This is a genomic window from Klebsiella sp. 141203 (genome assembly GCF_032601985.1).
GTDB classification, from domain to species: Bacteria; Pseudomonadota; Gammaproteobacteria; order Enterobacterales; family Enterobacteriaceae; genus Klebsiella; species Klebsiella aerogenes.
The window spans coordinates 56,302-112,519 of sequence record NZ_JAQIRL010000001.1 but is presented as its reverse complement, the minus strand read 5'-3'; the positions used below and the strand labels follow the sequence as shown (position 1 = coordinate 112,519).

General features: G+C 55.8%; 56 protein-coding genes (1 of these 56 cut by a window edge). 36 read left to right on the top strand and 20 right to left on the bottom strand.

The window, feature by feature from the left end:
- The 6 genes in view from pcaC to PGR29_RS00550 are tightly spaced (at most 10 nt apart) and all read right to left on the bottom strand, a layout consistent with a single transcriptional unit that may run on beyond the window.
- Nucleotides 1–79 carry the beginning of a 4-carboxymuconolactone decarboxylase gene (pcaC, locus tag PGR29_RS00575; RefSeq protein ID WP_015705266.1) on the bottom strand. It extends 311 nt beyond the left edge of the window, so the window shows 79 of its 390 coding nt (coding positions 1–79); it begins with the start codon at nt 77–79; its stop codon lies off the left edge, out of view.
- Entirely contained in the window at nt 69–836 is a 768-nt protein-coding gene (pcaD, locus tag PGR29_RS00570; protein ID WP_316423833.1) for a 3-oxoadipate enol-lactonase, read from the bottom strand. The genes pcaC and pcaD overlap by 11 nt, the downstream gene beginning before the upstream one ends.
- The gene (locus PGR29_RS00565) at nt 826–2,178 is read right to left on the bottom strand and encodes a 3-carboxy-cis,cis-muconate cycloisomerase (protein ID WP_213794750.1); all 1,353 of its coding nucleotides are present in this window, start codon (nt 2,176–2,178) and stop codon (nt 826–828) included. The genes pcaD and PGR29_RS00565 overlap by 11 nt, the downstream gene beginning before the upstream one ends.
- Nucleotides 2,179–2,187: 9 nt before the next feature.
- On the bottom strand, nt 2,188–3,390 hold the full coding sequence (pcaF, locus tag PGR29_RS00560) for a 3-oxoadipyl-CoA thiolase (protein WP_113374695.1): 1,203 nt from the start codon (nt 3,388–3,390) through the stop codon (nt 2,188–2,190).
- 10 nt (nt 3,391–3,400) lie between these two features.
- Nucleotides 3,401–4,057 (bottom strand): 3-oxoacid CoA-transferase subunit B, encoded by a 657-nt coding sequence (locus PGR29_RS00555; RefSeq protein WP_087858510.1) that lies wholly within the window; start codon nt 4,055–4,057, stop codon nt 3,401–3,403.
- 10 nt (nt 4,058–4,067) lie between these two features.
- Entirely contained in the window at nt 4,068–4,754 is a 687-nt protein-coding gene (locus PGR29_RS00550) for a 3-oxoacid CoA-transferase subunit A (RefSeq protein WP_032707939.1), read from the bottom strand.
- Nucleotides 4,755–4,921: 167 nt separating this feature from the next.
- Here PGR29_RS00550 and PGR29_RS00545 point away from each other — a divergent pair, with 167 nt between their 5' ends.
- A complete protein-coding gene (locus PGR29_RS00545) occupies nt 4,922–5,728 on the top strand; it encodes an IclR family transcriptional regulator domain-containing protein (RefSeq protein ID WP_015366809.1) in 807 nt (268 codons plus the stop codon).
- On the opposite strand, the gene smrA is transcribed toward PGR29_RS00545, so the two are convergent.
- Together smrA and PGR29_RS00535 are read right to left on the bottom strand one after the other, a co-directional pair.
- Nucleotides 5,725–6,288: a DNA endonuclease SmrA gene (gene smrA / locus PGR29_RS00540; RefSeq protein ID WP_163331373.1), complete on the bottom strand. Its 564-nt coding sequence runs from the start codon at nt 6,286–6,288 to the stop codon at nt 5,725–5,727. The two genes, PGR29_RS00545 and smrA, sit on opposite strands and share 4 nt — an antisense overlap.
- A gap of 102 nt (nt 6,289–6,390) precedes the next feature.
- Nucleotides 6,391–7,299 carry a LysR family transcriptional regulator gene (locus tag PGR29_RS00535; protein WP_316423832.1) on the bottom strand — a complete coding sequence of 303 codons (909 nt, stop codon included), beginning with the start codon at nt 7,297–7,299 and terminating at the stop codon, nt 6,391–6,393.
- 166 nt (nt 7,300–7,465) lie between these two features.
- On the opposite strand from PGR29_RS00535, the gene PGR29_RS00530 reads away from it, so the two are divergent.
- The 3 genes from PGR29_RS00530 (at nt 7,466) to abgT (ending at nt 11,863) form a co-directional block, all read left to right on the top strand.
- Entirely contained in the window at nt 7,466–8,776 is a 1,311-nt protein-coding gene (locus PGR29_RS00530) for a M20 family metallo-hydrolase (protein ID WP_316423831.1), read from the top strand.
- Nucleotides 8,776–10,221, top strand: a complete 1,446-nt coding sequence (locus PGR29_RS00525; RefSeq protein WP_316423830.1) for a M20 family metallopeptidase — start codon at nt 8,776–8,778, stop codon at nt 10,219–10,221. The genes PGR29_RS00530 and PGR29_RS00525 overlap by 1 nt, the downstream gene beginning before the upstream one ends.
- A gap of 115 nt (nt 10,222–10,336) precedes the next feature.
- A complete protein-coding gene (gene abgT, locus PGR29_RS00520) occupies nt 10,337–11,863 on the top strand; it encodes a p-aminobenzoyl-glutamate transporter (RefSeq protein ID WP_316423829.1) in 1,527 nt (508 codons plus the stop codon).
- A gap of 32 nt (nt 11,864–11,895) precedes the next feature.
- Here the strand turns inward: abgT and PGR29_RS00515 are convergent, their stop codons facing one another.
- Nucleotides 11,896–12,015 carry a phosphatidate cytidylyltransferase gene (locus PGR29_RS00515; protein WP_087858541.1) on the bottom strand — a complete coding sequence of 40 codons (120 nt, stop codon included), beginning with the start codon at nt 12,013–12,015 and terminating at the stop codon, nt 11,896–11,898.
- 452 nt (nt 12,016–12,467) lie between these two features.
- On the opposite strand from PGR29_RS00515, the gene ogt reads away from it, so the two are divergent.
- From ogt to uspE, 3 genes are all read left to right on the top strand, one after another.
- On the top strand, nt 12,468–12,983 hold the full coding sequence (ogt, locus tag PGR29_RS00510; RefSeq protein ID WP_113374690.1) for a methylated-DNA--[protein]-cysteine S-methyltransferase: 516 nt from the start codon (nt 12,468–12,470) through the stop codon (nt 12,981–12,983).
- A 194-nt stretch (nt 12,984–13,177) separates the two neighbouring features.
- Complete coding sequence (fnr, locus tag PGR29_RS00505; RefSeq protein ID WP_004862555.1) at nt 13,178–13,930, top strand: fumarate/nitrate reduction transcriptional regulator Fnr; 753 nt, start codon at nt 13,178–13,180, stop codon at nt 13,928–13,930.
- 151 nt (nt 13,931–14,081) lie between these two features.
- Nucleotides 14,082–15,032 carry a universal stress protein UspE gene (gene uspE, locus PGR29_RS00500; RefSeq protein ID WP_045392393.1) on the top strand — a complete coding sequence of 317 codons (951 nt, stop codon included), beginning with the start codon at nt 14,082–14,084 and terminating at the stop codon, nt 15,030–15,032.
- Nucleotides 15,033–15,168: 136 nt separating this feature from the next.
- Here uspE and PGR29_RS00495 read toward each other — a convergent pair whose 3' ends face one another.
- The 3 genes from PGR29_RS00495 to pntA form a co-directional block, all read right to left on the bottom strand.
- Nucleotides 15,169–15,357 (bottom strand): YdiH family protein, encoded by a 189-nt coding sequence (locus PGR29_RS00495; RefSeq protein WP_045392396.1) that lies wholly within the window; start codon nt 15,355–15,357, stop codon nt 15,169–15,171.
- 131 nt (nt 15,358–15,488) lie between these two features.
- Complete coding sequence (pntB, locus tag PGR29_RS00490) at nt 15,489–16,877, bottom strand: Re/Si-specific NAD(P)(+) transhydrogenase subunit beta (RefSeq protein WP_020078971.1); 1,389 nt, start codon at nt 16,875–16,877, stop codon at nt 15,489–15,491.
- Between the two features lie 10 nt (nt 16,878–16,887).
- Entirely contained in the window at nt 16,888–18,417 is a 1,530-nt protein-coding gene (gene pntA, locus PGR29_RS00485) for a Re/Si-specific NAD(P)(+) transhydrogenase subunit alpha (protein WP_113374689.1), read from the bottom strand.
- Nucleotides 18,418–18,936: 519 nt separating this feature from the next.
- Between pntA and ydgH the strand changes: the two genes are divergently transcribed.
- The 3 genes from ydgH to folM all read left to right on the top strand — a co-directional run bounded on the left by ydgH (nt 18,937) and on the right by folM (nt 22,207).
- Nucleotides 18,937–19,887 carry a DUF1471 family protein YdgH gene (ydgH, locus tag PGR29_RS00475; protein ID WP_032711543.1) on the top strand — a complete coding sequence of 317 codons (951 nt, stop codon included), beginning with the start codon at nt 18,937–18,939 and terminating at the stop codon, nt 19,885–19,887.
- Between the two features lie 177 nt (nt 19,888–20,064).
- Nucleotides 20,065–21,447, top strand: a complete 1,383-nt coding sequence (locus tag PGR29_RS00470; protein ID WP_015366823.1) for an amino acid permease — start codon at nt 20,065–20,067, stop codon at nt 21,445–21,447.
- Between the two features lie 37 nt (nt 21,448–21,484).
- Nucleotides 21,485–22,207, top strand: coding sequence for a dihydromonapterin reductase (gene folM / locus PGR29_RS00465; RefSeq protein ID WP_308958977.1), 723 nt, complete (start codon nt 21,485–21,487; stop codon nt 22,205–22,207).
- Here folM and PGR29_RS00460 read toward each other — a convergent pair.
- Nucleotides 22,204–22,539 (bottom strand): GlpM family protein, encoded by a 336-nt coding sequence (locus PGR29_RS00460; protein WP_015366825.1) that lies wholly within the window; start codon nt 22,537–22,539, stop codon nt 22,204–22,206. The genes folM and PGR29_RS00460 overlap by 4 nt on opposite strands.
- 125 nt (nt 22,540–22,664) lie before the next feature.
- On the opposite strand from PGR29_RS00460, the gene rstA reads away from it, so the two are divergent.
- A complete protein-coding gene (rstA, locus tag PGR29_RS00455; RefSeq protein ID WP_032707933.1) occupies nt 22,665–23,381 on the top strand; it encodes a two-component system response regulator RstA in 717 nt (238 codons plus the stop codon).
- Between the two features lie 6 nt (nt 23,382–23,387).
- On the opposite strand, the gene PGR29_RS00450 is transcribed toward rstA, so the two are convergent.
- On the bottom strand, nt 23,388–23,969 hold the full coding sequence (locus PGR29_RS00450; RefSeq protein ID WP_316423828.1) for a hypothetical protein: 582 nt from the start codon (nt 23,967–23,969) through the stop codon (nt 23,388–23,390).
- A 190-nt stretch (nt 23,970–24,159) separates the two neighbouring features.
- On the opposite strand from PGR29_RS00450, the gene rstB reads away from it, so the two are divergent.
- Nucleotides 24,160–25,461, top strand: a complete 1,302-nt coding sequence (rstB, locus tag PGR29_RS00445) for a two-component system sensor histidine kinase RstB (RefSeq protein WP_113374685.1) — start codon at nt 24,160–24,162, stop codon at nt 25,459–25,461.
- Nucleotides 25,462–25,534: 73 nt separating this feature from the next.
- A complete protein-coding gene (tus, locus tag PGR29_RS00440; RefSeq protein ID WP_045392408.1) occupies nt 25,535–26,467 on the top strand; it encodes a DNA replication terminus site-binding protein in 933 nt (310 codons plus the stop codon).
- On the opposite strand, the gene fumC is transcribed toward tus, so the two are convergent.
- Both fumC and fumA read right to left on the bottom strand, forming a co-directional pair.
- Nucleotides 26,457–27,857 carry a class II fumarate hydratase gene (gene fumC, locus PGR29_RS00435; protein WP_316423827.1) on the bottom strand — a complete coding sequence of 467 codons (1,401 nt, stop codon included), beginning with the start codon at nt 27,855–27,857 and terminating at the stop codon, nt 26,457–26,459. The two genes, tus and fumC, sit on opposite strands and share 11 nt — an antisense overlap.
- 144 nt (nt 27,858–28,001) lie before the next feature.
- Nucleotides 28,002–29,648, bottom strand: a complete 1,647-nt coding sequence (fumA, locus tag PGR29_RS00430) for a class I fumarate hydratase FumA (RefSeq protein ID WP_316423826.1) — start codon at nt 29,646–29,648, stop codon at nt 28,002–28,004.
- Between the two features lie 196 nt (nt 29,649–29,844).
- Here fumA and manA point away from each other — a divergent pair, with 196 nt between their 5' ends.
- On the top strand, nt 29,845–31,023 hold the full coding sequence (gene manA / locus PGR29_RS00425; protein WP_316423825.1) for a mannose-6-phosphate isomerase: 1,179 nt from the start codon (nt 29,845–29,847) through the stop codon (nt 31,021–31,023).
- A 97-nt stretch (nt 31,024–31,120) separates the two neighbouring features.
- Nucleotides 31,121–32,614: a YdgA family protein gene (locus PGR29_RS00420; RefSeq protein WP_316423824.1), complete on the top strand. Its 1,494-nt coding sequence runs from the start codon at nt 31,121–31,123 to the stop codon at nt 32,612–32,614.
- 57 nt (nt 32,615–32,671) lie between these two features.
- On the opposite strand, the gene PGR29_RS00415 is transcribed toward PGR29_RS00420, so the two are convergent.
- Nucleotides 32,672–33,700, bottom strand: a complete 1,029-nt coding sequence (locus PGR29_RS00415) for a Mal regulon transcriptional regulator MalI (protein ID WP_015705245.1) — start codon at nt 33,698–33,700, stop codon at nt 32,672–32,674.
- Between the two features lie 173 nt (nt 33,701–33,873).
- Here PGR29_RS00415 and malX point away from each other — a divergent pair, with 173 nt between their 5' ends.
- From malX to yedF, 5 genes are all read left to right on the top strand, one after another.
- Entirely contained in the window at nt 33,874–35,466 is a 1,593-nt protein-coding gene (gene malX / locus PGR29_RS00410; RefSeq protein WP_045392419.1) for a maltose/glucose-specific PTS transporter subunit IIBC, read from the top strand.
- Nucleotides 35,467–35,514: 48 nt separating this feature from the next.
- Complete coding sequence (locus PGR29_RS00405) at nt 35,515–36,699, top strand: MalY/PatB family protein (protein ID WP_316423822.1); 1,185 nt, start codon at nt 35,515–35,517, stop codon at nt 36,697–36,699.
- Between the two features lie 92 nt (nt 36,700–36,791).
- Nucleotides 36,792–36,995: a putative selenium delivery protein YdfZ gene (gene ydfZ / locus PGR29_RS00400; protein ID WP_015705242.1), complete on the top strand. Its 204-nt coding sequence runs from the start codon at nt 36,792–36,794 to the stop codon at nt 36,993–36,995.
- Nucleotides 36,996–37,159: 164 nt separating this feature from the next.
- A complete protein-coding gene (gene yedE / locus PGR29_RS00395) occupies nt 37,160–38,371 on the top strand; it encodes a selenium metabolism membrane protein YedE/FdhT (RefSeq protein ID WP_308958953.1) in 1,212 nt (403 codons plus the stop codon).
- On the top strand, nt 38,368–38,601 hold the full coding sequence (gene yedF, locus PGR29_RS00390; protein ID WP_015366840.1) for a sulfurtransferase-like selenium metabolism protein YedF: 234 nt from the start codon (nt 38,368–38,370) through the stop codon (nt 38,599–38,601). The genes yedE and yedF overlap by 4 nt, the downstream gene beginning before the upstream one ends.
- 33 nt (nt 38,602–38,634) lie before the next feature.
- Here yedF and PGR29_RS00385 read toward each other — a convergent pair whose 3' ends face one another.
- Nucleotides 38,635–39,861, bottom strand: a complete 1,227-nt coding sequence (locus PGR29_RS00385; protein ID WP_316423821.1) for an NADH:flavin oxidoreductase/NADH oxidase family protein — start codon at nt 39,859–39,861, stop codon at nt 38,635–38,637.
- 80 nt (nt 39,862–39,941) lie between these two features.
- Here PGR29_RS00385 and PGR29_RS00380 point away from each other — a divergent pair, with 80 nt between their 5' ends.
- On the top strand, nt 39,942–40,370 hold the full coding sequence (locus tag PGR29_RS00380; protein ID WP_316423820.1) for a MerR family transcriptional regulator: 429 nt from the start codon (nt 39,942–39,944) through the stop codon (nt 40,368–40,370).
- Here PGR29_RS00380 and metQ read toward each other — a convergent pair whose 3' ends face one another.
- On the bottom strand, nt 40,371–41,186 hold the full coding sequence (metQ, locus tag PGR29_RS00375; RefSeq protein WP_087858493.1) for a methionine ABC transporter substrate-binding lipoprotein MetQ: 816 nt from the start codon (nt 41,184–41,186) through the stop codon (nt 40,371–40,373).
- Nucleotides 41,187–41,531: 345 nt separating this feature from the next.
- On the opposite strand from metQ, the gene PGR29_RS00370 reads away from it, so the two are divergent.
- Both PGR29_RS00370 and add read left to right on the top strand, forming a co-directional pair.
- Nucleotides 41,532–41,927, top strand: a complete 396-nt coding sequence (locus PGR29_RS00370) for a DUF1398 domain-containing protein (protein ID WP_087858492.1) — start codon at nt 41,532–41,534, stop codon at nt 41,925–41,927.
- A 237-nt stretch (nt 41,928–42,164) separates the two neighbouring features.
- The gene (gene add / locus PGR29_RS00365) at nt 42,165–43,169 is read left to right on the top strand and encodes an adenosine deaminase (protein WP_087858491.1); all 1,005 of its coding nucleotides are present in this window, start codon (nt 42,165–42,167) and stop codon (nt 43,167–43,169) included.
- A gap of 33 nt (nt 43,170–43,202) precedes the next feature.
- Here add and PGR29_RS00360 read toward each other — a convergent pair whose 3' ends face one another.
- On the bottom strand, nt 43,203–44,243 hold the full coding sequence (locus PGR29_RS00360; RefSeq protein WP_087858490.1) for an oxidoreductase: 1,041 nt from the start codon (nt 44,241–44,243) through the stop codon (nt 43,203–43,205).
- 170 nt (nt 44,244–44,413) lie between these two features.
- Between PGR29_RS00360 and blr the strand changes: the two genes are divergently transcribed.
- From blr to gstA, 13 genes are all read left to right on the top strand, one after another.
- Complete coding sequence (gene blr / locus PGR29_RS00355; protein WP_015366847.1) at nt 44,414–44,551, top strand: division septum protein Blr; 138 nt, start codon at nt 44,414–44,416, stop codon at nt 44,549–44,551.
- Nucleotides 44,552–44,661: 110 nt separating this feature from the next.
- A complete protein-coding gene (locus tag PGR29_RS00350; RefSeq protein ID WP_316423819.1) occupies nt 44,662–46,032 on the top strand; it encodes a GH1 family beta-glucosidase in 1,371 nt (456 codons plus the stop codon).
- Between the two features lie 214 nt (nt 46,033–46,246).
- A complete protein-coding gene (gene ydgT, locus PGR29_RS00345) occupies nt 46,247–46,462 on the top strand; it encodes a transcription modulator YdgT (RefSeq protein WP_015366849.1) in 216 nt (71 codons plus the stop codon).
- A 78-nt stretch (nt 46,463–46,540) separates the two neighbouring features.
- Nucleotides 46,541–46,981, top strand: coding sequence for a DUF2569 domain-containing protein (locus tag PGR29_RS00340; RefSeq protein ID WP_047042807.1), 441 nt, complete (start codon nt 46,541–46,543; stop codon nt 46,979–46,981).
- A 78-nt stretch (nt 46,982–47,059) separates the two neighbouring features.
- A complete protein-coding gene (rsxA, locus tag PGR29_RS00335; protein WP_015366851.1) occupies nt 47,060–47,641 on the top strand; it encodes an electron transport complex subunit RsxA in 582 nt (193 codons plus the stop codon).
- Nucleotides 47,641–48,219: an electron transport complex subunit RsxB gene (rsxB, locus tag PGR29_RS00330; protein WP_045392444.1), complete on the top strand. Its 579-nt coding sequence runs from the start codon at nt 47,641–47,643 to the stop codon at nt 48,217–48,219. Before rsxA ends, rsxB begins: the two co-directional genes overlap by 1 nt.
- The gene (rsxC, locus tag PGR29_RS00325; RefSeq protein WP_316423818.1) at nt 48,212–50,308 is read left to right on the top strand and encodes an electron transport complex subunit RsxC; all 2,097 of its coding nucleotides are present in this window, start codon (nt 48,212–48,214) and stop codon (nt 50,306–50,308) included. Before rsxB ends, rsxC begins: the two co-directional genes overlap by 8 nt.
- A complete protein-coding gene (gene rsxD, locus PGR29_RS00320) occupies nt 50,309–51,361 on the top strand; it encodes an electron transport complex subunit RsxD (RefSeq protein WP_213794736.1) in 1,053 nt (350 codons plus the stop codon).
- A gap of 9 nt (nt 51,362–51,370) precedes the next feature.
- Nucleotides 51,371–51,991, top strand: coding sequence for an electron transport complex subunit RsxG (gene rsxG, locus PGR29_RS00315; protein WP_316423817.1), 621 nt, complete (start codon nt 51,371–51,373; stop codon nt 51,989–51,991).
- A gap of 3 nt (nt 51,992–51,994) precedes the next feature.
- Complete coding sequence (locus PGR29_RS00310; protein ID WP_316423816.1) at nt 51,995–52,693, top strand: electron transport complex subunit E; 699 nt, start codon at nt 51,995–51,997, stop codon at nt 52,691–52,693.
- Between the two features lies 1 nt (nt 52,694).
- Nucleotides 52,695–53,330 carry an endonuclease III gene (gene nth / locus PGR29_RS00305; protein ID WP_113374672.1) on the top strand — a complete coding sequence of 212 codons (636 nt, stop codon included), beginning with the start codon at nt 52,695–52,697 and terminating at the stop codon, nt 53,328–53,330.
- A gap of 656 nt (nt 53,331–53,986) precedes the next feature.
- Complete coding sequence (gene dtpA / locus PGR29_RS00300) at nt 53,987–55,492, top strand: dipeptide/tripeptide permease DtpA (protein ID WP_087858483.1); 1,506 nt, start codon at nt 53,987–53,989, stop codon at nt 55,490–55,492.
- A gap of 108 nt (nt 55,493–55,600) precedes the next feature.
- Entirely contained in the window at nt 55,601–56,206 is a 606-nt protein-coding gene (gene gstA, locus PGR29_RS00295; RefSeq protein ID WP_087858482.1) for a glutathione transferase GstA, read from the top strand.
- The last annotated feature ends 12 nt before the right edge of the window (nt 56,207–56,218 follow it).

The following is a 56,218-nucleotide window of genomic DNA, read 5'->3' as shown; positions in this document are numbered from 1 at the left end:
GAGTACGGTCAACGTGAGCATCGCCTAATACCTTGCGGCGAACCTCCATTCCCTGCTGATAACGTTGTTTATCTTCCATTTTGCTCCCCCAGCAAAAAGCCGTTCAGCGCGGCGTTAAAGGCGGCTGGCGCTTCGATATTCGACAGATGCGACGCGCGCACCACCACCACCTGTGAATCGGCAATCTGCTGATGCAGGAAGTTAGCGTCGGCGACAGTCGTGACAGGGTCACTTTCCCCGGCAATAATCAGCACCGGAATCGAAATTTGCCCGACCTCTCCCCGCAGGTCTGCCGCCGCCAGGGCTTCGCAGCAGGCGGAGTAGCCTTCAGCGTCGCTATGGGTCAGTTGGTGACATAACGCCTCGACCACATCCGGCGCGCGCTGGCGGAAATTATCAGTAAACCAACGGTCCGCCGCCCCTGCGGCAACCACATCCATCCCTTCCTGACGCACCGCGCGGGCGCGGGAAAGCCAGCCCGACTGATCGCCGATCCGCGCCGCGGTATTAGCCACCGCCACCGCGTAAAAACGTTCCGGCGCAAAGCGCGCCAGCCATAATCCCGTCAGCCCGCCCATCGAAATACCGCAAAACAGCGCCTTACCGATATTAAGGTGATCGAGCAGCGCAAGTACGTCTTCGCCCAGTTGCGCCAGGGTCACCTTGCCGTTTTTCGTCGTTTTACCATGGCCATGGGTGTCATAACGCAGTACGCGAAAATTCGCCGTCAGGGCCTCCATTTGCGGTTGCCACATGGCGCGCGTGGTGCCAAGCGAGTTCGACAGCACGATAACTGGCGCGCCTTCCGGCCCGTCGAGTTGATAATCAAGATTCATGATGTTGCTCCTGATAACGCGCCAGTACCTGGCGCACAAAGCGTTCGGCGCTACCGGTGGCCGTTGCCGGATCCAGTAGCGAGTTTAAACGTTCGCGGGAGAGATACTGACTGACCTGCGGGTCAGCCGCCAGCAGATCGACAAGTAAACCGTGACTGTCCAGAGCCTGGCGGCACAGCGCTTCTACACGATGATGCGCCTCGGCTTTGCCGATAAACTCCGCCAGCGCCAGGGTCACCGCTTCCGCCATAATCAGCCCGTGGGTAATATCAAGGTCGGCACGCATCTTATGCACGAAAACCTGCATCTCGCGCACCAGCATGTCGGTTTGCGCCAGCGCCCCGCCCACCAGCATGATCAGTTCCGGTAGCGTTTCCCATTCGGCCTGCCAGCCGCCGAGCGCGCGCTCATGCTGTTGGATTTGACCGGCGTAAAGGGTGGCGACCAGCCCCGGCGTGCGCTGCGCCGCGGTTAAAATCGCCGCGCAGGAGACCGGGTTACGTTTGTGCGGCATGGTCGAGGAGCCCCCGCGCCCTTCCGCCAGCGGTTCGCCGACTTCAGCGACCTCGGTTTGCATCAGCAGCGAAAAATCATTGGCGAATTTTCCCAAGGTACCGCAAACGCCAGCGAACCAGGCGCCGACCTCGAGGAAACGGTCACGCTGGCTATGCCATGGCGTATCCGGCAATTGTAGGTCAAGGGTTTGCGCCAATGCCTGCGCCACCTGCGGCGCCTGCTGTTTCAATGAATCAAGCGTGCCCGCCGCGCCGCCAAACTGCAGCGCCAGCACCCGTGGGCGCATCTCAATCAACCGCTGCTGCCAGCGCAACAGCGCATCCAGCGTCCCCGCCAGTTTAAGGCCAAAGGTGACCGGTAGCGCATGTTGCATCCAGGTGCGTCCCGGCATCACCGTATGTTGATAGCGCTGGGCCTGTTCGGCAAGCGCGTCAATCAGGCTTTGTAGCAGGCTATCCGTCGCCGCTAGCGCGCCGCGCAGTTGCAGAACAAAGCCGGTATCGATAGCGTCCTGGCTAGTGGCGCCCCAATGGACATAGCGCGCGGCGTCCGGATCCTGTGCTTTCACCCGCGCGGTCAGCTGTTTGACCAGCGGAATAGCCAGATTGCCGGCGCTGGCCGCAGCCTGTCCAAGCGCGTCGAAATCAATAAGCGCATGCCGGCAGGCGTTGACTATCGGCAAGACTGCCGTCTGCGGCACCAGCCCGCAGTCGGCCTGCGCCTGCGCCAGCGCGGCTTCGAAATCCAGCATGCCCTGTACCCGCTGCGCATCGCTAAACCAGTCGGTTAGCGGACTGCTGCGCAACATGGGGGTCAACAAACTCATCGCGACTCCTTAAACGCGTTCAATAATCAGCGCAATCCCCTGGCCCACGCCGATACACATGGTGCACAGCGCATAGCGGCCGCCGGTACGCTTCAACTGATAAGCGGCGGTCATCGCCAGACGCCCGCCGGAAGCCCCCAGCGGATGGCCCAACGCGATGGCCCCGCCGTTGGGGTTAACGTGGGCGGCATCATCCGGCAGACCTAAATCACGGGTAACCGCCAGCGCCTGCGCGGCAAAAGCCTCATTCAGTTCGATGACGTCCATCTGCGCCAGCGTCAGCCCGGTTTGCGCCAGCACCTTACGCACCGCCGGCGCCGGGCCGAAGCCCATAATTCGCGGCGCCACCCCCGCCGTCGCCACGCCGACAACTCGCGCCAGCGGCTGTAAATCATTCGCCGACATCGCCTGTTCACTGGCCAACAGCAGCGCGCAGGCGCCGTCATTGACGCCGGAGGCGTTACCGGCGGTAACGCTGCCGTCGGCGCGAACCACGCCGCGCAGTTTAGCCAGGGCTTCCAGCGAGGTGCTGCGCGGGTGTTCATCGCGGCTGAAGCGCAGCGGCTCCCCTTTGCGTTGCGGTACCGACACGGCGATCAGTTCATCGGCGAAACGCCCCGCCTCCTGCGCCGCGGCGGTACGCTGCTGGCTACGAAGCGCAAAAGCGTCCTGGTCGGCGCGAGAAATGGCGAACTCATCGGCGACGTTTTCCGCGGTTTCGGGCATCGAGTGCACGCCGTACAACGCTTTCATCTGCGGGTTAATAAAACGCCAGCCAATGGTGGTATCTTCCATTTGCATCGAGCGGCTAAAGGCGCTCTCGGCTTTCCCCATCACAAACGGCGCGCGCGACATACTCTCCACCCCACCGGCGATCATCAGTTGAGTTTCGCCGCTTTTAATCGCCCGCGCCGCGACGCCGATCGCATCAAGGCTCGAGCCGCACAGGCGGTTAATCGTGCTGCCGGGAACGCTCTGCGGCAGCCCGGCCAGCAACAACGCCATACGCGCCACGTTACGGTTATCTTCTCCGGCCTGGTTGGCGCAGCCGTAGATAACATCGTCAATTAGCGCCGGATCGAGACCCGGATTACGCTCCAGCAGCGCTTTCAGCGGCAGCGCCGCCAGATCGTCAGCGCGCATACTCGATAATGCGCCGCCAAAACGGCCAAACGGCGTACGTACCGCATCACAGATAAATGCCTGATTCATCATAGGTTCCTTACGCGCTTTCCGCCAGTTGTTCAAAAGTCAGCGCCACCGGAGTGATGCGCTGTAGCTCTTCAAATGAGAGACCGTTAAAGATTTCACGCACCACCGGGCCGCGGTCGGTAATATCGATGACCGCCAGATCGGTATAGATACGGCTGACACACCCGACGCCGGTCAGCGGGTAGCTGCACTGTTCGACCAGTTTGCATTCGCCATCGCGGGTCAGATGGTCCATCATCACAAACACCTGGCGGGCGCCGATAGCCAAATCCATCGCCCCTCCGACCGCCGGGATCGAATCCGGCGCGCCGGTGCTCCAGTTAGCGAGATCGCCGCTGGCGGAAACCTGATAGGCGCCCAGCACGCAGATATCGAGATGCCCGCCGCGCATCATGGCGAAGGAGTCGCCATGGTGGAAAAAACAGCCTCCCTGCAGCAGAGTGACATACTCTTTACCCGCGTTGATCAGTTCCGGGTCCTCTTCGCCGGACTGCGGCTTCGGCCCCATTCCCAGTAGCCCGTTTTCACTGTGCAGGAACACCTCTTTATCGGCAGGTAGATAGTTGGCGATACGGGTTGGCAGGCCAATACCGAGGTTTACGTAAGCGCCTTCTGGAATATCGCGGGCGACGCGCTGGGCCATTTCGTCACGAGTCAGTTTTTGCATGTTCGGCTCCTCAGGCGCTTTGCGCGACGGACAGATTTTCCAGCGAGAATACGCGCTGGACGAAAATCCCCGGGGTGATGATGTTTTCCGGGTCGAGTTCGCCAAGGGCGACCAGCTGCGAGACTTCAACAATGGTAGTTTTGGCGGCGGTCGCCATAATCGGGCCGAAGTTGCGCGCCGCTTTGCGGTATACCAGGTTGCCCCAGCGGTCGCCCTGATGGGCTTTAATAAGAGCAAAATCGGCTTTAATCGGATACTCAAGCACATAGTGGCGGCCGTCGATTTCGCGGGTTTCTTTGCCTTCCGCCAGCGGCGTGCCGTAGCCGGTCGGGGTAAAGACCGCACCGAGACCCGCTCCAGCGGCCTGGATCCGCGCCGCCAGATTGCCCTGCGGCACCAGTTCCAGCTCAACCTTGCCGCGGCGATAGAGGTCATCGAAAATTTGTGAATCCACCTGACGCGGGAATGAGCAGATCATTTTGCGCACCCGTCCGGCTTTGAGCAGCGCCGCCAGCCCCACTTCGCCATTGCCCGCGTTGTTATTAATAATGGTTAGGTCGCGGGCGCCCTGTTCAATCAGAGCATCAATCAGGTACGTCGGCTGCCCGGCGGGGCCAAATCCGCCAATCATGATGGTCGCGCCGTCGTGGATCCCGGCAATGGCCTCACTCAGCGTCGACACGCTTTTATCAATCATCAGGTCGCTCCTTAACGTGCGGTAATCGCACTTATATGCGTTGTTCGCACAAAATGTGACCCGCTTAACGATGCTGGTCAAGGGCGATAATCGAAATATGGTGCGATAATCGAACATCGTATATCTTTAGCGAAAGAATGTGATCGATGGCAAATACGGAGAACAAAATGGACAAGCATCCAGATGATGTAGTGGCGGGCGACGGCGATCCGTTTAAGGGCGACCCGAACTTTATGGCGTCGCTGGCGCGGGGGCTGGAAGTCATTCAGGCTTTTACCCCGCAGCGCCCGGTGCTGTCGATTTCGCAGATCAGCCAGAAAACCGGCATTCCTCGCGCGGCGGTACGGCGCTGCCTGTATACCTTAAGCAAACTGGGATTCGTCTACGCCGAAGACGGTAAGAATTTCCAGCTGCGTCCACGGATACTTGCCCTTGGTCACGCCTGGCTGGCCTCAACGCCGCTGGCGCGCTCGGCGCAGCCGGTGCTCAAACATCTGAGCGAAATGCTCAATGAGTCCTGCTCAATCGCCACCCTTGATGGCGACGATATCCTGTATATCGCCCGCGCCTCCAGTTCGCGAATTATGACGATCGATCTTGATATCGGCAGCCGCCTGCCGGCGTGGGCGACCTCCATGGGGCGCGTGCTGTTAAGCCATCAGCCGGAAGAACGGCTGAACGACATGCTGGGCCGGGTGACGATGATTCGCTACACCCCGCAGACGGTAGATTCGGTGAATAAGCTGCGCGCGGAGCTAAAACGCGTGCATCAGCAGGGATATGCGTTGAACGATCAGGAACTGGAAATGGGGCTGCGTTCGCTGGCGGTACCGCTATATAACCCGCAGGGACAGGTGGAAGCAGCGCTGAACGTCGGGGTTCACGCGGGCCAGATGTCGACCCGCGAAATGCTGGACAGAGTGCTGCCGGAATTACAAAAAGCCGCCCGCGAGCTAACGCTGCTGCTGCGCTAGCGGCTGCGTTTAGCGTGCAGCTCCCAGTTCTCCTGCTTAGCCTGTTCGGATTTACGCAGCGCCACGTAACAAGCGCCGCTGCCGCCGTGGTGCGGTAGCGCGGCGCAAAACGCCTGTACCTCGGGCAACTCTGGCAGCCAGCGCGCCAGGTAGCTGCGAATAATATTGGCATGGGCCTGGTCATCACGGCCTTTGCCGTGGATGATAAGTAAATTACGCAGCCCCTCTTTTTGCGCCTGTATCACGAAGGCGAACAGCATTTGCCGACACTGTTCGACCGGCTGGCGCAGGAGCGACAGACTTGCCTGCTGGCTGTATTTTCCGCGCCGCAGCTTTTCCAGCACTCCGCTTTGCAGCCCGTCACGTTTGAACTCCAGCGGCACGGCGAGCGGCACAATATCGAGGTAGCCGGTGGTCAGATAATTATCGAGCTGCAGGGTATCGATACGCTGCGGGGCGCGCACGTTGCGCTCACGGTGCCAGTGTACGTCATTATTGCGTTTCAGAGGCTGGACATCCTCCATGGCGTCAAGAAACAGGGATTTGTCGTCAAGGTTCATGGTCTCTCCTCCAGCGGCTATCGCCTGCTACTATAGCCGCCTCGCGCCTCCCCCTCAACGCGTTTAGCCGCCACTGCCGGCAAATAGCCCCACGCAGGATTTTTAAGGAAACAATTGACGGCTTTGACGACGAAACAAGGTGATTAACGAAGCCGTTAACGGCGTTGGTCGCGTATCGCGCCGCTGAATCAGGTAGTAGGTTGCCCTGGGCAACGTTTCACGTATGGGAATCATCACCAGTTTATCCGCCATCATCGGATCGTTTCCGAGCTCTACCGGCAGAATGCTGAGGAAATCGCTCTTCACCACCAGACTGATGCACGAAGAGAAGGTTTCACACACGATATCGACCTTGGGCGCCAGCCCGGCCTGGTTAAACATCTCCTGCAGTTGTTTAAAGTAGCTACCGCGCGGCGTTGGCATCGTCCAGTGGTGTTCGAGCAATTCAGTCAGGGAAGTGGCGCGCGCCGCCGGATGTCCGGCGCGGGCGAATACCGCGAACGGTTTCTCAAACAGTTTTTCAAAGCTAAATTCATGATCGTACGGGCCGGGATAGTAGGTGTTGATAGTGAAATCAAGCTCACCCTGCCGCAGTTCATTAATCATCGCCAGGAGTTGCCCTTCCATGATCCGTACCTTCACCAGCGGATGCTGCTGATGAAAGCGGCAAATCACCGATGGCATCAGCGACCGGGCGACGCTGGCGCCGAGACCAATATTAATCTGCCCGGCCTGCTCGCCCTGACGCTGCAGCAGTTCATCCTGCGCCGCCCGAAGCTCTTCAAGGATCAGGCTCGCATGTTGATAAAAACTTTCGCCGTTTTCCGTCAGCGCCACCCCCTGGCTGCGGCGGACAAACAGTTGGGCGGAAAGCCCTTCTTCCAGCTCTTTAATCGCTTTGGTCAACGCGGGCTGCGAGATAGCAAGCGCCCGGCTGGCGCCGCGAATACTCCCCTCGCGGGCAACCTCAACGAAAGCGCGAATTTGATGAAATTTAATCTGAAATGACATGTTTTAGGTGATAACCATTGCTTATCAGACAGAAGAAAATGACATCTACTGTAATCGATCATGCTGTGGCAGGTTAAGGGGGAGATTGCATGAAAGGCGTATGTGATAAGCAAAAGCTATCACTTCGTGAACGCCGTCACACTTTTTAATTATGACAGGAAGGGTTATGCCGCAACTTCATGAATTCATCAGCCAACTGGCGCCGGAAATGACGCAATGGCGTCGTGATTTTCACCTGCACGCGGAGTCCGGCTGGCTGGAATTTCGCACCGCCAGCAAGGTTGCCGAGATCTTAGACGGCCTCGGTTATCAACTGGCGCTGGGGCGCGACGTTATTGATGCCGACAGCCGGATGGGGCTGCCCGACGACGCCACCCTGGCACAGGCATTCCAGCGAGCCCGCGAACAGGGAGCGCCGGAACGTTGGCTAACGGCTTTTGAAGGCGGATTCGCCGGCGTCGTCGCCACCCTGGACACCGGCCGCCCCGGCCCGACGCTGGCGTTTCGCGTCGATATGGACGCGCTCGATCTTAACGAACAACACGACGATTGCCATCGCCCGCATCGCGCGGGTTTCGCCTCCTGCAACGCCGGGATGATGCACGCCTGCGGCCATGACGGCCATACCGCCATTGGGCTGGGTTTAGCGCATGTGCTACAGCAGTATGCCGATCGGCTCAACGGGATCATCAAGCTGATTTTCCAGCCTGCCGAAGAAGGTACCCGCGGCGCGCGCGCGATGGTGGCGGCAGGCGTGCTCGATAACGTGGACTACTTTACCGCCATTCATATCGGCACCGGCGTCCCCAGCGGCACCGTGGTCTGCGGCGGTGACAACTTTATGGCGACCACCAAATTCGACGTGCAATTCGAGGGCGTCGCCGCTCACGCCGGCGGCAAACCGGAAGATGGGCGCAACGCGCTACTGGCCGCCGCGCAGGCCGCCCTCGCCCTGCACGCCATCGCGCCGCACAGCGCCGGCGCCTCACGGGTTAACGTCGGTGTTATGCAGGCCGGCACCGGGCGCAACGTGGTCCCTTCTTCCGCGCTGATAAAAGTGGAAACCCGCGGCGAGACGGAAGCTATCAACCAGTATGTGTTTGAGCGGGCGCAAAATGTGATTGCCGGCGCCGCAGCGATGTATGAAGCCCGCTATGAACTTCGGCTCATGGGCGCGGCGACCTCCAGCGCGCCCTCTCCGGCGTGGGTGCGATACCTGCGTGAGCAGGCAGCACAGGTGCCGGGGGTGGTAGAGGCGGTCGATCATATTGCCGCGCCGGCGGGATCCGAAGATGCCACTTTGATGATGGCGCGGGTACAGGAGCGCGGCGGGCTGGCTTCATACATGATTTTCGGTACTGAACTGAGCGCCGGACATCACAATGAGAAATTTGATTTCGACGAAGGCGTGATGACCATCGCGGTCGAGACGCTGGCGCGCATCGCGCTCAACTTTCCCTGGCAGCGAGGCGTGTGATGGAAAAGATCTATCAATTTGTTGATGACATCATTGAATCGCGACGCGACGATTTTTGCGCTATTGCCGATGATATCTGGGATCATCCGGAAACCCGCTTCCAGGAATTCTGGTCCGCCGCGCGGTTGGCCGACGCGCTGGAAGCGGAAGGCTTTCAGCTAAGCCGTAACGCTGGTGGAATCCCCAATGCGTTTATCGCCAGCTTTGGCGAGGGTAAACCGGTTATCGCCCTGCTCGGCGAGTTTGATGCGCTGGCAGGTCTCAGCCAACAGGCGCACAGTGCTGAACCAACATCCGCGACGCCGGGGGAAAACGGCCACGGCTGTGGGCATAATCTCCTCGGCACCGCGGCGTTCGCCGCCGCCGTCGCTGCGAAACAGTGGCTGCAGCAGCATGGCGGCTCGGGCACCCTGCGCTTTTATGGCTGCCCGGGCGAAGAAGGCGGTTCGGGTAAAACCTTTATGGTGCGCGAGGGACTATTCGATGATATCGACGCCGCCCTCACCTGGCATCCGGAAGCCTGGGCCGGGATGTTCAGCACCAGCACGCTGGCCAATATTCAGGCGGCGTGGCGCTTTACCGGAACCGCCGCCCACGCGGCAAACTCACCGCATCTTGGGCGTAGCGCGTTGGACGCCGTCACGCTGATGACCACCGGCAGTAACTTCCTCAATGAGCATATTATCGAGAAAGCGCGTGTGCACTACGCCATTACGGATACCGGTGGCGTGTCGCCCAACGTGGTGCAGGCGCAGGCTGAAGTGCTGTATTTAATTCGCGCTCCGGAAATGGCCGACGTGCAGCAAATCTTCGCCCGCATTGAGAAAATCGCCCAGGGCGCCGCGCTGATGACCGAAACCAGCGTCAGCTGTCGTTTTAAAAAAGCCTGTTCCAGCTATCTCCCCAATCGCACGCTGGAAGCGGCAATGTATCAGGCCGTGTGTCATTACGGTACGCCGCAATGGAGTAACGAAGAGCGCGCTTTCGCGGCGGATATTCGCGCCACGCTCGGCGTGAACGATATAAATAACAGCCTGAAGAATATTGCCGGCACCAGCGGTGAAGAAGGAAAAGCGTTTGCCCGCCGCCATCACGACACGGTGTTGATTGATGAAGTCGCGCCGTGGGCGGCGACGGAAAACGTGCTGGCCGGCTCTACCGACGTCGGCGACGTGAGCTGGAAAGCGCCGGTGGCCCAGTGTTTTAGCCCCTGCTTCGCCATCGGTACGCCGCTGCACAGCTGGCAACTGGTAAGCCAGGGAAGAACCTCTATCGCCCATAAAGGGATGCTGCTGGCGGGTAAGATACTGGGAGCAACGGCGATTCGTTTGTTCAGCGACAGGCCGTTACTCGAAGCAAGCCAGCAGGAACTGGCTCAGGTACTGGCGGTTAGCCCATATCAGTGCCCGATCCCGCGTGACGTCGTACCATCAATTTTAAAATAAGAAAAACTAGCCTCTGGAATAGCGTACAGCGCATGGCAATCGCCAATAAAAACAACAGCTGACAACCCATGAGGCATGCCGCAACCAACACAACAACGACAACTGAGGAACGCCCATGAGTATGTCATCCATACCGTCGCATTCCCCCACCGGTAAGCTGTATGGCTGGGTTGAAAAAATAGGTAATAAGGTTCCGCATCCATTTTTGCTGTTTATCTATCTGATCGTCGCGCTGATGGCCGCCACCGCCATTTTGTCGGCGCTAAACGTCGGCGTACAGAACCCTACCGACGGTTCGCGAGTGGTGGTAAAGAATCTGCTCAGCGTTGAAGGGCTGCACTGGTTTCTGCCAAACGTGATTAAAAACTTTAGCGGCTTCGCGCCGCTGGGGGCGATTCTGGCGCTGGTGCTCGGCGCTGGTTTTGCCGAACGGGTCGGCCTGCTGCCGTCGCTGATGGTCAAGATGTCATCGCACGTTAGCGCGCGTTACGCCAGTTACATGGTGTTATTTATCGCCTTCTTCAGCCACATCTCTTCCGATGCGGCGCTGGTCATTATGCCGCCGCTGGGGGCGTTAATGTTTCTCGCCGTCGGCCGCCATCCGGTAGCCGGTTTGCTGGCGGCAATCGCCGGCGTCGGCTGCGGGTTTACGGCAAATTTACTTATTGTCACCACCGACGTGTTGCTCTCTGGTATCAGTACCGAAGCGGCGAAAACGCTTGATGCCTCGCTGCATGTTAGCGTTATCGACAACTGGTATTTCATGGCCACCTCAGTCATCGTTCTGACGCTGGTCGGCGGATTAATCACCGATAAACTGGTCGAGCCACGGTTAGGAAAGTGGCAGGGTAAGAGCGATGAAACGCTGCAGACGCTGACGGCGGAACAGCGGTTCGGGCTGCGTATTGCCGGTATCGCGGCGCTGCTGTTTGTGGCGGTTATTGCGCTGATGGTGGTGCCGGAAAACGGCATCCTGCGCGATCCCATCAAACATACCGTGATGCCCTCGCCCTTTATTAAAGGGATTGTGCCGCTGATTATCTTTTTCTTTTTTGTCGTGTCTTTGGCTTACGGCATCGCTACCGGCAAAATTCGCCGTCAGGCTGACCTGCCGCAGTTAATGATCGAGCCGATGAAGGAGATGGCCGGATTTATCGTGATGGTCTTCCCGCTGGCCCAGTTTGTCGCCATGTTTAACTGGAGCAATATGGGTAAATTCATGGCCGTTGGTCTAACCGATGTGCTGGAAAGCGCGGGAATGAATGGCGTGCCGGCGTTTGTCGGCCTGGCGCTGCTGTCGGCGTTTTTGTGTATGTTTATCGCCAGCGGTTCGGCTATCTGGTCGATTCTGGCGCCCATTTTTGTACCAATGTTCATGCTGCTGGGCTTTCACCCGGCGTTTGCGCAGATCCTGTTTCGTATCGCTGACTCTTCCGTGCTGCCGCTCGCGCCGGTATCGCCGTTTGTGCCGCTGTTTCTCGGCTTTTTACAGCGCTACCGGCCCGAAGCCAGACTGGGCACCTACTATTCGCTGGTATTACCCTACCCGCTCATTTTCTTAGCCGTCTGGCTACTGCTGCTGGTGGGCTGGTATCTGGTAGGGCTACCGATTGGCCCAGGTATTTATCCACGCTTACCCTAACGCAGCGACAGGCCAGGGAGGGCCTGCGGGCGTTAACGCGATGTGCTGCGATGCAGGAACGTTTTATACAGGCTTTCGATGACCACCGACAGCAAATTGATAGCTAACCCACTGATAATCAACACAACAACCCCCGTTAATATGTATTGCATATCGCCACCTTTCTGTTGGTTAAAAAAAACCAGCGCCAAAGCGCTGGAAAAATAATTGACTCAAGGAATGCCTGTATATTTATCTGCGGCGCCGGGTGCCTCCCGGTGGATTAGCCAGTTCACACTAATCCGCGTGCGTATGACAAACTGCATAGGAATTTGAACTGAACGCTTCTCCGCACAGGGAAATTCGCCGCCAGACAAAGGTAGCAAAATGCCCTTCACGGCGCGCCTGGTAGTTAATGCAAAAATAAACATTACTTCACCCCTTCCTTTATTCCTGCAATTTGCGATCGGGCAATGGAATGACTGAATTTAAATGACTGCGATTCGTATTTATAAATTAATAGTACAGGTTTCATTATTTGCTGACCTTTCGGAGGTATAGTTTGCAGGCCGCACGTCATGATATGGTGTGCCCTTGGCGAAATAACCTCGTAGAAGGAAGACCGATGCTGACGCTGCTGCAAGATAAAATCGACACCCCGCTGGGGCCGTTGTGGGTCATTTGCGATGAACAATTTAACCTGCGCGCCGTGGAATGGGATCAGCACCGTGATCGTATGGAGCAACTGCTGGACATCCACTACCGTCACGAGGGTTATAATCGCGTTGATGCGCGCGATCCGGGCGGGCTGGGCGCGAAGCTGCAGCAATACTTCGACGGCGATCTTGCGATTATCGATACCCTGCCGACCGCAACCGGCGGTACGCCGTTTCAACGCCAGGTGTGGCAAGCGCTGCGTACGATTCCCTGCGGACAAGTCATGCACTACGGTCAGTTAGCCGAGGTTCTTGGCCGTCCAGGCGCAGCACGCGCGGTCGGTGCGGCAAATGGTTCCAATCCGGTCAGCATCGTGGTTCCCTGCCATCGCGTGATTGGCCGTAACGGCACCATGACCGGCTACGCCGGGGGCGTACAGCGAAAAGAGTGGTTATTGCGCCATGAGGGCTATTTGCTGCTTTGACAGATAATGCCTTTTTTGGAAATTACAGGTAACTTTACAATAATTAATCGCCTAATAATTTTCTTATTATCAAAGAGATATGGCGAGTGATATATTTACCCTTCTAATATTACGTCTTTCCGGGTTTCGAGACTTACTTGCTCCTCAAAAAGATGTTAAAATTGACCAATATCAATTAAAGCTTGAGCAGACATATGATCCCGGAAAAGCGAATTATACGACGCATTCAGTCTGGTGGTTGTGCAATCCATTGTCAGGATTGCAGCATTAGCCAGCTCTGCATCCCCTTTACTTTGAACGAACATGAGCTGGATCAGCTTGATAATATCATCGAGCGCAAGAAGCCTATTCAGAAAGGGCAAACCCTGTTCAAAGCGGGTGATGAGCTGAAGTCGCTGTACGCTATCCGTTCAGGGACCATCAAAAGCTACACCATCACCGAACAAGGCGATGAGCAGATTACTGGCTTCCATCTGGCGGGTGATTTGGTCGGTTTTGACGCCATTGGCACCGCCCTGCACCCAAGCTTTGCGCAGGCGCTGGAAACCTCGATGGTATGCGAAATTCCGTTCGAAACGCTGGATGATCTTTCCGGTAAAATGCCGAACCTGCGTCAGCAGATGATGCGCCTGATGAGCGGCGAGATCAAAGGCGATCAGGACATGATCCTGTTGCTTTCCAAAAAGAACGCAGAAGAACGGTTGGCGGCGTTTATCTACAACCTGTCCCGCCGTTTCGCGCAGCGCGGCTTCTCACCACGTGAGTTCCGCCTGACCATGACGCGTGGCGACATCGGCAACTATCTGGGCCTGACGGTAGAAACCATCAGCCGTCTGCTCGGTCGTTTCCAGAAAAGCGGTATGCTGGCGGTGAAAGGGAAATATATCACCATCGAAAACAGCGATCTGCTGGCGCAACTGGCAGGCCAGGCGCGCAACGTCGCCTGATTTATCTCCGCTATACTTTCTTCTACCTTGTGCCGGATCGACATTTTTTTCTAATTTGTTGATCTGGCCAGGGTCATCCCCTGTTTCAATTCATCCATATAGGTTATCTTTTTAAATACTGACTGTAGCTACAGCTGTAAGGAGACCCTGTATGGCGAAGTATCAGAACATGCTGGTAGTAATCGACCCTAACCAGGACGACCAGCCTGCATTACGGCGCGCGGTGTATCTGCACCAACGGATTGGTGGACGCATCAAAGCCTTTTTGCCGATCTATGATTTTTCCTACGAAATGACCACCCTGCTGTCGCCCGACGAGCGGACGGCGATGCGCCAGGGCGTGATTAGCCAACGCAGCGCCTGGATCCGTGAACAGGCCAAGTTTTATATTGAATCCGGGGTGCCAATCGATATCAAAGTGGTATGGCACAACCGCCCCTTTGAAGCCATCATTCAGGAAATCATCAGCGATAAACACGACCTGCTGCTGAAAATGGCCCATCAGCACGACAAACTCGAAGCGGTCATCTTCACGCCGACCGACTGGCACCTGCTGCGCAAATGTCCATGTCCGGTGTGGATGGTTAAAGATCAGCCCTGGCCGGAAGGCGGTAAAGCGCTGGTGGCGGTTAATCTGGCCAGTGAAGAGAACTATCACAACGCCCTCAATGAAAAACTGGTGCGGGAGACCATCGCCCTCGCCGATCAGGTTAATCATACCGAAGTACATCTGGTTGGCGCCTATCCGGTGACGCCTATCAACATCGCCATTGAATTACCTGATTTTGACCCGAGCATCTATAACGATGCGATTCGCGGCCAGCATCTACTGGCAATGAAAGCGCTGCGCCAGAAATTCAGCATTGATGAAAGCCGCACCCACGTAGAGAAAGGGCTGCCTGAAGAGGTTATCCCTGATTTAGCTGAACACCTGCAGGCCGGGATTGTGGTGCTGGGCACCGTTGGCCGCACCGGCATCTCTGCCGCGTTTCTCGGCAATACCGCGGAACAGGTTATCGATCACCTGCGCTGCGACCTGCTGGTGCTGAAACCTGAAGCTTATCAAACTCCAGTAGAACTGGACGATGAAGACGACGACTAACAGTCGTCTCATCAGGTTTGAAATATTATCTAACGTCCCCCGCCCGCCGGGGGATTTTTTTGCCGCGCCCGCAAAAAAGAAAAAGGGCCTTACGGCCCCGGATATCAACGCTAATTTAATAAACTTACAGAATGCGTTAGTGGATACCTAAACGCCAGGCCAGGTCGATCTCTTCTTTCAGCTCCATCGATGAAAGCGACATCAGATCGGCAAACTCGAGCTCGAGGAGTTTGAGCTTCTTCAGGTACTGCGCGGGGGTCATAACGGAAGTGTCGCGGCGCAGGTACTCGATGGCCATCTGCGTGGGGGTTAACTCGGTATCCATAATATCCTCAGTGTGGTGAAAAAACAGGCATAGTATAACACCCATCACCGTTCACTTTATGAGCAAAATCATGGTTTCACTGCCTATATAAAAAAGCCGTCTCAACAGAGACGGCTTAGAGCGTTGCGCTATTACAGCGCTTTCAGAATGGCATCCACGCTGGCTTTAGCGTCGCCAAACAGCATGTGGGTGTTCTCTTTGAAGAACAGCGGATTCTGCACGCCAGCATAGCCGGTGTTCATCGAACGTTTGAAGACCACCACGTTCTGCGCCTTCCACACTTCCAGCACCGGCATACCGGCGATCGGGCTCTTCGGATCGTCCTGCGCCGCTGGGTTGACGGTGTCGTTCGCGCCGATCACCAGTACGGTATCGGTATCGGCGAAATCATCGTTGATTTCGTCCATTTCCAGCACCACGTCATACGGAACCTTCGCTTCCGCCAGCAGCACGTTCATGTGCCCCGGCAGTCGCCCGGCGACCGGGTGGATCCCGAAGCGCACCTTGATACCGCGCGCACGCAGCTTCTCAGTGATTTCCGCGACCGGATACTGCGCCTGCGCCACCGCCATACCGTAGCCCGGGGTGATGATCACCGAATGCGAGTTTTTCAGCATTTCCGCCGTTTCTTCAGCGCTGATTTCACGATGCTCACCGACTTCTTCATCGCCGCTGGAACTGCCGCCATCGGTGCCGAAACCGCCGGCGATAACGCTGATAAACGAACGGTTCATCGCCTTACACATAATGTAGGAGAGGATGGCACCGGAAGAACCAACCAGCGCGCCGGTCACGATCAGCAGGTCGTTGCTGAGCATGAAGCCCGCCGCCGCCGCCGCCCAACCGGAGTAGGAGTTCAGCATCGATACCACGACTGGCATATCCGCGCCGCCGATAGACGCCACCAGGTGCCAGCCGAACGCCAGGGCGATAATGGTCATCACCAGCAGGCACAGTACCTGGGTTCCGGTGCTATCGGTACGCACGAAGGCCACCAGCAGCAGGAAGGAAATGACCAGCGCCGCCAGGTTCAGCTTGTGGCGATTCGGCAACATCAGCGGTTTTGACGAAATTTTGCCGCGCAGCTTACCAAAGGCAACGATCGAGCCCGTGAAGGTTACGGCGCCGATAAAGATACCGAGGAATACTTCGGTCAGGTGAATATTCGCCAGCACCTGATCGAGGCCCGGTCCGTGGTCGAGATAGCTGTTGAAGCCAACCAGCACCGCCGCCAGACCAACGAAGCTATGCAGCACCGCCACCAGCTCCGGCATCTCGGTCATTTCGACTTTCTTCGCCAGACGGATACCAATCGCCCCGCCGATAACCATCGCCACGATGATCCAGCCGACGTTACCGCTGTCCGGCCCAAAAATGGTGGCAATCAGCGCAATCGCCATCCCGGCGATGCCGTACAGGTTCCCCTGCTTCGACGTTTCGTGCTTTGACAGCCCCGCAAGGCTAAAGATAAACAGAATAGCGGCAACAATGTATGCAGCTGTAACTAATCCTCCAGACATGTGCTACCCCTTAGTTTTTGCGGAACATTTTCAGCATGCGCTGAGTGACGGTGAAACCACCAAAAATATTAATGCTGGCGATCAGCACCGCGATAAAGCTCAAGAAGCTGACCCAGCCGCCGTGCCCTATCTGCAGCAATGCCCCAACGACAATAATCCCTGAAATGGCGTTGGTTACCGACATGAGCGGCGTGTGCAGCGCGTGCGACACGTTCCACACCACGTAGTAGCCGACTACGCAGGAGAGCGCGAAGACGGTAAAGTGACCAAGAAACTCTTTCGGCGCGACGTTCGCCAGCCAGCCAAAGAGGATAATCGCCAGCGCCATCAGCGCGTATTTACGCCACGGCGAACCTGGTTTGGCCTCCTCTTTTGGCGCTTCGACGGTTTTCGTCGCCGCCTGAGGCTGCGCGGATACCTGAATCGGCGGTGCCGGCCAGGTAATTTCGCCCTCGCGGACCACGGTAACGCCACGTACCACCACATCGTCGAAATCGATGGTGATATTCCCGTCTTTATCCTTGCACAGCAGCTTCAGCAGGTTTACCAGGTTAGTGCCGTAGAGCTGAGAAGATTGCGTCGGCAGACGACCCGGCAGGTCGGTATAACCGATAATTTTCACGCCATTAGCGGTGGTCACGACTTCGCCCGGCACGGTGTATTCACAGTTGCCGCCGTTTTGCGACGCCAGGTCGACGACTACGCTGCCCGACTTCATGGAGTCAACCATTTCGCGGGTAATCAGCTTCGGCGCCGGTTTACCCGGGATCAGCGCGGTGGTGACAATGATATCGACATCTTTAGCCTGTGCGGCGAACAGCGCCATTTCGGCTTTGATAAAGGCTTCAGACATGACTTTGGCATAACCGTCGCCGCTGCCCGCTTCTTCTTTAAAGTCCAGTTCAAGGAACTCGGCGCCCATACTCTGCACCTGTTCTTTCACTTCCGGACGGGTATCGAAGGCGCGGACGATGGCGCCGAGGCTGTTCGCCGCGCCAATCGCCGCCAGGCCGGCAACGCCTGCGCCGATTACCATCACCTTCGCCGGCGGTACTTTACCTGCCGCGGTGATCTGCCCGGTAAAGAAACGACCGAATTCGTGCGCCGCTTCGACAATCGCGCGATAACCAGCGATGTTGGCCATCGAACTCAGCGCATCTAACGACTGGGCGCGGGAAATACGCGGCACCGAGTCCATCGCCATCACGTTGATACCGCGCGCGGCCAGCTTTTCCATGAGATCCGGATTCTGCGCCGGCCAGATGAAACTCACCAGCGTAGTGCCCGGGTTGAGCTTCGCAATTTCCGCATCGCTCGGCGCATTAACCTTGAGGATGACGTCGGAGTGCCAGACGTTATCCGCGCTGACGATTTCCGCGCCCGCCTGTTCGAAGGCTTCATCGTCGAAGCTCGCCAGTTTCCCGGCTCCGCTCTCGACCGCCACGCTAAACCCGAGCTTAAGCAGCTGCTCGACCGTCTTCGGCGTCGCAGCGGCCCGGGTTTCCTGAGCTAAGCTCTCTTTTGGTATCCCAATTCGCATAGTTTTCCCTTCCATCGGTTTTTGATGATGGTTTATTTTTTTCACAAATGCGCCAGCGGCGGCGCAAAAACGCCGCACAGGTATTCATCTGGAAAATGAAACAGTAACAAACTTTTTATAACCTACTGAAAATACCGATTGTGATCTACATCGTTAAAACAGAATTTTTGATTTTATTGAGAAAAATTAGTCCTGACTGCGTCAGGCAGCAATATTTGCCTTAATTTTATGCCAGAACCTGATAATTCGCTCACCTTTGGGATTAATTCGCCATTTATTACCGCCAGTATCATTGCATTAACATTACGTTAACTTATAAAAGTGATATTGATTATCGATTTTGCTGTTCAAGGGGCTGTTTTTTCAACATATCAGTATTTGTTATATTTTTGTAACGAACGATTCGGGCGGGAAGTGAAAAATGACGCAGACAGTTACGTTGTTTAAATGCAATAATCACCTGTTTTCAGTCAACAACAATACCAGTACATGGTTTGCGCAAGGCAAAGGATTATTTTTATGAAGCTTAAGAACACACTCCTGGCGTCTGCTCTTCTGGCTACCACCGCGTTGTCTGCCCATGCAGCGACCGAGCTGACTCCGGAGCAAGCGGCAGCGCTGAAGCCCTATGACCGCGTCGTCGTCACTGGCCGTTTTAACGCGATTGGCGATGCCGTACAGGCGGTTTCCCGTAAGGCGGATAAAGATGGCGCAGCTTCCTTTTATGTTGTCGACACCTCAGATTTCGGCAACGGCGGCAACTGGCGCGTAACGGCGGATTTTTATAAAGAAAACGCCCCGCAGGCGGATACCCCGAAAAACCGTATTATTAACGGCGTGATGGAACTGCCGAAAGATCAGGCCGTCGCGCTGATGCCATATGACACAGTGACCGTGCAGGGCTTCTATCGTAGCCAGCCGGAAGTCAACGACGCCATCGCCAAAGCGGCAAAAGCTAAAGGCGCGTATGCTTTCTTCATCGTCCGCCAGGTTGACGCCAACCAGGGCGGCAACCAGCGCATCACCGCTTATATTTATAAAAAGGATGCGCAGAAGCGCGTACTGCAGAGCCCGGATGCGATTCCTGCTGATTCTGAAGCCGGTCGCGCCGCTCTGGCGAAAGGCGGCGAAGCTGCTAAAAACGTCGAAATCCCAGGCGTGGCCTCCTCTGCCGCGGTCGGCGCAGGTACCGGCGTAGGGCTGTTCTACGAAACCCAATCGTCGAAAGGCGGACGTTACACTGTCACCCTGCCGGACGGCACGAAAGTTGAAGAGGTGAACAAAATCACCGCCGCGCAGATGGTGCCGTTTGATAGCATCAAATTCACCGGTAACTATGGCAACATGACGGAAATCTCCTATCAGACCGCGAAACGCGCGGCCAAGAAAGGGGCGAAATATTACCACATCACCCGCCAGTGGCAGGAACGTGGCGGTAATATCACCATCAGCGCCGACCTGTATAAGTAATCGGTTTCAGCTGCTCAAAAAGGCGACATCACGTCGCCTTTTTGCATTTTTTCGCCCGCCGCCATTGCATGCGTACAAGACACTCCGTAAAATCCCGCGCCTTAGCGTAATCCTCCATTTTTATGCGATTTCGCCAAATAAATATTCTTGATTCACTGTTGCCACCTCGGGAATACAATGGAAAAGAAACTGGGCCTTAGCGCCCTGACCGCACTGGTACTCAGCTCCATGCTGGGCGCGGGCGTTTTCAGTTTGCCGCAAAACATGGCTGCCGTTGCCAGCCCATCCGCTCTGCTTATCGGCTGGGCCATCACCGGCGTCGGGATTTTATTCCTCGCTTTCGCCATGCTATTGCTGACCCGAATCCGTCCGGAACTGGACGGCGGTATCTTTACCTATGCTCGCGAAGGTTTTGGCGAACTGATCGGTTTCTGTTCCGCCTGGGGTTACTGGCTGTGCGCGGTGATTGCCAATGTCTCCTACCTGGTAATCGTCTTCTCGGCCCTGAGTTTCTTCACCGATACGCCGGAGATGCGTATTTTTGGTGACGGTAACACCTGGCAGGCGATCGTCGGCGCGTCCGTGCTGCTATGGGTGGTGCATTTTCTGGTGCTGCGTGGGGTCCAGACCGCGGCAGGCATTAACCTGGTGGCGACGCTGGCTAAACTGTTGCCGCTCGGCGCTTTCGTAGCGCTGGCCGCTATCGCGTTCCGGCTCGATACTTTCCGCCTCGATTTCAGCGGTATCGCTCTCGGCGTACCGGTATGGGAACAGGTGAAAAACACCATGCTGATCACCCTGTGGGTATTTATCGGCGTGGAGGGCGCGGTCGTGGTTTCCGCCCGCGCCCGTCATAAGCGCGACGTTGGTCGTGCGACGCTACTGGCGGTGGTCTCGGCGCTGGCGGTTTATCTGCTGGTCACCCTGCTGTCGCTGGGCGTTGTCGCCCGCCCAGAACTGGCTGAAATGCGCAACCCGTCGATGGCTGGCCTGATGGTCAAGATGATGGGGTCATGGGGCGAGGTAGTGATCGCCGCGGGATTAATTATCTCCGTCTGCGGCGCCTATTTAAGCTGGACCATTATGGCCGCCGAAGTGCCGTATCTGGCGGCGACGCACAAAGCGTTCCCGCGCCTGTTTGCCAAAACCAATAAGAATAATGCGCCCTCTTCCTCACTGTGGTTGACCAACATCAGCGTGCAGATTTGTCTGGTGCTGATTTGGCTTACCGGATCTGACTACGGTACCCTGCTAACCATCGCCTCAGAAATGATTCTGGTGCCCTATTTCCTCGTCGGCGCTTTCCTGCTTAAGATTGCCGTGCGTCCTTTACACAAAGCCGTGGGTGTCGGCGCGTGCGTTTATGGCTTATGGTTATTGTATGCGTCCGGTCCTGTGCATTTGCTATTGTCGGTGGTACTTTACGCTCCGGGTCTTCTGGTTTTCCTGTACGCCCGGCGTACTCACCAGCACGATCGCATGCTCAAACGCCGTGAAATGGCATTAATTGGTTTTTTGCTGGTTGCCGCCGTTCCGGCAACGTGGATGCTGGTGGGGTAAGCGGTTGCCCTACCGCTGAACTTGAAAGGAGATACCCATGGCTGAAGCACAGCCTCGTCCGGTCCTGATCACGGGAGCAGGCCGCCGTATCGGCCTCGCTCTGGCACACCATTTTTTAAACCAGCAGCAACCGGTGATCGTCAGCTATCGCCAGCATTATCCTTCGATTGACACCCTGCGCGAAGCCGGCGCGGTGTGTCTGCAGGCTGATTTCAGCAGCGACGACGGTATTCTTACCTTCGCGGAAGCGGTGAAAGCGCAGACCAACGGCCTGCGCGCGATTATTCATAACGCCAGTGATTGGATGGCGGAAAAACCCGGTGTGCCGTTATCCACGGTGATATCGCGGATGATGCAAATTCATGTCCACGCGCCCTATTTGCTTAACCACGCGCTGGAGAGCCTGCTGCGCGGTTTTGGTCATGCGGCCAGCGATATTATTCATATTACCGACTACGTGGTGGAACGCGGCAGCGATAAGCATATCGCCTATGCCGCCAGTAAAGCGGCGCTTGATAATATGACCCGCTCTTTCGCCCGTAAGCTGGCCCCGGAAGTAAAGGTCAACGCCATCGCGCCATCGCTGATTATGTTCAACGAGCATGATGACGCTGAATATCGTAAACAGGCGCTGGATAAATCGCTGATGAAAATCGCGCCGGGTGAAAAAGAGATTATCGACCTCATCGATTATCTGTTCACCAGTTGCTACGTCACCGGCCGCTCTTTCGCTGTCGACGGCGGCCGACCGCTGCGCTAGTGGAAACGGCTCCAGCCGAGGATGAGCAGCCAGGCCGCCAGACTCCAGCAGATCACCGCGCCTGCCAGCGCGTAAGGCAGGCGCATTACGCCAGTGAAGTACCATAACGAAAGTAAGTAGATAAAATACGGTATGATTGACCACATACCGAAGACAATAGTCGTGCGTAGCGCTTCAATGCCACGCTCACTGGCGACGATATAGTGGGCAATAAGCGCGAAGGTCGGAAATAACGGAATTAAGCCGGCAATATAGTAATTTTTGGTTTTTGACAGTACGCCTATCAGTACCACCACCAGCGCTCCCAGCAGCGCTTTAATCAACAGCCCCATTTCGTGCCTTAACATTTGAACAACAATTTCTACCAGCATAACGGAAGAACATTTGTTTATGAAAGATTAATGGCAGGCAATTTGCGGGCGGTGTATGTTAGCTTTTTAATTTATACGCGTAAGATATGAATAAGATCGTTTTTGTTGAGGATGAGCCCGAAGTTGGCGCGCTTATCGCCGCCTATCTGGGAAAACATGATATGGACGTGGTTGTTGAGCCGCGCGGCGACCGGGCCGAAGAGGTTATTGCTCGTGAACAACCCGATCTGGTACTGCTGGATATCATGCTGCCTGGCAAAGACGGGATGACGCTGTGCCGCGACCTGCGCAGCCAGTGGCAGGGTCCGATCGTGTTGCTGACCTCGCTCGATAGCGATATGAACCATATTCTGTCGTTGGAGATGGGCGCCAGTGATTACATCCTCAAAACCACCCCACCTGCGGTGCTGCTGGCCCGCTTGCGTTTGCATCTGCGCCAGCACGTGGCTTCGCCGTCGATGCCAGCTCCCGCAACCCTGACGCCGCATAAAGCCATTGTTTTTGGTTCGCTGTCGATCGACCCGGTTAACCGTCAGGTATTGCTCGGCGGCGACAACGTGGCTTTATCCACCGCCGATTTCGACCTGCTGTGGGAACTGGCGACCCATGCCGGGCAGATTATGGATCGCGATGCGCTGTTGAAAAATCTCCGCGGCGTCAGCTACGACGGCATGGATCGCAGCGTCGATGTCGCGATTTCACGCCTGCGTAAAAAGCTGCTCGACAACGCCACCGAGCCCTACCGCATCAAGACGGTGCGCAACAAAGGCTATCTGTTTGCCCCGCACGCCTGGGATAATTAATCCGCGTCAGGAATAGACCGACATCACACCGTGTAGTCGGTCTTGAAATTCAGCGTATTTCTCTCTGAATGCCATTTCGTCGTTTTCGTCATACCAGCGTACGACCTCACCGCTGGCGAGGAAATGATCCAGTAGTTCGCCGCTCGCCTGAATCCATTGCGGTAAACCATCGACCTGTAGACTCCAGCCTCCCGGATGATAATGGATGAAATCGTTACGCAGCTGGTGAAGCTTGCCCACCGCCACCGTACAGACTTCGCTGGGTGTGAAGGCGCTGCTCTCCCTCGTCGCACGGTATAGCGCCATGAAGGACGGCAGCTGCAGTTTATTGATGTTGGAGAAATCGTCGTTACAGATTTGCTGGAAGATTTCTTGTGTCGACGCTTTACCGTCGGCCAGGTAGACCTGAAAGTCATTGCCCTGACACAGCGCCAACACCATCGCGTTCTGCAGGATGCTGTGCCAGCCGGTAATCACCCACTTCCACTGATAAGGGTCGGCGATCGCCTGCATATGGCTCAAGACCATATCGAAGGTTTTCAAAATCTCAACATCATTATCAGCATGCAAATACACGGGCTTAGTCATCTGGCGCTCTCCATCATTTAAGGGGCGCTTAAATTAACAGAGAGGCTGGCACCTGACAGGCCGGGGAAATGGCACAATACGGCTATCGGTCATTTGGCCTGGCGTGTCGGTGAGAACTTTGCCGAGCGGGATCCTTCTCCTGTAGAATCTTTTGACGCAAGATAACCCAGTTAATGACCGGTGATGATTAATGAAAAAACTGTTTGTGCAGTTTTACCTTTTGCTGTTCGTCTGCTTCCTGGTCATGACCATGCTGGTCGGCCTGGTGTATAAATTCACCGCCGAGCGCGCCGGACGCCAGTCGCTGGACGATCTGATGAAAAGCTCGCTCTATCTGATGCGCAGCGAACTGCGCGAGATCCCGCCGCGCGACTGGAGCAACACGCTGAAAGAGCTGGACCTCAACCTCTCTTTCGATCTGCACATTGAACCGTTAAGCAAGTTCAAGCTCTCGGAAAGCTCGATGCAGCATCTGCGCGCGGGCGATATCGTGGCGCTGGACGATCAGTACACCTTTATTCAACGCATCCCGCGCAGCCATTACGTCCTGTCGGTCGGCCCGGTGCCCTATCTCTATTTTTTGCATGAGATGCGCCTGCTGGACGTCGCGCTGATGGCGTTTATCGCTATTTCACTGGCTTTCCCGGTGTTTATCTGGATGCGTCCGCACTGGCAGGATATGTTGCGTATCGAAACCGCCGCACAGCGCTTCGGCGAAGGCCATTTTAGCGAGCGCATCCATTTCGATAGCATGTCGAGCTTCGAGCGACTCGGCGTGGCCTTTAACCAGATGGCGGATAATATCAACGCCCTGATAGCCAGTAAAAAACAGCTTATTGACGGTATCGCCCATGAACTACGCACGCCGCTGGTGCGCCTGCGCTATCGCCTGGAGATGAGCGAAAATCTGACCGAGGCCGAGTCGCTGGCTCTCAACCGCGATATCGGGCAACTAGAAGCGCTGATTGAAGAACTGCTCACCTACGCGCGCCTCGATCGCCCGCAGAACGAACTCAACCTGACTACCCCGGATTTCCCGGCCTGGATCCGCGCGCACGTCGAGGATATACAACTGGTCAATCCGCAGCGTGAAGTCGCGTTGCGCCAGCTTACGGAGGGCGACTACGGCGCGCTGGATATGCGTTTAATGGAGCGCGTGCTGGATAACCTGGTTAATAATGCCCTGCGCTACAGTCAGCAACATATTCAGATTGGCCTGTCGCTGGCCGGTTCAAGGGCGACGCTGCGAGTGGAAGATGATGGCCCGGGTATCGCCCTTGAAGAACGCGAACGGGTATTCGAGCCGTTTGTCCGTCTCGATCCCAGCCGCGATCGCGCCACCGGCGGCTGCGGCCTGGGGCTGGCGATTGTACACAGTATTGCTCAGGCGATGGCCGGTGAGGTCCACTGCGACGAAAGCTCGCTCGGCGGCGCGGCATTCATTTTCAGCTGGCCCATTTACCACCAGCTTCCCGCTTTTACCTCTGCTTAGCTGAACTTGCGCAGGCGTCACGGCCTGCGTATAGTTTATACTCAAACAGTATGTTGTAACTAAGGCGGTAATCATGGCTAGCTACGACCTCGTTGCGCGCTTAAATGACACCTTTCGTGAGCTTGAGCGCGAACTACAAACCTTCAAAGCGTCGCTGAGCCGCTGCCGTCTGCTGGCGGCGCGGGTTTTCGAATTACCGGCGGTAAGTAAAGAGGCGGAGCACGCGCCGCTGGATACCATTCAGGTCACCCAGCACGTCGGGCAAAGCGCGCTGGAGATGGCGCTCAGGCACTACAGCCACCTGTTTATCCAGCAGCAGTCGGAAAACCGCAGCAGCAAGGCGGCGGTACGCCTCCCCGGGGCGATTTGCCTGGCGGTTGATACGCAACAGCAGGCGGAGCTGCTGGAGAAAATCAGCGCCATTAACGCGCTGAAAGCGGCGTTTGAGAAAATCGTCACCGTCGATTCCGGTTTGCCGGCCGCCGCGCGTTTCGAATGGGTTCACCGCCATCTGCCCGGCCTGATTACCCTTAGCGCCTATCGTACCCTGACGCCGCTGCTCGACCCCAGCACCATCCGCTTCGGCTGGGCCAATAAGCATGTGATTAAAAATCTGACCCGCGATGAAGTATTAATGCAGCTAGAGAAGAGCCTGCAATCGCCGCGCGCGGTGCCGCCCTGGACCCGCGAACAGTGGCAAAGCAAGCTGGAAAGGGAATTTCAGGATATCGCCGCCCTGCCGCAGCGGGCAAAATTGAAAATCAAACGCCCGGTCAAGGTACAGCCGATTGCCAGAGTGTGGTATGCCGGCGAGCAGAAGCAGGTGCAGTACGCCTGCCCCGGCCCGCTAATTGCGCTTATCTCCGGCACGCATGGGGTAAGCGTGCCGGATCTCGGCGAACTTTTGAATTACGATGCCGATAACGTGCAGTACCGCCACAAGCCGCAGGCGCAGTCGTTACGATTACTGATCCCGCGTCTGCATTTATGGCTGGCTAGCGAGTAGCAAGGCTGCCAACCATATCCTGCGGGCGCACCCAGCTATCGAATTCGGCTTCCGTCAGGTAACCAAGCGACAGCGCCGCGGCTTTCAGCGTCAGCCCTTCATGGTGCGCTTTTTTGGCGATCTCCGCCGCTTTATCGTAGCCGATATGGGTATTGAGCGCGGTCACCAGCATTAGCGACTCATTAAGCAACTGGCCGATCCGCTCGCGGTTTGGCTCAATGCCCACCGCGCAGTGCTCATTAAAGCTCTCCATACCGTCCGCCAGCAGGCGTACCGACTGCAGGAAGTTGTGGATGACCATTGGCCGATAGACGTTAAGCTCAAAGTTGCCTGACGCGCCGCCGATATTCACCGCCACGTCGTTACCCATCACCTGACAGCACAACATGGTCAACGCTTCGCACTGCGTCGGGTTGACTTTGCCGGGCATAATGGAGGATCCCGGTTCGTTCTCCGGAATGGCGATTTCCCCTATGCCACAGCGCGGCCCGGAGGCCAGCCAGCGCACATCGTTGGCGATTTTCATCAGCGAAGCCGCCAGCCCTTTCAGCGCGCCGTGGGCATGAACCAGCGCATCCACGGTGGCCAGCGCTTCAAATTTATTGGGCGCGGTGACGAACGGTAGCCCGCTAAGCGACGCCAGTTCCGCCGCCACCCGCACCGCATATTCCGGGTGCGTATTCAAGCCGGTGCCAACCGCCGTACCGCCCAGCGCCAGCTCAGCGAGATGCGGCAGGCTGTGTTCAATATGCCGGAGATTATGTTCCAGCATCGCGACCCAACCGGAGATCTCCTGCCCTAACGTCAGCGGCGTAGCGTCCTGCAAGTGAGTGCGGCCAATTTTAACAATGTCACCGAAGGCCAGCGACTTTTCCTGTAGCGTGTCCCGCAGCGCCTGTAGCTGTGGGAGTAGCTTTTCGCGCAGCGCGATTAGCGCCGCGACGTGCATCGCTGTTGGAAAAACATCATTCGAGCTCTGGCTTTTATTGACGTCATCATTGGGGTGGATTTTGCGCGCCATGCCGCGCTCGCCGCCAAGCAACTCGCTCGCACGGTTAGCCAGCACTTCGTTCATATTCATGTTGCTTTGGGTACCGGAGCCGGTTTGCCAGATAGCTAACGGAAACTCCTGCGCATGCTTACCGGCGAGGACTTCATCCGCGGCGGCGATGATGGCGCCCGCTTTGTCCGCCGCCAGCAGGCCCAGGTCCTGGTTCACCTTCGCCGCCGCGCGTTTGGTCAGCGCCAGCGCGTAGATCAGTTCATCAGGCATTTTCTCCGTTGAGATACGGAAATGCTCAAGCGAGCGCTGGGTCTGCGCGCCCCAAAGTTTATCGGCCGGGACGTCGATGGCGCCCATCGAGTCTTTTTCACTGCGATGCGTTGTCATTACTTTCTCCTTGGATTCAAAGTGCGTCATAGCGACAAGCTCACCTGCTTAAAGGATTAAGTATTAACCAGAATTATTAGTTGTTTTAGTCGTTCGTGCCGCTAAAGCGGCCCAAACAAAAACCGCCCCGAAGGGCGGTGTCGTTTACTTCACGCAGCGCGAGCACTGCGATGTCTGGATCTGCTGGAAGAAGTCGTTACCTTTATCATCAACGAGGATAAAGGCCGGGAAATCTTCCACTTCGATTTTCCAGATAGCTTCCATTCCCAGCTCCGGATAAGCCACGCACTCAAGGCTGCGGATACTCTGCTGCGCAAGAACCGCCGCCGGGCCGCCGATACTACCGAGATAGAAACCGCCGTGTTTGTGGCAGGCATCGGTCACCTGCTGGCTACGGTTACCCTTGGCCAGCATGATTTTACTCGCACCATGCGATTGCAACAGATCGACATACGAGTCCATGCGGCCAGCGGTCGTCGGCCCCAGAGAACCGGAGGCGTAACCATCCGGCGTCTTCGCCGGGCCGGCGTAGTAGATAGGGTGATCTTTGACATACTGCGGCAGCGCTTCGCCATTATCAATAAGCTCTTTCAGCTTGGCATGGGCAATATCACGAGCCACGATGATTGTGCCGCTCAGCGACAGACGAGTCGACACCGGATACTGCGACAGCAGCGCCAGGATCTCGCTCATCGGCTGATTGAGGTTCACCTTCACGGCTTCGCCTTCACCGGCCTGGCGCAGATGTTCAGGGATATATTTCCCTGGGTTGCTCTCCAGTTTCTCCAGCCAAATGCCGTCGCGGTTGATTTTAGCTTTGATGTTACGGTCGGCAGAACAGGAGACCCCCATCCCCACCGGACAGGACGCGCCGTGACGCGGCAGGCGGACCACGCGGATATCGTGGGCGAAGTATTTGCCGCCAAACTGCGCGCCGAGGCCGAGGTTCTGCGCTTCCAGCAGCAGCTCTTGCTCCAGCTGCACATCGCGGAACGCCTGGCCATGTTCGTTACCTTCGGTCGGCAGGCCATCGTAGTATTTGGTCGAGGCCAATTTCACCGTCTTCAGCGTGGCTTCCGCAGAGGTGCCGCCAATCACAAAGGCGATATGGTACGGCGGACAAGCTGCGGTACCGAGTGTGCGCATCTTCTCGACGAGGTAGTTTTTCAGCTTCGCCGGGGTGATTAACGCTTTCGTTTCCTGGTAGAGATACGTTTTGTTCGCGGAGCCGCCGCCCTTGGCGATACAGAGGAATTTATACTCATCGCCATCGGTAGCATAAAGATCGATCTGCGCCGGCAGGTTGGTACCGGTGTTAACCTCTTTATACATGTCCAGCGGCGCGTTCTGCGAGTAACGCAGGTTGTCCTGGATATAGGTGTTGTACACGCCCTGCGCCAGCGCGGCTTCATCGCCGCCGCCGGTCCATACGCGCTGCCCCTTTTTCCCCATAATGATCGCGGTGCCGGTGTCCTGACAGGTCGGCAGAATGCCTTTGGCGGCGATATCGGAGTTACGCAGGAATTGCAGCGCGACGTATTTGTCGTTTTCGCTGGCTTCCGGGTCGTTGAGGATATCCGCGACCTGCTGCTGGTGTGCCGGGCGGAGCATAAAGGAGGCGTCGTGGAACGCGTGTTGGGCCAGTAAGGTTAGCGCCTGAGGTTCAACCTTCAGAACTTCCTGGCCGGCGAATTCGGCGACGGAGACGTAATCACTGCTGAGGAGATAATACTCGGTGTCATCCTTTTTAAGCGGATAAGGATCCTGATAAACAAACGGTTTGTTCGACATTGTACTCTCACTTACTGCTTGGCTGATTATGTTTCAGGCAGACACTCCATTTGCCTGTAGAAAAGCGAGTCGATCAATCTTACACAATTTTTTAACAAAAACTGAGACAAGGACGACTTTTTCTTTCAGCAGTTGCTTCTCGACGATTTGTTGGTTTAATAGAGCCAACATTTTTATGTGGAAACAGGGATTGAGAATGCAGAAGCTCATTAACTCAGTGCAAAACTATGCATGGGGAAGTCACACCGCGTTAACCAACCTTTACGGTATCGCCAATCCGGACAACCTGCCGATGGCGGAATTGTGGATGGGCGCACATCCCAAAAGCAGTTCGCGGATCCTAAACGCCAACGGCCAGCCGCAGTCGCTGCGCGAGGTCATTGAGGCCGATAAAAATGCCCTTCTCGGCACTAACGTCGCCGAGCGTTTCGGCGAACTGCCGTTCTTGTTCAAAGTACTGTGCGCCGCCCAGCCGCTCTCCATCCAGGTTCACCCGAATAAACGCGCGTCGGAAATTGGCTTTGCCAAAGAGAACGCCGCGGGTATTCCGCTGGATGCCGCCGAGCGCAACTATAAAGATCCCAATCACAAGCCGGAGCTGGTCTTCGCCCTGACGCCGTTCCTCGCCATGAACGCGTTCCGCGAATTTAATGAAATTGTCGCGCTGCTGCAGCCGGTTGCCGAGGCGCATCCGGCAATTGGCGAATTCATTCAACAGCCGGATGCCGGGCGTTTAAGCCAGCTGTTCGCCAGCCTGCTGAATATGAAAGGTGAGGAAAAAGCGCATGCGCTCAACGTGCTGCAAAACGCCCTCGACCGCCAACAGGGCGAACCGTGGCAGACCATTCGTCTGATCGCTGAATTCTACCCGGATGACAGCGGCCTCTTCTCCCCGCTGCTGCTCAACGTGGTGAAACTGAACCCTGGCGAAGCGATGTTCCTGTTCGCCGAGACCCCGCACGCCTACCTGCAGGGCGTCGCGCTGGAAGTGATGGCCAATTCGGATAACGTGCTGCGCGCCGGTCTAACGCCGAAGTACATCGATATTCCGGAACTGGTGGCGAACGTGAAATTTGTCGCCAAACCTGCCTCTGAGCTGCTGACTCAGCCGGAACAACACGGCAGCGAGCTGGATTTCCCAATCCCGGTCGATGATTTCGCCTTCTCGTTGCACGAGCTGTCCAGTAATGAGGACTCTCTGGCGCAAGAGAGCGCCTCGATTCTGTTCTGCGTGGAAGGCGAAGCAACGCTACGTAAAGGCGAGCAGCGCCTGACCCTGCAGCCGGGTGAATCGGCGTTTATCGCCTGCAACGAATCACCGGTACAGGTCAGCGGCAACGGTCGTCTGGCGCGCGTGTTCAATAAGCTTAAGTAAGTTACTGAACTTTTAATCCGCAGTTGCTAGACTTCCCCCATCATGACAACACAACCAGGCGGCATGTTCCGCCTGGCTTCATTTATGGACAAATGCTATGAAAAAAACGTTGGTCGCCGCGGGAGTTATCGTCGCGCTCGGAGTCGTCTGGACAGGCGGAGCCTGGTTTACCGGTAAGCAACTGGAAAACCGTATTGCCGAAATGGTGCAGCAGGCGAATGCCCAACTGCAGAGCAACGCGCCGGAAGCTGGCGTAGAGTTGAGCTATCAAGACTACCAGCGCGGGTTATTCAGCAGCCATCTGCAATTGGTGGTGAAGCCGCAGGCCGGTAAAGAACACAGTCTATTGGCCGCCGGTCAAAGCCTGGTGTTTGACGAAAAGGTCGATCATGGTCCCTTCCCGCTTGCCTCGTTAAAATCGTTTAACCTGGCGCCGGCAATGGCCTCCGTCAACACCACCCTCGTGAATAACGATGCCAGCAAAGCGCTGTTCGATATTGCTAAAGGACAAACGCCGTTTAACATCGACACCCGCATTGCCTACAGCGGCGATACCCAGTCGGCCATCTTCCTTAACCCGCTGGATTACGCTAAAGACAATGAAAAAGTTATCTTTAGCGGCGGCCAGTTCCAGCTCTATGCCGATCGCGATGGCAAAACTATTAGCCTGAGCGGCGAAGCGGCCAGCGGGCAGATCAACGCGGTCAACGAATACAACCAGAAAGTTCAGCTCAGTTTCAGCAACCTGAAGGCTGACGGCGCCACCGAAATGACCTCCTTTGAGGAACGTATCGGCAAGCAGAAGATTTCCCTTGAAAAACTGGCTATCGGCGTTGAAGGTAAAGAGCTGGCGCTGCTGGAAGGCATGAATATCGACGGCCGCTCTACGCTCTCCGATGACGGCAAGCGTATCAATAGCCAGCTTGATTACAACCTTAACAGCCTGAAACTGCAAAACCAGGATATGGGCCGCGGCAAACTCACCGTTAAGCTGGATAATCTCGACGGACAGGCGTGGCATCAATTCAGTCAGCAGTATAACGCCCAGGCGCAGGCGCTGATGGCGAAACCCGAGCTGGCGCAGAATCCGGAGCTTTATCAGCAGGCGTTAACCGAGATCTTCTTTAGCTCGCTGCCAATTCTGTTGAAAGGTAATCCGTCGCTGACGATTTCTCCGCTGAGCTGGCAAAACGCCAAAGGCGAAAGCACCCTGAATCTGTCGGTGCTGATGCAGGATCCGGCGCAAACGACCGCCGCGCCGCAGACCGTCGCCGATGAACTGGACCGCAGCGTTAAATCGCTGGACGGCAAGCTGGTGATCCCGGTGGATATGGCCACCGCCCTGATGACGCAGATTGCCGGGCTGGAAGGCTACCAGCCGGAGGATGCGGCGAAACTTGCCGATCAGCAGGTCAAAGGGCTGGCGGCGATGGGGCAGATGTTCCGTCTGACCACAATGGAAGATAACGCGATCACCTCCAGCCTGCAGTACGCCGACGGCCAGGTCACGCTAAACGGGCAGAAAATGCCGCTGGCTGATTTCGCCGCCATGTTCGGCCTGACGCTCCCCACCGCCGAACCGCAGCAGTAAAAAAATGTCCCGGGCTGCGGTCAGGCAGCCCGGGAACACCTTAATCGATGGCGGCCCCTACTTTCTGATAACCAGCCGCGGCGGCATAATCTGATTACGCGCGCTGCCTTGCCCCTCCTCGAGGCGGCGTAAAATACACTCCGCCAGGCTGTTCCCCATCTCACGCGCGGGGGTTGTCACCCAGGTCAAGGGGACATCATCGAGCGCCGCTTCCGGCACTTCGGCAAAGGCCGCCAGCGCGATGCGTTGCTCAAAATAACTTTCCACGCTACCCTCGCCGCTCTGTCGCCCGGCGCGCAGAAGACCGAACCACGCCCCGGTGGCGATGACGCTGTTATAGCAAAGTACCGCGCTGATGGTCGGGTTTTGCCGCAGCAGCGCGATCATGGCTTCCGCCGCCTGCTGCTGACTGGAGCCACACTCGACAACCCATTCGCTATGAAACGGCAGTCCGTACTTCAATAAGGTGGCGCAATAGCCGCCCACCCGTTCGGCGCGGGTCAAGGACGCGCTTTGTCCGCCAAGCCAGGCGATGCGCTGATGACCGCGGCGAATCAGATGTTCCGTTACCATTTGCGCCGCCTGCATGTTATCCGGGCGGATCAGGTCAATATCGTCCAGATAGCTGGCGCGGGAGGCAAAAACCAGCGGCATCCCCACTTCGGCGGCACGATCGCGCAGCTCGCCGCCCTTGTCGATAGCGCCGGCGATAATCACCCCGTCAACCCCCTGCGAGACCAGCGTTTCGAAGCGCTGGAGCATTTTCTCGCCGCGATGCCCGCCCTGGGTGAGAAATACCATTTTACCCTGTGATTCCAGCGCATCGGTCAACCCGGCGGTTAGCTCGGCATAAAACGGCTTCGACAGATCGCTAACGATAAGGCCAATTACCCCGCTTTGCCCGCCGCGTAGCGACGCCGCCTGGCGATTACGCACAAACCCGAGCTGCTCAATGGCCTGATTGACGCGCTCGCCGGTGGCCGAAGAGATGCGCCCTTTACCGCTGAGCACCAGCGATACCGTACTGACCGAGACGCCAGCCGCCAGCGCCACATCATTGATGGTTGTCTTTTTTGCGATAGCCATAACGACTGGCTGACTCCCTTTGCCTTTCGATAAAACGTTTTATCAGTGTGGTATCTTTATAAACGTTATTATCGCTTGATTATGTGATTTTTATCGCACTAAAAAATGGTAAAACGTTTTATCTTGCCGCTACGTTACATCCTATCGACCCTTTTCAGAACCAGGATTCGTGTATGACGGCGAAAACAGCACCAAAAATTACCTTATGGGAGTTTTTCCAGCAGTTAGGAAAAACCTTTATGTTGCCCGTGGCGTTGCTCTCATTTTGCGGGATCATGCTGGGGATCGGCAGCTCGTTAAGCAGCCACGATGTGATTACGCTGCTGCCGTGGCTGAACGTGCCGCTGCTGCAGGCGATTTTTGTCTGGATGAGTAAAGTCGGCTCCTTCGCTTTTAGCTTCCTGCCGGTCATGTTCTGTATCGCAATTCCGCTCGGCCTGGCGCGTGAAAACAAAGGCGTCGCCGCATTCGCGGGCTTCGTCGGCTACGCGGTCATGAACCTCGCGGTCAACTTCTGGCTGACGGCGAAAGGCATCCTGCCGACGACCGACGCGGCGATCCTCAAGGCCAACAACATTCAGAATATTATCGGTATTCAGTCGATCGACACCGGGATCCTCGGCGCGGTGATCGCCGGTATTATCGTCTGGATGCTGCACGAACGCTTCCACAACATCCGTCTGCCGGATGCGCTGGCCTTCTTTGGCGGCACGCGCTTTGTGCCGATCATTACCACCGTGGTGTTAGGCCTGGTCGGTCTGGTCATTCCGCTGGTGTGGCCGGTGTTCGCGATGGGTATCAACGGACTAGGACATGTTATCAATAGCGCCGGCGATTTTGGCCCGATGATCTTCGGTACCGGAGAACGCCTGCTGCTGCCGTTTGGCCTGCACCATATTCTGGTGGCGCTGATCCGCTTTACCGAAGCGGGCGGCACCATGGACGTTTGCGGCCACAGCGTCAGCGGCGCGCTGACTATCTTTCAGGCGCAGCTGAGTTGCCCGACGACGCACGGCTTCTCTGAAAGCGCGACCCGCTTCCTGTCACAGGGTAAAATGCCCGCCTTCCTCGGCGGCCTGCCCGGCGCGGCGCTGGCGATGTACCACTGCGCCCGCCCAGAAAACCGTCATAAAATTAAAGGGCTGCTCATTTCCGGCGTCATTGCCTGCGTGGTTGGCGGTACCACTGAGCCGTTGGAATTCCTGTTCCTGTTCGTCGCGCCGGTACTGTACGTCATCCACGCCCTGCTGACCGGCCTTGGTTTCACTATCATGGCGGTACTTGGTGTCACCATCGGCAACACCGACGGCAACATTATCGACTTCGTGGTGTTTGGCATCCTGCACGGGCTGTCGACCAAGTGGTATATGGTGCCGGTTGTCGCCGCCATCTGGTTCGCGGTGTACTACGGTATCTTCCGTTTCGCCATCACCCGCTTCAACCTGAAAACGCCGGGCCGCGATATCGAAACGGCGACCAACATCGAAAAAGCAGTTGCCGGAACGATTGGCAAATCAGGTTATAACGTGCCGGCGATTCTGGCCGCGCTCGGCGGTGCTGATAATATCGTCACGCTCGATAACTGTATTACCCGCCTGCGCCTGTCGGTGAACGACATGAGCAAAGTCGATACCGCCGCGCTGAAAGCCAACCGCGCAATCGGCGTGGTCCAGCTTAACGATCACAACCTGCAGGTGGTCATCGGCCCACAGGTTCAGTCGGTAAAAGATGAAATGGCCACCCTGATGAATACCGTTCAGGCCTAAACATACGCCCCCTCTCACCCGGAGGGGGCATTCGCGAAGGAAATTCAGATGTTTGATTTTGCCACGCCAGTGGACCGCCACGGGACCTGGTGCACCCAATGGGATTACGTAGCCGACCGTTTCGGCGCCGCCGACCTGCTGCCGTTCACTATCTCCGATATGGATTTCGCTACCGCCCCTTGTATTATCGACGCCGTCAGCCAGCGCCTGGCGCACGGCGTTTTTGGCTATAGCCGCTGGAAAAACGACGAATTTCTCGGGGCCGTCAGCCACTGGTTCGCCAGCCGTTTTCATAGCACCATTGACCACGAGGCCATCGTTTACGGCCCGTCGGTTATCTACATGGTGGCCGAAATGATTCGGCAATGGTCCAATCCGGGCGACGGCATCGTGGTCCATACCCCGGCTTACGACGCGTTTTACAAAACTATCGACGGCAACCAGCGACGCATTGCCCCGGTGGCGCTCAAGCTTGATGAGGGTGAGTGGCGCTGCGATATGAACGAACTGGAAGCCGCGCTCGCCCATCCCGACAACCGCATTTTGCTGCTGTGCAGCCCGCACAATCCGACGGGCAAAGTCTGGAGCCGCGACGAACTGACCACCATGGCGCAGCTGTGCGCGAAGCATAACGTCCGGGTTATTAGCGATGAAATTCATATGGATATGACCTGGGGCGAACACCGTCATACCCCCTGGTGCGCCGTTGCGCAGGGCCCCTGGGCGCTGTTCACGTCGGGCTCAAAAAGCTTCAATATCCCGGCATTTACCGGCGCCTATGGGCTCATCGCCGATACCGCTTCGCGCGATGGCTATCTGCAAGCGCTAAAAGGCCGCGATGGTCTATCTTCTCCGTCGGTTCCGGCGCTGGTCGCGCATATCGCCGCCTATCGTCAGGGCGCGCCATGGCTGGATGCGTTACGCGATTATCTGCAGGAAAACATGCGCTATATCGCCGAGCAGCTGAATCAGGCCTTCCCGCAGCTAAACTGGCAGCCCCCACAGGCCACCTATCTGGCGTGGATCGATCTGCGTCCACTCGGTATCGACGATCGCGCGCTGCAAAAAGCGCTGATTGAAGAGCAAAAAGTCGCGATCATGCCGGGTTATACCTATGGCGAAGAGGGTAACGGTTTCATCAGGCTAAATGCCGGATGCCCGCGGGTGAAGCTTGAGAAAGGAGTTCAAGGATTGATTGCCGCTCTGCGATCATTGCGCCCTGAATTAAAATAATTTTGATATACCTCAAAAACTTTTTAACCACACAGGAGTATTAAAACAACGCGAAACAATCACGTCCGAATGACAATGCAGAGGAGGAAATGATGAAAACCTACGATCGTAACCGTAATGCTATTGACGCTGGCAGCCGGGTCATGGTGGCCGACAGCGGCGCGACGGGAGTGATTAAGGCCATTCATGGCGCCAATAAAAACAGCGAACAGCTGCGCCGCAGTGACTGCGTAGAATTAGACGGTAGTCATGAATTGTATTGCCCATTGAATCTTATTCGCCTGGGCTTTAATTAATTCCAGCGTTGTTGATTTAAGGCCGCCCTGACTGGCGGCCTTTTTCATGAGGCATTCTTCCCGCTTTTGATCTCGTCGAGTGATTCTGAAAGCTAAGCGGCGTATTATCGCGGCTCTTCAAGCCCTTTCGGGGCGAATTACCTTCTGAGTTCAGAGGCATTTCTATGACATGGCATCAATTCAAACAAGCCTGGCTAATTAAGTTTTGGGCGCCAGCGCCTGCGGTGATCGCCGCCGGTATTCTTTCTACTTACTATTTTGGCATTACCGGTACATTCTGGGCAGTCACCGGCGAATTTACCCGCTGGGGCGGCCAGCTGCTGCAGATGATGGGCGTCCCGGCCGAAAACTGGGGTTACTACCAATTAATCCATCTCGAAGGTACGCCGTTAACGCGTATCGACGGTATGATGATCCTTGGCATGTTTGGCGGCTGCCTGGCCGCCGCGCTGTGGGCGAATAACGTCAAGCTGCGGATGCCGCGTAGCCGCATTCGCATTTTCCAGGCGCTGGCCGGCGGCATTATCGCGGGCTTCGGCGCCCGGCTGGCAATGGGTTGTAACCTGGCGGCTTTCTTCACCGGGATCCCGCAGTTTTCCCTGCACGCATGGTTCTTCGCCATCGCCACCGCCATCGGGACCTGGTTCGGCGCGCGCTTTACGCTGCTGCCTGTTTTCCGTATTCCGGTCAAAATTGAGAAAGTCTCCGCGGCCTCACCGTTAACTCAAAAACCCGCGCAGGCCCGCCGCCGCTTTCGTCTGGGAATGCTGGTATTTGTCGCTATGATCGGCTGGGGGCTACTGACCGCCGCCAATCAGCCTAAACTGGGCCTGGCCCTGCTGTTCGGCGTTGCCTTTGGCCTGCTCATCGAGCGAGCGCAAATCTGTTTCACCTCCGCCTTTCGCGATATGTGGGTGACCGGGCGCACCTATATGGCCAAAGCAATCATCTTCGGGATGGCGGCCAGCGCCATCGGTATCTTTAGCTATGTGCAGCTCGGCATGGAGCCCAAAATCATGTGGGCCGGGCCGAACGCGGTAATTGGCGGCCTGCTGTTCGGTTTCGGCATCGTACTGGCCGGTGGTTGCGAAACCGGTTGGATGTATCGCGCCGTTGAAGGCCAGGTACATTATTGGTGGGTCGGGTTAGGCAACGTTATCGGCTCCACCCTGCTGGCTTACTTCTGGGATGATTTATCGCCGACGCTTGCCACCAACTGGGATAAGATTAACCTGCTGACGACTTTTGGTCCGTTCGGCGGCCTGCTTATCACCTACCTGCTGCTATTTATCGCGCTGATGTTGGTCATCGCCTGGGAAAAACACTTCTTTCGCCAGAAAAACACTTCGGCGACCCGTATTAAGGAAACCACATGAAAGAGATCGTTCCTGATTACCGCCTCGATATGGTTGGTGAACCTTGCCCCTACCCAGCCGTGGCCACGCTTGAAGCAATGCCGGCACTAAAAAAAGGGGAAATACTTGAAGTGGTGAGCGACTGTCCGCAGTCAATCAACAACATCCCGCACGATGCTAAAAATCACGGCTATACCGTGCTGGATATTCAGCAGGATGGGCCGACGATCCGCTATCTGATTCAAAAGTGACGAGAAGGGCCGGTAGCGCGCTACCGGCTGTCATTACTTGCCTGCCATCCAGCGCCGATAACGTTTAGCCTGCCGTTTCGCCGTCAGTTGCGCCGTCAGCAACGCCCACAGCGGTGAGACCTGCGGCCGCACTGCGCGGTGGCGGCTTAACCGCTGCAGCTGATATTTCACCGCCGCCATATGCGCGCTGGCGGCAATGGCCTTGTTCTTCCAGTTACCCTGACGCAGCAGTGGCGCATCGTACTCCCCCTCACGCCAGTACTGCGCCAAATTGGGCACAATCGCCATCGCCGTGGCGATCCCCACCAGCGCAACTCCGCTATTCACCACCCTTTCCGCCACTTCACGCCGCCGCACGCCGCCGGTGACCATTAATGGAATGGTCGCCACTTCGGCGATCTGCTCGGCAAACTGCAGGAAGTAAGCTTCCCGCGCCAGCGTTCGCTCATCACGCATGGCGCCCATCATCGCCGGCGCTTCATAGCTGCCGCCGGAAAGTTCGACCAGATCGACGCCGCTTTCCGCCAGCATTTGCACCACCCTCTTCGCATCGTTAATCGAAAAGCCGCCGCGCTGGAAATCCGCTGAATTGAGTTTGACCGCAACGGTGAAATCCGCCGCCACCGTCTCGCGTACGCCGCGCACGATATCCAGCAGTAGACGGGCGCGATTTTCAATGCTCCCGCCATATTGGTCGGTGCGCTGGTTACTGAGCGGCGAGAGGAACTGGCTCAGCAAATAACCGTGGGCGGCATGGATTTCGACGCCGTGAAATCCAGCGCGTTCCGCTAACCGGGAGGTGGTGATGAACCGTCGCGTCACATCGGCGATATCCTTCTCATCCATCGCCCGCGGCAGGCGAAAGCGCGAAGATTGCGACCCAAGATCCAGCGCCAACGCCGAAGGGGCCAGCGTCTCCTGTCCCAGGCCCGCAGGCATCTGTCGCCCAGGATGATTGATCTGCATCCACACCTGCGCGCCATTCGCCCGTGCCGCCTGCGACCAGGCGCGGAACTTGTCGAGATGTCGTTCATCTTCCAGCACCACGCCTGCCGGGCCGGTCATCGCCCGGGCGTCCACCATCACATTACCGGTAATAATCACCCCGGCGCCGCCCTGCGCCCAGGCCTGATAAAGCATGAGTAATTCCGTTGACGGCGCATGATCGGCATCGGCCATATTTTCTTCCATCGCCGCTTTAGCGATGCGGTTGTTAATGACGACGCCAGAGGCCAGTCGCAGAGGGGTAAAAAGGGTCATGTCAGGGCTCCAGTCAGTGAACTGGACAAACCATAACCTTAAAGTTAAGTTTAAGGTCAAGCAGCTTATGAGGAATAAAAATGAATATCGGTACACTGGCAAAACGCAGCGGCCTGGCGCCTTCGCGGATCCGTTATTACGAGCGGGCGGGGATCCTCAAAACCGTGCAGCGTAAAGCCAATGGCTATCGCAGCTATCCGGAAGAAACGCTGGTCGTGCTGGGACTGATTACTACCGCTCAGGCGGCGGGATTTACTCTTGAAGAAATCGCCGCCCTGTTACCGTCCGATCTCAACCACTGGGACCGACAAACGCTACTCGCCACCCTGCAACAAAAAGTGGCGGATATTGAAAAACTGGAACAGAAACTCGCGTACGGTAAAGCGCAGCTGGTAAGCGTTATTGATGAGATACAACAGAAGCCGGATGACATTGACTGCGCCGCTAATGCGCGGCGCGTGTTATCTCAGGTGCTGGATGTGCAGGACCGGACGGCGAAGGAAGAATAGCTACCAGCCTTTCACCGCATCGCCTTTATACAATTCGGCGGCGGCGTTGGCGACTTCGTCGGTCTGGTAGGCTTTCACCAGGTTCTTCACCTTTGCGCTATCTTTATTATCTTCGCGGCTGGCAAAGATATTGACGTACGGTGAATTTTTATCCTCAATGAACAGACCATTACGCGTCGGCGACAGGCCAATCTGGCTGGAAAAGGTGGTATTAATGATAGCCATTGTCACCTGTTTATCATCCAGCGCACGGGTCAGCTGCGGCGCTTCAATCTCGACGATTTTCAGCTTCTTTGGGTTATTGACGATATCCAGCGCGGTTGGCAGCAGGCCTACTCCCTCTTTCAGAGTGATAAGCCCCTGATTCTCCAGCAATAGCAGTGAGCGTCCAAGGTTGGTTGGGTCGTTAGGCACCGCCACCTGGGCGCCGTCCGGAAGCTGCGAAATAGCGGTGATTTTCTTTGAATAAGCGGCTATCGGATAGACAAATGTGGTACCAACATCCACCAGCTTATAGCCGCGCTCCTGAATCTGTTTATCCAGATAGGGTTTATGCTGGAAAGCATTGATATCGAGATCGCCATTGTTCAGCGCCTCGTTTGGCAGAACGAAATCATTGAAAGTCACCACCTCGACATCGAGATTATATTTTTGTTTGGCGACTTTTTGCACCACCGCCCAGACTTGCTGATCGATACCCGCGCTAATCCCCACCTTAATATGATTAGGATCCCGATCTTTTGGCCCACAACCCGCCAGTAGCAACGCGCCAACGAGAGCCAATGAATGAGTAAAACCTTTAAGTGAAAAAGCCATTTTCCCGGTGTCCTTTTAATATAGCCTGCTGACGATGGCAGGAATTTCAGTCCGGGACACTATATATAAGCGTCTTACTAAGATTAAATACTGATTCTCTATGACTAATAGCGAAACGCTATTGATAAGTCGCCACGCTGCTTTTACTCCCCCGCCAGTGGAACTGCTGATTTCTTGCGCTGAAGCAATACTTTGTAACACTTGAAACACTGTTCCAATACCATTACACACATTAAAATTAAGTTTATATAATTAGCATTATAATAAATAGATAAGTGAACGTTTTATATACACTAGCTGTATATAAAGCCGTATCGCACGCACACACGACCCACAAGGAAAACCATGGAGCTTCTGGATTTGCTCAGAACCATTTTTGAGCGAGTACGTACTGATGCGGATTTTATTTCATTTACTGAAGTACTCATTGAAAATAATGTCTCTTATTACATCTATTTTGTTGCTACCGGGAATGTGAATTTTGTTATGTCATCAGATACTTTCGTTTCCCTGAAAAGCAACAGAAAGTTGCTGCGTGTTAACTCGCAGGCCTGCAGAACGCTCACCCGAGAAGCTGCGCGACGCCACTTTAGTGGTGTCACTCCTTTTGATAACTATTGCGCCGAACTGGCAAATGCCGGGGTATTTAAATGGGTGGTTGATCTTAATGAAAAAACGCGCCATTACTGGTCAAAAGACAACACACTATTGCATATGGAAAATATGATTCTCCCCTTTTAATCGCTGAAATTATTAAACGCTCATCCAGATATTCAGACGGCCCGGAAGTTAGTTTACGCTTGGGGCCGCTCAACACCTCAAGTTGCGCAACAGAAAAGGGAAATGGCTTTTTATTTGCGCAAAAACAGACTTTGCACCAGCCATCTCCCTGTATCCATAGGATTTTTTCCGTACTTTTAAACGGTTACGCTGCTGATGTATAATATCGTGCACTTCAACTAAAAAATGAGTGCGACCATGATTGATTCAACTTTGCCTTTAACAGACATTCACCGCCATCTTGACGGCAACATCCGTGCCCAAACCATTCTCGATCTTGGCCGCCAGTTCAATATTACTCTCCCGGCAGATACCCTTGAAACGCTGCGTCCGCATGTGCAGGTCACCAGCAATGAACCAGACCTGGTTAGCTTCCTGGCGAAACTCGATTGGGGCGTGAAGGTGCTGGCTTCTCTGGAAGCCTGCCGCCGTGTTGCCTGGGAAAACGTTGAAGACGCCGCGCGCAACGGCCTGCACTACGTTGAGCTGCGTTTTTCTCCGCGTTATATGGCGATGACCCATCAGCTGCCGGTCGCCGGCGTCGTCGAAGCGGTGATTGCCGGAGTACGCGAAGGCTGCCGTGATTTCGGCGTCGAGGCGCGTCTGATTGGCATCATGAGCCGCACCTTCGGCGAAGCGGCCTGTGAAGAGGAACTCGACGCCCTGCTGGCCCATCGCGATGGGATCACCGCGCTGGATCTGGCTGGCGATGAGCTGGGGTTCCCTGGCGCGCTGTTTATGGATCATTTCCGTCGCGCGCGTGACGCGGGTTGGCGTATTACCGTGCACGCAGGTGAAGCCGCCGGGCCGGAAAGTATCTGGCAGGCCATTCGTGAACTGGGCGCCGAACGCATCGGTCACGGGGTGAAAGCCGTGCAGGATCCAAAGCTAATGGACTACCTCGCCGCTGAACGTATTGGCATTGAATCCTGCCTGACGTCGAACATCCAGACCAGTACCGTCGCCTCACTGGCGCAGCACCCGCTGAAGACCTTCCTCGATCACGGCGTGCTGGCCTGCATTAACACCGACGATCCGGCGGTACAGGGTGTGGATATTATTCACGAGTACAATGTCGCCGCACCGGCGGCGGGCCTCAACCGCGAGCAGATCCGTCAGGCGCAAATTAACGGTCTGGAACTGGCGTTCCTCAGCCGTCAGGAAAAAGAGGCGCTGATCCAACGCGTTCTAAAGGCTAATTAAGCCAAAGCTCCGCCGTGCAGGCGGAGCATGCTGTTAAATCAGGCACAGCGCCGTCCGGTGCCGTGCCGATTCAATCCCCAGTTCAATCAGTTCCATAATCTGAATCGCCTGGCTTGCGGGTACCGGGTTTTCTCCGCTGCCGTTGAGCGCATCGCGAATCGCCGCATAATAAGCGGGATAGTTCCCGGGGAGCGTCAGCCAGGTTTCCTCGACGAGCTCTTCGCCTTCAACGCGGGTCAATATACCGTCACGCATATCGTAGCCCCAATCCTCCTGCGGCAACCGTTCGCCGTTTTTCAAACGTTCTTCCTGCGGATCGAGACCATATTTCACATAGCTTCCTCGTGAACCATGGACGATATATCGCGCCGTTTCTGCCGCCGCCAGCAGCGTGCTGTGCAAAATCACTCGCCGTTGCGGATAAACTAACACCGCGTGAAAATAATCCGTCGCCTGCGCGCCGGGGCGCTGCTGCGCCAGATCGACGGCAATACTCACCGGCAGGCCAAACAGATTGACCGCCTGATCCAGCAGATGCGGGCCTAAGTCATACCAGATACCGCTGCCAGGGCCGCCCTGCTCACGCCAGCGGTCACGAACCTGCGGGCGAAAACGATCGAAATGTGATTCAAAATAACTGACCTCCCCCAAATCCCCTGCGGCAATCAAGGCCTTCAGCGTGAGAAAATCGCTATCCCAACGGCGATTATGGAACACCGATAACAGCCGCCCGCGGCTTCTGGCGATAGCATCCAACTCGCGTGCTTGTGACAGTGTCACGGTAAAAGGTTTGTCAACAATGACGTGTTTACCCGCCTCCAGCGCCGCTCGCGCCAAAGGGAAATGGGTATCGTTGGGAGTCGGAATAACAATCAAATCGATATCAGGGTCAGCGTATAGCGAACTCGCTGAAGCCACCACCTGGGTCGCCGGCCAGTCTGTCAGTACTTTTTGCGCGTCGCTACTGACCACGGCCGATAGCGCCATACCCGGCGTACCGGAAATCAATGGCGCGTGAAATGTCTTGCTTGCATAACCATAGCCTATCAGTCCTACCCTTATAGCATCACTCATGGCGTCATCCTCGCAGGCAACCATGACTTCTACTATAAACCTTAATCTTCCGCTTATCCGTGCACGCTGTTCATCTTTGCGTCAGTTGCGCAATGCATGGGCAGTAATACTTGCGTTGTTTCCGCGGTTTAGTAACATTTCAATCCATTTTAACTTTCCGCTTTAGAATTATGACGACTGTTTTTACCCGCATTGTAGAACTTATTGGTTGGGTTGTGTTTGGCGTTTCGGCTGTGCTGTTGGTGGTTGCGCATCAAATCGATGATTATCAGTCCCCGCCCCCGGCTAGCACCGTACAGGCGAAATAAAGGCAAAAAGTGATACTCGCCGCAAATCTGCAACCGGTTTCAGAAACCGGTTGCAGATTTGTCGCGCCATTCAATACACTCTCCTTATCACTTGATAAGGAGTTTTTTTGATGGCCGCATTTCCGCAAGATTTTCTCTGGGGGGCAGCAACGGCCGCCTACCAGGTTGACGGCGGGCACGATGCCGATGGCAAAGGCCCATCTATTTGGGATATTTACTCGCACCAGCCGGGAACCACCTTTCAGGGCACCAATGGCGATATCGCCGTCGATCACTATCATCGTTTTCGTGAAGATGTCGCCCTGATGGCTGAAATGGGGCTACAAAGCTACCGTTTTTCTATCTCCTGGCCACGGTTATTGCCTCATGGCCGTGGCGAAGTCAATGAACCCGGCGTACAGTTTTACAGCGATTTGATCGACGAACTGCTGGCGCACAATATCGAACCAATGATCACCCTTTATCACTGGGATTTACCGCAGGCATTGCAGGACGAAGGGGGTTGGGAGGCTCGCAGCACAGCGGAAGCCTTCGCCGAATACGCTCGTCTGTGCTATCAGCGCTTCGGTTCCAGGGTCAAGCTGTGGGCAACCTTTAACGAAACCATCGTATTTATCGGCCACGGTTATATTAATGGCTGCCATCCACCGGCGGTACGCGACCCGGCTCGCGCCATCCAGGCTTGTCACCATGTCTTTGTCGCCCACGCGCTGGCCGTTAAGACCTTCCGTGAAATGAACATTAACGGCCAGATCGGTTTCGTTAACGTCCTGCAGCCCCATACGCCGTTGACGCAAAGCGCCGAGGATATCAGGGCCACCGCGTTGGCCGATGCTATCCATACCCACTGGCTATACGATCCGGTACTGAAAGGCGTCTATCCAGCCGATTTGCTCCGTCAGGCTCAGGCGCTGTGGAATGTACCCCTTTTTGCGCCGGGCGACGATGCGCTGCTCAAGGAAAACCGCTGTGATTTTATCGGCCTGAATTATTATCGTCGGGAGACGGTCTCCGCCACGCCGCAAGAAGGTCCAGGCGTCGGCGAGTCCGGCGTGGATGGATTATTTTATTTCGTCCGCAATCCGCAAAGTACTTATACTGAATGGGGCTGGGAAATTTGGCCGCAGGGATTAACCGACGGCATCATGATGATAAAAGAGCGCTATGGCGATATCCCAATCTATATCACCGAAAATGGTTTGGGGGCAAAAGATCCGATAATTGACGGTGAAATTGTCGACGATCCGCGAATTGACTATCTGAGTAGCCACATTAATGCGCTGGAAAAAGCAATAGCATTAGGTGCGGATGTCCGCGGTTTTTACCCGTGGTCCTTTATTGACCTGCTAAGCTGGCTCAACGGCTATCAGAAGCAGTATGGCTTTGTCTACGTCGATCACCAGCAGAACCGCGCCCGCAAACGAAAAAAGAGTTATTTCTGGTACCAAAACGTTATTGCCAGCCGAGGCGAACAGCGTTAATCTTCCCCCCTCAGGCGCCGTCCGGCGCCTGATCTGGTTGTAGAATATTCTTAAATTTCTTTTTACGATGCCAGGATCCTAATCAGTTCTTGTTTTTAGTATTGGCAACCGAAATAATTCCGCCGGCCCATCAAGAAGGCGCTGTTAGTTGAAACACGGTTTACAGAAAATTGGTAATATTCGACTTAATTCCGATTATTAAATGGATACACAAATGACCGTTCAGGATTATTTATTAAAATTCCGCAAAATTAGTTCGCTGGAAAGCCTAGAAAAACTTTTTGATCATCTTAACTATTCTCTCTCTGACACCAATGAAATCGTCAACATGTATCGCGCCGCCGATCACCGCCGCGCCGAGTTAGTTTCTGGCGGAAAACTGTTCGATGTCGGCCAGGTGCCGAAGTCGGTATGGCGTTACGTGCAATAAAGACTGTTATCATTCACGCCAGTTGCTTATACTTCCCGCCCTGAAATTAACTAACTGGCGTTGAATCCGGGGGTTACGATGTCCTCTCAATCTGCAGAACGTATAGGCGGATGGCTACTGGCGCCGCTGGCGTGGTTACTGCTCGCGCTGTTCAGCACCTCCCTATCATTAATACTGTACGCGAATGCGCTGATGGCGCCGCAGACCTGGGCATTGCTGAAAGCGATGAGCTTCGGCCACCTGGCGCTATGGCTGGCCTCGCTGCTGTTCGCCGTCGCGATGTGGTATTATACCCTGTGGCTGACAATAGCTTTTTTCAAACGCCGCGCGGTGGTACCCAAACACTACATTATCTGGCTGCTTATTTCGCTGCTGCTGGCGATTAAGGCGTTCGCTTTTTCGCCGATTTCGGATCTTCTGGCCATGCGCCAGTTGCTGTTTCCGTTGCTTGCCGCAGCACTGTTTGCGCCCTATTTTCGACGCTCTGCGCGGGTTAAGCGGACCTTCGTCAATCCGTAATAACCACACAGTTCACCTGTTGTCGCCGGTATCGATTTATTCGATAATAGGCGGCTTTTTTTCGTTTCAGGTCCAATAATGGCTGATTATTTACTGCTCTTTGTCGGTACTGTCCTTGTTAATAACTTCGTGCTGGTGAAGTTCCTTGGATTGTGCCCGTTTATGGGGGTTTCCAAAAAGCTGGAAACCGCTATGGGGATGGGACTGGCCACCACCTTCGTGATGACGCTGGCCTCGATTTGCGCCTGGTTGATCGACACCTGGATCCTTATCCCGCTAAACCTTGTTTATCTGCGCACCCTGGCCTTTATCCTGGTCATCGCGGTGGTGGTGCAATTTACCGAGATGGTGGTCCGTAAAACCAGCCCGGCGCTGTATCGCCTGCTGGGGATCTTCCTGCCGTTAATCACCACCAACTGCGCGGTGCTTGGCGTGGCATTGCTGAATATTAACCTCGGGCATAATTTCCTGCAGTCCGCGCTGTACGGTTTCGCCGCCGCCGTCGGTTTCTCGCTGGTGATGGTGTTATTCGCCGCCATTCGCGAACGACTAGTAGTTGCCGATGTTCCCGCGCCGTTTCGCGGTAACGCGATTGCGCTGGTGACCGCAGGATTAATGTCGCTGGCATTTATGGGCTTTAGTGGTTTGGTGAAGTTGTAATGAGCGCTGTCTGGATAGCCGTGATCGCCATCAGCCTGCTCGGGCTGATTTTCGGCTTAATACTGGGGTACGCGTCGCGCCGTTTTGCGGTGGAAGACGATCCGGTGGTAGAAAAAATTGATGAACTGCTGCCGCAAAGTCAATGCGGCCAATGCGGTTTTCCTGGCTGTCGTCCCTACGCGGAAGCCGTTGGGACTCAAGGTGAAAAAATTAACCGCTGCGCCCCCGGCGGCGAAGCGGTTATGTTAAAAATCGCCGCATTATTGAATGTTGATCCGCAGCCTATTGACGGCGACGAGCAGCAGCAAGAGCCGGTTCGCATGTTGGCGGTGATTGATGAAGCCAACTGCATTGGCTGCACCAAATGTATTCAGGCCTGCCCGGTCGATGCCATCGTTGGCGCGACCCGCGCCATGCATACGGTGATGAGCGACCTGTGTACCGGCTGTAATCTCTGCGTGGCCCCCTGCCCGACTCAGTGTATTGACCTGCGTCCAGTCGCTCAGACCACCGAAACCTGGAAATGGGACCTGCAAACCATCCCAGTACGCAATATTCCTGTGGAACAACATGTTTAAGTTATTTTCCGCTTTCCGAAAAGACAAAATCTGGGACTTCAACGGCGGTATTCATCCGCCTGAAATGAAAACTCAGTCCAACGGCACGCCGCTGCGTCAGGTTCCTCTGCCGCAGCGTTTCGTCATTCCGCTGAAGCAGCATATCGGTGCTGAAGGCGAACTGTGCGTACAACCGGGCGACAAAGTTCTGCGCGGTCAACCGTTGACCCGCGGTTTTGGCAGAATGCTGCCGGTTCATGCCCCGACTTCCGGAACGGTGACGGCTATCGAGCCTCACTCGACCGCCCATCCTTCCGCGCTGGCGGAACTGAGCGTTATTATCGACGCCGATGGCGAAGATTGCTGGATTGAGCGCGAGGGCTGGAGCGACTATCACAACAAGTCGCGTGAAGAACTGATCGAACGTATCCATCAGTTTGGCGTCGCCGGACTCGGCGGCGCCGGCTTCCCTACGGGAACAAAACTGCGCGGCGGCGGTGATAAAATCGACACACTGATTATCAATGCCGCCGAATGCGAACCCTATATCACCGCTGACGATCGCCTGATGCAGGATTGCGCGGCGCAGGTTGTGGAGGGGATCCGCATCCTTACGCATATTTTGCAGCCCAAACAGGTGCTGATTGGTATCGAAGATAACAAGCCGCAGGCCATCTCCATGCTGCGCGCGGTATTAACCGACGCCCATGGCATAGCATTGCGGGTGATCCCAACCAAATATCCCTCCGGCGGCGCGAAGCAGCTCACGCAAATTCTCACCGGAAAGCAGGTGCCGCACGGCGGACGCTCTTCCGATATTGGCGTCCTGATGCAGAACGTTGGCACCGCTTATGCAGTTAAACGCGCGGTGATCGACGGCGAGCCGTTGACCGAGCGCGTCGTCACCCTCACCGGCGAAGCGATTAGCCGTCCGGGCAACGTTTGGGCGCGCCTTGGTACGCCGGTGCGCCATCTTCTGAGCGATGCCGGTTTCTGCGCCAGCGCGGAGCCGATGGTCATCATGGGCGGGCCGCTAATGGGCTTCACTCTGCCCTGGCTCGACGTTCCGGTCGTGAAAATCACTAACTGCCTGCTGGCGCCGTCGGTGACTGAGATGGGCGAAACGCAGGAAGAGCAAGGTTGTATCCGCTGCAGCGCCTGCGCCGATGCCTGCCCGGCAGATCTCCTCCCCCAGCAGCTATATTGGTTCAGTAAAGGCCAGCAGCACGATAAAGCCACCACCCACAACTTAGCTGACTGCATCGAATGCGGCGCCTGCGCCTGGGTCTGTCCTAGCAATATTCCACTAGTGCAATATTTCCGCCAGGAAAAAGCGGAAATTGCCGCCATTCGCCTGGAAGAACAGCGCGCCGCCGAGGCCAAAGCTCGTTTTGAAGCGCGACAGGCGCGTCTTGAGCGCGAAAAAGTCGCGCGTCAGGAGCGGCACAAAAAAGCGGCCGTCCAACCGGCGGCGAAAGATCAGGATGCCATTAACGCCGCGTTGGCCCGCGTGCGTGATAAGCAGCGTGATGCGGCGCAGCCGATTGTTATTCAATCCGGCAGCAAACCAGACAACAGCGAAGCGATTGCCGCCCGCGAAGCGCGTAAAGCCGAGGCTCGGGCGCGCAAAGCCGCACAGCAAACTGCTGTCGACTCGACAGCCGATGCTCCCGATCCGCGTAAAGCCGCCGTTGAAGCCGCCATCGCTCGCGCCAAAGCACGAAAAGCCGCGCAGCAGGTTGAAAGCGCCGCACCGTCTGCCGAAAGTGAAGCTACGGTTGAGGCTGCGCCCGCGGTCGATCCGCGTAAAGCCGCCGTTGAAGCCGCTATCGCCCGAGCCAAAGCGCGTAAGGCTGCGCAGCAGGTTGAAAACGCCGCACCGTCTGCCGAAAGTGAAACAACGGTTGAGGCTGCGCCCGCGGTCGATCCGCGTAAAGCCGCCGTTGAAGCCGCTATCGCCCGTGCAAAAGCGCGTAAGGCCGCACAGCAAGTAGAACAACAAACCGCGCCGGACGCGGCCAATGACGACCCGCGTAAAGCGGCCGTCGCGGCAGCTATCGCTCGCGTTCAGGCACGTAAAGCAACACAGCAGGCAGTTAACGAGGAATAAATGGTTTTCAGAATCGCAAGCTCCCCTTATACCCACAACCAGCGCCAGACCTCGCGAATTATGCTACTGGTGCTGCTGGCGGCGATCCCTGGTATTGTCGTCCAGAGCTGGTTTTTCGGCTGGGGTACCCTGTTGCAGATTATCCTTGCGGCCTTCACCGCATGGGGAACCGAAGCGGCTATTCTCAAGTTGCGCAAACAAAATATTGCGGCAACCCTTGCGGATAACTCCGCCCTGCTGACCGGTTTGTTGCTGGCAGTCAGTATTCCGCCGCTGGCGCCGTGGTGGATGGTGGTGTTGGGCACCGCATTCGCGGTGGTGATTGCCAAGCAACTGTACGGCGGATTAGGGCATAACCCCTTCAACCCGGCAATGATCGGCTACGTCGTCCTGCTGATCTCTTTCCCGGTGCAGATGACCTCCTGGTTACCACCGCACGAGATTGCCGCTCAGGTTCCTGGTTTTATGGATGCGCTGCAGGTCATTTTCGGCGGCCACACCGCCAGCGGTGGCGATATGAACAGCCTGCGCATGGGAATCGACGGTATCAGCCAGGCTACTCCGCTGGATACATTTAAAACGTCGCTGCATGCCGGACACAGCGCAAAAGAGATCCTGCAGTATCCAATTTATGGCGGCCAACTGGCTGGTCTCGGCTGGCAGTGGGTTAACCTCGCCTGGCTGGCTGGCGGTCTGTTCCTGCTTTGGCAAAAAACCATCCGCTGGCATATCCCGGTTAGCTTCCTGCTAAGCCTTGCCGTCTGCGCCACTCTCGGCTGGATTTTCTCACCAGAAAGCCTGGCATCGCCGCAAATGCATCTGCTTTCCGGCGCCACCATGCTCGGGGCATTCTTTATCCTTACCGATCCGGTGACGGCATCCACCACCAACCGCGGACGCCTGATTTTCGGCGCGCTGGCCGGTTTACTGGTATGGCTAATCCGCAGCTTCGGCGGTTATCCGGACGGGGTCGCCTTTGCCGTGCTGCTGGCGAATATTACCGTCCCATTGATTGACTACTACACGCGCCCGCGCGTGTATGGCCACCGTTGAGGAGTCGCGATGTTAAACAGCATGCGTAAACATGGCATCACGCTGGCGCTCTTTGCCGCTGGCTCGACCGGACTAACGGCCGCCATTAATGAGTTAACCAAAAACACCATCGAGCAGCAGGCCGCGCTGCAGCAAAAGGCCCTATTCGATCAGGTCCTGCCAGCGGAGAGTTATAGTAACGATTTGCTGAAAAGCTGTTATCTGGTGACCGCGTCGCAGTTAGGCAAAGGTCAGCATAAAGTGTGGATTGCAAAGCAGAACGATACGCCGGTCGGCGCGGTGATGGAAGCCACGGCGCCGGATGGTTATTCCGGGGCGATTCAACTGCTGGTCGCAGCTGACTTTAAAGGCACCGTTCTTGGATCACGTGTCACCGAGCATCATGAGACCCCCGGGCTCGGCGATAAGATCGAACTGCGTATTTCTGACTGGATCACCCACTTCAGCGGCAAGGTTATCCATGGTCAAAATGATAGCCACTGGGCGGTGAAAAAAGACGGTGGTGATTTCGACCAATTCACCGGTGCGACCATTACCCCCCGCGCGGTGGTAAACGCCGTTAAACGCGCGGGACTGTATGCGCAAACGCTGCCCGCGCAGATCCCTGAATTCACCGCCTGCGGAGACTAAACCATGAGCGAAGTAAAAGACGTCATTGTTCAAGGGTTGTGGAAGAATAACTCGGCGCTGGTTCAGCTGTTGGGTATGTGTCCCCTGCTTGCGGTTACCTCAACGGCTACCAATGCCCTGGGCCTCGGTCTGGCGACCACGCTGGTACTGACGCTAACTAACCTCACTATCTCCAGCCTGCGCCGTTGGACGCCAGCGGAGATCCGTATTCCGATCTACGTGATGATTATCGCCTCGGTAGTTAGCGTGGTACAAATGCTTATCAACGCATACGCTTTCGGCCTGTATCAATCGTTGGGTATCTTCATTCCGCTTATCGTCACCAACTGTATCGTGGTGGGGCGCGCCGAAGCGTTCGCCGCCAAAAAAGGACCGGCGCTGTCGGCGCTTGATGGCTTTTCCATTGGTATGGGCGCGACCTGCGCCATGTTTGTGCTGGGATCGCTGCGCGAAATAATCGGCAATGGCACGCTGTTTGATGGCGCCGATAGCTTATTAGGCGGTTGGGCGAAAGTTCTGCGCATCGAAGTTTTCCATACCGATACGCCGTTCCTGCTGGCGATGCTGCCGCCGGGCGCTTTCATTGGCCTCGGTATGATGCTGGCGGTAAAATACCTCATCGATGAGCGTACTAAGCAGCGTAAGGCGAAAGCGGCGCTGGCCGTCTCCGTCGCCCCAACTGATGTGACAGGGAAAGCGTAAGATGAATAAAGCCAAACGCCTAGAGATCCTGACCAGGCTGCGGGATAACGACCCGCACCCAACCACCGAACTTAATTTTACCTCGCCGTTCGAGTTACTGATTGCGGTGCTGCTGTCGGCGCAGGCCACCGATGTGAGCGTCAATAAAGCGACGGCGAAGCTCTATCCGGTCGCCAATACGCCGGCGGCGATGCTGGAACTTGGCGTTGACGGCGTGAAGTCCTATATCAAGACCATTGGTCTTTTTAACAGTAAAGCCGAAAACGTCATTAAGACCTGCCGCATCCTGCTGGAGCAGCATAACGGTGAAGTACCGGAAGACAGGGCGGCGCTGGAGGCCTTACCGGGGGTCGGGCGTAAGACCGCTAATGTCGTGCTGAATACCGCCTTTGGCTGGCCGACTATTGCCGTCGATACCCATATTTTTCGCGTTTGCAATCGGACACAATTTGCTCCCGGCAAGAACGTTGAACAAGTCGAAGAAAAGTTGTTAAAGGTGGTTCCTGCGGAGTTTAAAGTTGACTGCCACCACTGGCTTATTCTTCACGGCCGTTACACTTGTATCGCGCGAAAACCGCGCTGTGGTTCCTGCCTGATTGAAGATTTGTGCGAGTATAAAGAGAAGGTAGAGTCCTGAGTTCTGCATATCTGCTGAATACGACCGCTCTCCCCAGCCGCCGCTATTTTCCTCATTGACCGCCAGGAGCCATAACTTAACCTATGGTTATGGCTCTATTATTTATCAATCATACCGATAATCACTCCATACTTTTGCCGTTTAGATGGATAATTATGCGGTTATATAACCAGCAATCAGCGCATTCGTTTTTTACCGTTGAAAATTTTCTATATATTTGTGATCAAGATCATCCACGCAACTCATCGTTAAATTACTGTTGCAAAAATGCTGCAAAAAGCCAGCAATTTCAATATCAGAGCCTTACACACCAGGACAATAGCCTGCTTATTTTTAGGAATATAGGCCATCTCACTACCTTCAAGGTCAAAAAGCAGAATATATCGCCTTTATCCCCGCGGCGACGGCCAATCACAGATTAAAATATCAGGTTTAGCAAAAAGGTGAAATTTAACTCTGTATAACATTTGTATGACTGGCTAATTATAGTGGCTTAGTTATGTGTAACAGAGTATTACAAAGCTATTGCCTGATGGGGCAGGATAGTGAACATTACTTGCCGTTTTCCCTCCAAGAATAACTATAAAGGCGGCGGTCCTCCGGGATTGCGCCCCAAACAGCCCCCGTTAATATGGGATGTAAAAAAAGAGGTATATGTGTCAACTGCAAACAATAAACCAGCAGAAAGCGTGAGTTTGAACGCTTTCAAACAACCAAGAGCGTTTTATCTCATTTTCTCCATTGAGTTATGGGAGCGTTTTGGTTATTACGGCCTGCAAGGGATCATGGCCGTTTACCTGGTAAAACAGCTGGGTATGTCGGAAGCGGATTCTATCACCCTGTTCTCTTCCTTTAGTGCACTGGTTTATGGCCTGGTCGCTATCGGCGGATGGCTCGGCGACAAGGTACTTGGCACCAAACGCGTCATCATGCTTGGCGCGATTGTACTGGCTATCGGCTATGCGCTGGTTGCCTGGTCCGGTCACGATGCCGCCATCGTCTATATGGGTATGGCGACTATCGCCGTCGGTAACGGCTTGTTTAAAGCCAACCCGTCCTCCCTGCTCTCTACCTGCTACGACAAGAACGACCCGCGTCTGGACGGTGCATTCACCATGTACTACATGTCCGTCAATATCGGTTCCTTCTTCTCTATGCTGGCCACACCGTGGTTGGCGGCGAAGTTCGGCTGGAGCGTGGCGTTCGCGCTGAGCGTAGTGGGCATGCTGATTACCGTGGTTAACTTCGCCTTCTGCCAGAAGTGGGTTAAACAGTACGGTTCTAAACCTGACTTCGCTCCGGTACATGTCGGCAAACTGCTGGCAACCATCGTCGGCGTGGTAGTTCTGGTTGCTATTGCCACCTGGCTGCTGCACAACCAGGGCATCGCACGTATGGCGCTGGGCGTCATCGCACTGGGCATCGTTATCATCTTCGCTAAAGAAGCCATGGCGCTGCAGGGCGCGGCGCGTCGTAAAATGATCGTTGCTTTCCTGCTGATGGTTGAAGCGATTGTCTTCTTCGTACTGTACAGCCAGATGCCAACCTCGCTGAACTTCTTCGCGATCCGTAACGTTGAGCACTCGATTCTGGGTATCGCGTTCGAACCTGAGCAGTATCAGGCGCTGAACCCGTTCTGGATTATGATTGGTAGCCCGATTCTGGCGGCGATTTATAACAAGATGGGTGACCGTCTGCCGATGCCGCATAAGTTCGCCATCGGTATGGTACTGTGCTCCGGTGCTTTCCTGGTGCTGCCGCTGGGTACCAAATTCGCCAGCGATGCCGGTATCGTCTCCGTCAACTGGTTGATCCTCAGCTACGCGCTGCAGAGTATCGGTGAACTGATGATTTCCGGCCTCGGCCTGGCGATGGTGGCTCAACTGGTACCGCAACGTCTGATGGGCTTCATCATGGGTAGCTGGTTCCTGACCACCGCAGGCGCCGCCATCATTGCAGGTAAAATAGCTAACCTGATGGCAGTACCGGAAAACGTCACCGACCCGCTGGTTTCTCTGAACGTTTACGGCCACGTGTTCCTGCAAATTGGTATCGCGACCGCAGTCATCGCTTTCCTGATGCTGCTGACCGCGCCGAAGCTGAACCGCATGACGCTGGACGACGACGCTGTCGCCAAAGCGCGCGAAACCGCAACCGCTTAAATGCTCCGGGAAAACCAATAAATTTAGGCCGCTAACGTTTGTTAGCGGCTTTTTTTTTGCCCCACGGGGGACTAACATACAGGAAACTGCAGCCACGAGGAGTTACTGATGAAACTGTTCTACAAGCCCGGCGCCTGTTCCCTTGCCTCTCATATCGCCCTGCGCGAAAGCGGCCTCGACTTTACCATCGATAGCGTCGACCTGGCGAAGAAACGCCTCGAAAACGGCGATGACTACCTGCTGATTAACCCTAAGGGTCAGGTTCCCGCGCTGCTGCTTGACGACGACATGCTGCTGACCGAGGGCGTGGCCATCATGCAGTACATTGCCGACCGCGTACCTGACCGTCAGTTGCTGGCCCCAGTGGGCACCATTGCCCGCTATCAGACGCTGGAATGGCTGAATTACGTCGCCACCGAATTACATAAAGGCTTTACCCCGCTGTTCCGCCCGGACACCCCGGAAGACTACAAGCCGACGGTGCGCGCGCTGCTGGAGAAAAAGCTGCAGTATGTCGATGAGTCGCTGCAGGATAAACAGTGGTTGAATGGGCATCGCTTCACCATCGCCGATGGCTACCTGTTTACGGTCCTGCGCTGGGGCTATGCGGTGAAACTGAATATGGAAGCGTACGCTAATATTGGCGCCTGGATGGCGCACGTCGCGGCGCGGCCGTCCGTTGCGGCGGCGCTGTCGGCGGAAGGTCTGAAGTAAACCATTGGCATG

Excerpts from the sequence above, each read along its gene's own strand:
- add (WP_087858491.1), top strand. The coding sequence starts at position 42,165 with ATGATTGATTCAACTTTGCCTTTAACAGACATTCACCGCCATCTTGAC.
- malX (WP_045392419.1), top strand. The coding sequence starts at position 33,874 with ATGACGGCGAAAACAGCACCAAAAATTACCTTATGGGAGTTTTTCCAG.
- PGR29_RS00370 (WP_087858492.1), top strand. The coding sequence starts at position 41,532 with ATGGAGCTTCTGGATTTGCTCAGAACCATTTTTGAGCGAGTACGTACT.
- PGR29_RS00530 (WP_316423831.1), top strand. The coding sequence starts at position 7,466 with ATGCCGCAACTTCATGAATTCATCAGCCAACTGGCGCCGGAAATGACG.
- pcaD (WP_316423833.1), bottom strand. The coding sequence starts at position 836 with ATGAATCTTGATTATCAACTCGACGGGCCGGAAGGCGCGCCAGTTATC.
- PGR29_RS00415 (WP_015705245.1), bottom strand. The coding sequence starts at position 33,700 with ATGGCTATCGCAAAAAAGACAACCATCAATGATGTGGCGCTGGCGGCT.
- manA (WP_316423825.1), top strand. The coding sequence starts at position 29,845 with ATGCAGAAGCTCATTAACTCAGTGCAAAACTATGCATGGGGAAGTCAC.
- pcaF (WP_113374695.1), bottom strand. The coding sequence starts at position 3,390 with ATGAATCAGGCATTTATCTGTGATGCGGTACGTACGCCGTTTGGCCGT.
- PGR29_RS00420 (WP_316423824.1), top strand. The coding sequence starts at position 31,121 with ATGAAAAAAACGTTGGTCGCCGCGGGAGTTATCGTCGCGCTCGGAGTC.
- PGR29_RS00525 (WP_316423830.1), top strand. The coding sequence starts at position 8,776 with ATGGAAAAGATCTATCAATTTGTTGATGACATCATTGAATCGCGACGC.
- ydfZ (WP_015705242.1), top strand. The coding sequence starts at position 36,792 with ATGAAAACCTACGATCGTAACCGTAATGCTATTGACGCTGGCAGCCGG.
- PGR29_RS00380 (WP_316423820.1), top strand. The coding sequence starts at position 39,942 with ATGAATATCGGTACACTGGCAAAACGCAGCGGCCTGGCGCCTTCGCGG.
- fumA (WP_316423826.1), bottom strand. The coding sequence starts at position 29,648 with ATGTCGAACAAACCGTTTGTTTATCAGGATCCTTATCCGCTTAAAAAG.
- PGR29_RS00545 (WP_015366809.1), top strand. The coding sequence starts at position 4,922 with ATGGACAAGCATCCAGATGATGTAGTGGCGGGCGACGGCGATCCGTTT.
- ogt (WP_113374690.1), top strand. The coding sequence starts at position 12,468 with ATGCTGACGCTGCTGCAAGATAAAATCGACACCCCGCTGGGGCCGTTG.
- blr (WP_015366847.1), top strand. The coding sequence starts at position 44,414 with ATGACGACTGTTTTTACCCGCATTGTAGAACTTATTGGTTGGGTTGTG.
- ydgH (WP_032711543.1), top strand. The coding sequence starts at position 18,937 with ATGAAGCTTAAGAACACACTCCTGGCGTCTGCTCTTCTGGCTACCACC.
- PGR29_RS00550 (WP_032707939.1), bottom strand. The coding sequence starts at position 4,754 with ATGATTGATAAAAGCGTGTCGACGCTGAGTGAGGCCATTGCCGGGATC.
- uspE (WP_045392393.1), top strand. The coding sequence starts at position 14,082 with ATGGCGAAGTATCAGAACATGCTGGTAGTAATCGACCCTAACCAGGAC.
- PGR29_RS00350 (WP_316423819.1), top strand. The coding sequence starts at position 44,662 with ATGGCCGCATTTCCGCAAGATTTTCTCTGGGGGGCAGCAACGGCCGCC.
- PGR29_RS00515 (WP_087858541.1), bottom strand. The coding sequence starts at position 12,015 with ATGCAATACATATTAACGGGGGTTGTTGTGTTGATTATCAGTGGGTTA.
- PGR29_RS00460 (WP_015366825.1), bottom strand. The coding sequence starts at position 22,539 with ATGGGGCTGTTGATTAAAGCGCTGCTGGGAGCGCTGGTGGTGGTACTG.
- nth (WP_113374672.1), top strand. The coding sequence starts at position 52,695 with ATGAATAAAGCCAAACGCCTAGAGATCCTGACCAGGCTGCGGGATAAC.
- PGR29_RS00405 (WP_316423822.1), top strand. The coding sequence starts at position 35,515 with ATGTTTGATTTTGCCACGCCAGTGGACCGCCACGGGACCTGGTGCACC.
- PGR29_RS00470 (WP_015366823.1), top strand. The coding sequence starts at position 20,065 with ATGGAAAAGAAACTGGGCCTTAGCGCCCTGACCGCACTGGTACTCAGC.
- PGR29_RS00495 (WP_045392396.1), bottom strand. The coding sequence starts at position 15,357 with ATGGATACCGAGTTAACCCCCACGCAGATGGCCATCGAGTACCTGCGC.
- rstB (WP_113374685.1), top strand. The coding sequence starts at position 24,160 with ATGAAAAAACTGTTTGTGCAGTTTTACCTTTTGCTGTTCGTCTGCTTC.
- PGR29_RS00535 (WP_316423832.1), bottom strand. The coding sequence starts at position 7,299 with ATGTCATTTCAGATTAAATTTCATCAAATTCGCGCTTTCGTTGAGGTT.
- rsxG (WP_316423817.1), top strand. The coding sequence starts at position 51,371 with ATGTTAAACAGCATGCGTAAACATGGCATCACGCTGGCGCTCTTTGCC.
- ydgT (WP_015366849.1), top strand. The coding sequence starts at position 46,247 with ATGACCGTTCAGGATTATTTATTAAAATTCCGCAAAATTAGTTCGCTG.
- pntB (WP_020078971.1), bottom strand. The coding sequence starts at position 16,877 with ATGTCTGGAGGATTAGTTACAGCTGCATACATTGTTGCCGCTATTCTG.
- rsxC (WP_316423818.1), top strand. The coding sequence starts at position 48,212 with ATGTTTAAGTTATTTTCCGCTTTCCGAAAAGACAAAATCTGGGACTTC.
- yedE (WP_308958953.1), top strand. The coding sequence starts at position 37,160 with ATGACATGGCATCAATTCAAACAAGCCTGGCTAATTAAGTTTTGGGCG.
- abgT (WP_316423829.1), top strand. The coding sequence starts at position 10,337 with ATGAGTATGTCATCCATACCGTCGCATTCCCCCACCGGTAAGCTGTAT.
- PGR29_RS00310 (WP_316423816.1), top strand. The coding sequence starts at position 51,995 with ATGAGCGAAGTAAAAGACGTCATTGTTCAAGGGTTGTGGAAGAATAAC.
- smrA (WP_163331373.1), bottom strand. The coding sequence starts at position 6,288 with ATGAACCTTGACGACAAATCCCTGTTTCTTGACGCCATGGAGGATGTC.
- fumC (WP_316423827.1), bottom strand. The coding sequence starts at position 27,857 with ATGACAACGCATCGCAGTGAAAAAGACTCGATGGGCGCCATCGACGTC.
- gstA (WP_087858482.1), top strand. The coding sequence starts at position 55,601 with ATGAAACTGTTCTACAAGCCCGGCGCCTGTTCCCTTGCCTCTCATATC.
- fnr (WP_004862555.1), top strand. The coding sequence starts at position 13,178 with ATGATCCCGGAAAAGCGAATTATACGACGCATTCAGTCTGGTGGTTGT.
- rsxB (WP_045392444.1), top strand. The coding sequence starts at position 47,641 with ATGAGCGCTGTCTGGATAGCCGTGATCGCCATCAGCCTGCTCGGGCTG.
- rsxA (WP_015366851.1), top strand. The coding sequence starts at position 47,060 with ATGGCTGATTATTTACTGCTCTTTGTCGGTACTGTCCTTGTTAATAAC.
- metQ (WP_087858493.1), bottom strand. The coding sequence starts at position 41,186 with ATGGCTTTTTCACTTAAAGGTTTTACTCATTCATTGGCTCTCGTTGGC.
- PGR29_RS00555 (WP_087858510.1), bottom strand. The coding sequence starts at position 4,057 with ATGCAAAAACTGACTCGTGACGAAATGGCCCAGCGCGTCGCCCGCGAT.
- yedF (WP_015366840.1), top strand. The coding sequence starts at position 38,368 with ATGAAAGAGATCGTTCCTGATTACCGCCTCGATATGGTTGGTGAACCT.
- pntA (WP_113374689.1), bottom strand. The coding sequence starts at position 18,417 with ATGCGAATTGGGATACCAAAAGAGAGCTTAGCTCAGGAAACCCGGGCC.
- PGR29_RS00360 (WP_087858490.1), bottom strand. The coding sequence starts at position 44,243 with ATGAGTGATGCTATAAGGGTAGGACTGATAGGCTATGGTTATGCAAGC.
- tus (WP_045392408.1), top strand. The coding sequence starts at position 25,535 with ATGGCTAGCTACGACCTCGTTGCGCGCTTAAATGACACCTTTCGTGAG.
- PGR29_RS00340 (WP_047042807.1), top strand. The coding sequence starts at position 46,541 with ATGTCCTCTCAATCTGCAGAACGTATAGGCGGATGGCTACTGGCGCCG.
- PGR29_RS00565 (WP_213794750.1), bottom strand. The coding sequence starts at position 2,178 with ATGAGTTTGTTGACCCCCATGTTGCGCAGCAGTCCGCTAACCGACTGG.
- rsxD (WP_213794736.1), top strand. The coding sequence starts at position 50,309 with ATGGTTTTCAGAATCGCAAGCTCCCCTTATACCCACAACCAGCGCCAG.
- PGR29_RS00385 (WP_316423821.1), bottom strand. The coding sequence starts at position 39,861 with ATGACCCTTTTTACCCCTCTGCGACTGGCCTCTGGCGTCGTCATTAAC.
- PGR29_RS00450 (WP_316423828.1), bottom strand. The coding sequence starts at position 23,969 with ATGACTAAGCCCGTGTATTTGCATGCTGATAATGATGTTGAGATTTTG.
- rstA (WP_032707933.1), top strand. The coding sequence starts at position 22,665 with ATGAATAAGATCGTTTTTGTTGAGGATGAGCCCGAAGTTGGCGCGCTT.
- folM (WP_308958977.1), top strand. The coding sequence starts at position 21,485 with ATGGCTGAAGCACAGCCTCGTCCGGTCCTGATCACGGGAGCAGGCCGC.